The organism is Thauera phenolivorans (assembly GCF_001696715.1).
In the GTDB taxonomy this organism is placed as follows: domain Bacteria; phylum Pseudomonadota; class Gammaproteobacteria; order Burkholderiales; family Rhodocyclaceae; genus Thauera; species Thauera phenolivorans.
Window position 1 is genome coordinate 435,620 of sequence record NZ_MBFM01000004.1, and the last position, 40,799, is coordinate 476,418.

The window sequence follows — 40,799 nt, forward strand, 5'->3', positions numbered from 1 at the left end:
TGAGGCGCTCGAAGGCGCGGTTGACGAACAGATAGCGACCGTCGACGTCCTTCGCGAACACCACCGCCGCGACCTCCTCGAACACCGCCGCCATGCGTACGGCCGTTTCGGTGCAGCGCCTCATCCGCCTTCTCCTCGCGCAGCCCGACGCTCAGCCGGCGTCGGGCACGAACATGTAGCCCGCGCCGCGCACCGTGCGCAGCGTGCGCGGGTGGGCGGGATCGGGCTCGATCTTGCGTCGCAGGCGGGCGATGCGGATATCGATCGAGCGGTCGAAGGGCTCCCACTCGCGATTGCGGGTCAGCGTCAGCAGCTGGTCGCGGCTGAGGACCCGGTTCGGATGCTCGATGAAGGCCGCGAGCAGGTCGAACTCCATCGCGGTCAGCTCGATCTCGGCGCCGGCCGCGTCGAAAAGGCGGCGGGCGCCGGGATCGAGCCGGCAGGGGCCGACACGCCGCAGCCCGGCGGCCGTGACCGTTGATGCCGGCGCCGCGTCGGCCGCGGCCCGGAGCCGGCGCATCAGGCTCTTGATGCGGGCGAGCAGCTCGCGCGGGTCGAAGGGCTTGGCGACATAGTCGTCGGCGCCGAGCTCGAGTCCGACCACCCGGTCCACCACGTCGCCCGAGGCGGTCACCATGATGATGCCGAGCCGGTGGCGCTCGCGCAGCTGGCGCGCCAGCGCGAGGCCGTCCTCGCCCGGCAGGCGCAGGTCGAGCAGCACGATGTCGACCTGCGCCGCCGCCAGCGCGGCGCGCATCGCCTCGCCGCCATCGGCCTCGACCACCGCGTAGCCGTGGCTCCCCAGGTAGTCGGCGAGCATCGCGCGCACGCCGGCGTCGTCATCGACGATCAGGATCCGGCCGAGTGCATCCATCGCTCCTCCTCTGTCCCGCGCGATACAAACCGGCAACAAAGCGTGTGCGCGCTGAAATCGACGCATTACCACCGGCGCGCACGCTGGGAACCGTGCCGGACGACGGCGCAGGCCCGCAAGGCCACGTTCCAATTCAAGACGAAGGAGACGAAGATGCAAACCACCATCCAGCCCGCCACCCGCTCCGCCCTCACCGACAGCGCACGCTACGCGCGCTGTGTCGAGGTCTCGCGCCGCATCCGCTGGGACATCGAGCGCGACGTGATCCGCGGCCGGCAGTTCGACTTCGGCCGCAAGTTCCTGCCCGACGGTCTCTCCCTGGTGGGCGAGCTGCACTTCCTCACGCCGGCCTCGCAACGCCTCTACAGCCAGGTCCAGGGCCGCAGCTACGCCAACATCTTCGGCCTCGCCGAGCGCTTCATCGGCGCCAAGATCATCGAGGTCAGCCGCGATCACTGGCTCGGCGACCAGACCGCGCTCGAGGCGCTGGTGCGCTTCACCGACGAGGAGCTCAAGCACCAGGCGCTGTTCCGCCGCATCGAGGCGATGGCAGGCGCCGGGCTGCCGGCGGGCTACCGCTTCCTGCCCCAGCCCAACGAGGTCGCCGGCGCGGTGCTCGGCGCCTCCACCTGGGCGGTGCTCGGCCTGACCTGCCACATCGAGCTGTTCACCCAGGTGCACTACCGCGAGAGCATCGAGGCCGACCCCGCGCTGTCCGAGCTGTTCAAGGACGTGTTCCTCTACCACTGGCGCGAGGAGTCGCAGCACGCGGTGCTCGACGAGCTCGAATGGGCGCGCGAGGACCGCCGCCTCGACAGCGCGGCGCAGGATCGCGCGGTGGACGATCTGATCGGGCCGGTCGGCGCGCTCGACGCCATCCTGCAGACCCAGGCCGCCGCCGCCGCCGACTACTTCATCGCGATCGCGCCCCAGGCCCTCGACGCGACCGAGCAGCGGGCGATCCGCGCCACGATGCTGAAGGCTTACCGCTGGCAGTACATCGTGTCCGGGGTGCAGGTGCCGCACTTCCAGGCGGTACTCGGCAGCCTCGTCAGCGAGGCGCAGATGGCGCGCATCGGCGGCGCGCTGGCGCCGCTGATGTACGCGGCCGAGCGCGACGTCGACGGCGCGCTCGCGGCCTGAGGTCGCTCAGGCCACCAGGGCGTCGTCGTCCTCCGCCTCCTCGCCGAGGAAGCCGCCGCTCTGGTGCGCCCACAGGCGGGCGTACAGCCCGCCCGCGGCGAGCAGGCTGCGGTGGTCCCCCTCCTCCACCACGCGACCCTTGTCGAGCACGACGAGGCGGTCCATCGCGGCGATGGTCGACAGCCGGTGGGCGATCGCGACCACCGTCTTGCCCTCCATCAGGCGGTAAAGGCTGGCCTGGATCGCCGCCTCGACCTCGGAGTCGAGCGCGCTGGTGGCCTCGTCGAGCAGCAGGATCGGCGCGTCCTTGAGCATCACGCGCGCGATCGCGACGCGCTGGCGCTGGCCGCCGGAGAGTTTGACGCCGCGCTCGCCGACATGGGCGTCGTAGCCGGTGCGGCCGTGCGGGTCGGACAGGGTCTGGATGAATTCGTGCGCCTCGGCACGCCGCGCGGCGGCGATCATCGCCTCGTCGCCGGCGTCCGGCCGGCCGTAGAGGATGTTGTCGCGCACCGAGCGGTGCAGCAGCGAGGTGTCCTGGGTGACCATGCCGATCTGCGCGCGCAGGCTGTCCTGCGTCACCCCGGCGATGTCCTGGCCGTCGATCAGGATGCGGCCCTGCTCGAGGTCGTAGAAGCGCAGCAGCAGGTTGACGATGGTCGACTTGCCCGCGCCGGAGCGGCCGACGAGGCCGATCTTCTCGCCGGGGCGGATGGTCAGGGTAAGGTCGTCGATGACGCGGCGCGCGTCCGGGCCGGTGGCGCCGTAGGCGAAACCGAGCCGCTCGAAGCGGATCTCGCCGCGGCTCACCACCAGCGGCTTCGCATCCGGCCGGTCGACCACCTGGTGCGGCCGCGACAGGGTGTTGATGCCGTCCTGCACCGTGCCAACCTGCTCGAACAGCGAGGCCATCTCCCACATCACCCAGTGCGACATGCCGTTCAGGCGCAGCGCCATCGCGGTCGCTGCCGCCACCGCGCCGACGCCGACCTCGCCGTGCGACCACAGCCACAGCGCCACCCCGCCGGTGGCGAGGATGAGCAGCATCGACAAGGTGTGATTGACGATCTCGATGCCGCTCACCAGGCGCATCTGCGCATGCACCGTCTGCATGAACTCCTTCATCGCGGCGCGCGCATAGCCCGCCTCGCGGCCGGCGTGCGAGAACAGCTTCACCGTGGCGATGTTGGTGTAGGCGTCGGTGATGCGGCCGGTCATCAGCGAGCGGGCGTCGGCCTGGGCGCGCGACACCTTGGACAGGCGCGGCACGAAGCAGCGCAGGGCGAGGCCGTAGAGGACCAGCCAGCCGAGGAAGGGCAGCAGCAGCCAGCGGTCGAAGCTGCCCACCACCGCGGCGATGGTGACGAAGTAGATGACGACGAAGACGAGGATGTCGGTCAGGATCAGGCAGGTGTCGCGCACCGCGAGCGCGGTCTGCATGACCTTCGCCGACACCCGGCCGGCGAACTCGTCCTGATAGAAGCTCATGCTCTGGCCGAGCATCAGGCGGTGGAAGTTCCAGCGCAGCCGCATCGGGAAGTTGCCCGCCAGCGCCTGGTGCTTGAGCATGGTCTGCAGCGACACCAGCACGATGCTGCCGAGGATGATCGCCGCGAGCAGCAGCAGCTTGTCGCCTTCGCTGTCCCACAGGCGCGCGGGCTCCACCACCGCCAGCCAGTCGACCACCCGGCCGAGCATCGCGAACAGCAGGGCCTCGAAGGCACCGATGGTGGCGGTGAGCAGCGTCATCGCGCCGATGAAGGGCCGCAGGCCGGCGGTGCCCGCCCACAGGAAGGCGAAAAAGCCCCGCGGCGCGGGCGCCGGCGCCGTTTCGGGATAGGGATCGACGCGGTTTTCGAACCAGCGGAAGAGCACGGCAGTTTCTCGGGAGGTCATCCGGACGCGACGGGCCAAGTGTGCCCTGCGCGTCGTCGAAAGCAAAACGCCCCGCGCGGGGCGGGGCAGGGCGAGCGATGGCTGCGAAGCGCCCGCCGCCCGCAAGGTGCGGTCCGCGGGCGGCTCGCGCGGCCGCGATCAGGCCGGTGCGCTGGTCCGGATCAGGTGATCGAAGGCCGACAGCGATGCCTTGGCACCCTCGCCCATGGCGATGATGATCTGCTTGTAGGGCACGGTGGTGCAGTCGCCCGCGGCGAACACGCCCGGCACCGAGGTGTGGCCCTTGGCATCGACGACGATCTCGCCGAAGCGGCTGAGCTCGATCGTGCCCTTCAGGAAGTCGGTGTTGGGCAGCAGGCCGATCTGCACGAAGATGCCCTCGAGATCGAGCCAGTGCGTCTCGCCCGACACGCGATCCTTGTACATCATGCCGTTGACCTTGTCGGTACCGGTGACCTCGGTGGTCTGCGCGCTCTTGATCACGGTGACGTTGGGCAGGCTGTAGAGCTTCTTCTGCAGCACCGCGTCGGCACGCAGGTCCTCGGCGAACTCGAGCAGGGTCACATGGGCGACGATGCCGGCGAGGTCGATCGCCGCCTCGACGCCCGAGTTGCCGCCGCCGATCACCGCCACGCGCTTGCCCTTGAACAGCGGGCCGTCGCAGTGCGGGCAGTAGGCCACGCCCTTGCCGCGGAATTCCTGCTCGCCGGGCACGTTCATCTCGCGCCAGCGCGCACCGGTGGCCACGATCACGGTCTTCGCCTTCAGCGCGGCGCCGTTCTCGAGCTGCACTTCGGCGAGCACGCTGCCGTCCTCGCTGCCCGGCACGAGCTTGGCCGCGCGCTGCAGGTTCATGACGTCGACCTCGTACTGCTTGACGTGCTCCTCGAGCGCCATCACCAGCTTCGGCCCTTCGGTTTCCTTCACCGACACGAAGTTCTCGATCGCCAGCGTGTCCATCACCTGGCCGCCGAAGCGCTCGGAGACGATGCCGGTGCGGATGCCCTTGCGAGCGGCATAGATCGCGGCCGCTGCGCCGGCCGGGCCGCCGCCGACGATGAGCACGTCGAACGGATCCTTGGCGGAGAGCTTCTTGGCGTCGCGCGCCGCGGCGCCGGTGTCCACCTTGGCGAGGATCTCGCCGAGCTCCATGCGGCCCTGGCCGAATTCCTTGCCGTTCAGGTACACCGTCGGCACCGCCATGATCTGGCGCTTCTCGACCTCGTCCTGGAACAGCGCGCCATCGATCATGGTGTGGCGGATGTTGGGGTTGAGGATCGCCATCAGGTTCAGCGCCTGCACCACGTCCGGGCAGTTGTGGCAGGAAAGCGAGATGTAGGTCTCGAAGTTGAACTCGCCCTCGAGGCTCTTGATCTGCTCGATCACGTCGGCCTCGACCTTCGGCGGGTAGCCCGCGGACTGCAGCAGGGCGAGGATCAGCGAGGTGAATTCGTGGCCCATCGGCAGGCCGGCGAAGCGCACGCGGGCGTCGCCGCCCTGCGGGCCGACCGAGAACGAGGGCTTGCGCACGTCGTTGCCGTTGTGGGTCAGGGTGATCAGGCCGGATTGCTCGGCGACGTCGTCGAGCAGCGCCTTCATTTCCTGGGACTTCGGACCATCGTCCAGCGACGCCACGATCTCGATCGGCTGCGTCACCCGCTCCAGGTAGGCTTTCAGTTGAGTCTTGATGTTGGCGTCAAGCATGATGGCTTCTTCCTCGATGAGTTGGCCCGCCGCCGTTTTCGGCGGTCCTGATACGACGCAGCCGGCACGTGGCCGGCTGCGGAGCTTGCGGCCCGGGCCGATCAGGCCCGGGGACGTGCAGCGAACGCTTAGATCTTGCCGACCAGGTCGATCGACGGCGCGAGGGTCTTCTCGCCTTCCTTCCACTTCGCCGGGCAGACTTCGTTCGGGTGGGCGGCGACGTACTGGGCCGCCTTCAGCTTGCGAACGGTCTCGGTGACGTCACGGGCGATGGCGTTGTCGTGCACTTCCATCGTCTTGATGACACCGTCCGGATTGACGATGAAGGTGCCGCGCAGGGCCAGGCCTTCCTCTTCGATATGCACGTCGAAGTTGTGGGTGAGCTGGTGGGTCGGGTCGCCGACGAGCGCGAACTGGGCCTTGCCGACGGCGGCCGAGGTCTCGTGCCACACCTTGTGCGAGAAGTGGGTGTCGGTGGTGACGATGTACACTTCGGCGCCGGCCTTCTGGAACTCGCCGTAGTGATCGGCCGCGTCCTCGATCTCGGTCGGGCAGTTGAAGGTGAAGGCGGCCGGCATGAAGATCAGCACGGACCACTTGCCCTTCAGGTCGGCTTCGGTAACTTCGATGAACTTGCCATTCTTGTAGGCCTGGGCTTTGAACGGCTTGACTTCGGTATTGATCAGCGACATGTAGAACCTCCAGAAGGGTTGCAGGACGTGGGGTGAAACTCGATGGAATGAAGTCTAGCGCCCGACGAAGAATTGCTCCAATTGATTATGAAGATCCCTTCGATTGTCCAACGCTATCGAAGAACAGGCGCCTTCGTCTGCCATCGCAATGACTATATATGGGGATGCATGGCGAAAGTTCAAGCACGCCCGTTCAGCCTCCAGCCAGATGCCGCCGCACCGAGATCGCCGCACCCAGCCAGCCGAGGAAGGCGGCGAAGGCGAGCACCGCGAGCGATTCCTGCGGCCCCGGCCCGGTGATCGCGAACACCGCCCCGTAGCTCTCCGCCAACGCCGCCACGGGTTGCGCGAGCGCGCGCACCCCGAGCCATACGGTGCCGAGCGCGACGCCGCCGCCGAGCAGGCCCTGCAGCCCGCCGAACCAGTAGAACGGGCGGCGGATGAAGCGGTCGGTGGCGCCCAGCAGACGGCTCACCTCGATTTCCTGGCGCTGGGTCAGGATCTGCAGCCGGATCGTGTTGAAGGTGACGATCACCAGCGCGAGCCCGAGCAGGCCGGCGAGCATCAGCACCGCCGAGCGGCCGAGCTCGAGCAGCGCGTGCAGCCGCTTCACCCAGGCCGAATCGAGCTGCACGTGGGCGACCCGCGGCCAGGTCTGCATCTCGGCCGCGAGCCGCTCGAACATCGCGGGATCCTCGCTCGCCGGCGTGGCGACGAAGGCATGGGGCAGCGGATTGCCGGTGAGTCCACCCAGTACGTCGCCGAGGCCGCTGCGCTCGAGCTGGGCGAGCGCTTCGTCGCGCGGAACGAAGCGGTAGCTGGCGAGCGCAGCCTCGTCCTTCAGGCGACGCTCGATCGCCGCGACCTCGGCCTCACCGGCGTCGAGCTCGAGGAAGAGGCTGATTTCAGGGGTGCCCGACAGGCCGCGCGCCATGCCCGCAACGTTGTCCAGCAGGAGCAGGCCGCCGGCCGGCAGCGACAGCGCGATGCCGACCACCAGCGCAGACAGCAGGGTACCGAGCGGCTGGCCGGCGAGCCGGCGCACCGCGTGCGCGATCGCACGCAGGTGAAGGTAGAGCCAGTGCGTCATGCCGCCACCTCCTGCACCACGCCGCCCTCGATCAGCTGGCCCTTGCGCAGCACCAGCCGGCGCGGGCGATCGGCAGCGAACAGCGCCTCGTCGTGAGTCGACACCAGCACCGTGACGCCTGCCTCGCGGAAGGAGGCGAACAGCGCGGCGATCTCGCGTGCGTAATCGGTGTCGAGGTGGGCGGTCGGCTCGTCGGCGATCAGGATCGAGGGTTTGTTGACGATCGCGCGCGCGATCGCCACCCGCTGCTGCTCGCCGCCCGACAGGCCGGCCGGCATTTCGCGATCGCGCCCCCTGAGGCCGACGTGCTCGAGCGCCGCGGCCGCCCGCCGCGCCGCGTCGCGCGGCGGATGCCCGGTGATCACCAGCGGCAGCATCACGTTGTCGAACACGTTGCGGTCGAACAGCAGACGGCTCTCCTGCATGATCAGGCCGAGGTTGCGCCGCAGATAGGGAATCGCCCGCTTCGGCAGGCTGGACACGTCCTGGCCGCCGATCCGCACCACCCCGCTGGTCGGCCGCTCGAGCACCGGGATCAGCTTGAGCAGGGTGCTCTTGCCCGCCCCCGAGTGCCCCGACAGCACCACCAGCTCGCCGCGCTCGATCTCGAAACCGACGCCGGCGAGCGCGGTGTAGCCGCCCTCGTAGCGCTTTGAAACCTGGTCGAAGACGATCATGCGCGTCCGCCGTTGCCGCCCCTGGCGCCCGCCACCGGCTCGAACAGCGCGTCGACGAACTCGCGCGCGCGGAACGGCTGCAGGTCGTCGATGCCCTCGCCGACGCCGATGAAGCGCAGCGGTTTCGGGCACTGGCGGGCGATCGCCGCCAGCACCCCGCCCTTTGCGGTGCCGTCGAGCTTGGTCACCACCAGCCCGGTGACGCCGATCGCGGCGTCGAAGGCCTTCACCTGGGCGAGCGCGTTCTGGCCGACGTTGGCGTCGAGCACCAGCAGCACCTCGTGCGGGCCGCTCGGCTCCGCCTTCGCGATCACGCGGCGCACCTTGGCGATCTCCTCCATCAGATGGAGCTGGGTCGGCAGGCGGCCGGCGGTATCGGCGAGCACGATGTCGATCTTGCGCGCACGGGCGGCGTTGATCGCGTCGTAGATCACCGCCGCGGCGTCGCCGGTCTCCTGCGCCACCACGGTGACGTCGTTGCGTGCACCCCAGGTCATCAGCTGCTCGCGCGCGGCGGCGCGGAAGGTGTCGCCGGCGGCGAGCAGCACGCTCTTGCCCTGTGCCTGGAAGTACTTCGCCAGCTTGCCGATCGAGGTCGTCTTTCCGGCCCCGTTCACCCCGGCGATCATGATGATGTAGGGCTTGTGCGCGGAGAGCTCGAGCGGCTCCTCGAGCGGTGCGATGATCTTCAGCAGCCCTTCGGCGAGCGCCTGCTGCAGCTGGTCGGCGGTCTCGAGCCGATCGCGCTTCCAGCGCCGGCGCAACTCGTCGATCAGGTGCTGGGTCGCGTCTACCCCGCAGTCGGCCATCAGCAGCGTGGATTCGAGTTCCTCGAGCAGGTCCTCGTCGATCTTGCGACGGCCGAACAGGCTGGCGAAACCGCCGCCGATCTGCTGCCGGGTGCGGGCCAGGCCGGCCTTGAGGCGCTCGCCCCAGGACGGGCGGCGGGCGGGCTCGGGCGCGGCGACCAAGGCAGCCGGCGCCGCCTCGAGCTCCTCGGCCTCGAGCTCCTCGGCTTCGATTGCTTCGGATTCGATTGCTTCGGATTCGATTGCTTCGGGTTCGGTCGCTTCGGGTTGGAGCTCCGGCACCGTTTCGGCTGCGGGTGCGGGTTCCAGCTGTGCGGGGGTGGCCGCGGCCGCCGCTTCCGGCACGGACTCGGCGGGCGCCTCCGCGACCGCTTCCGTCGTTTCTGTGGCCGGCGCGGACGCCGGCGGCTCGACTGCCGCGCCGGACTCCTCCGGCGGCAGCTCGCGCCCTTCCTCGCCCTCGGCGGGCGAGGTTTCGCTCGGCTTGGACTTGCCGAACTTCTTCAGGAAACCAAACATTCGGGGCTCGGGTCAGAAAGATTCGTTTTGCGGATCGCGCGGCGGCAGTGTCGTCGTGGGCGAGCGCATCACGATCACGTTAAGATGCGCCGCCTGACGGTCGCCGGCACGGCGCTGCCGACCGCAGCGGAATGACCGCGGATTCTATCAGATGCAGGACCTGCCAATGCTTCGCTCCTCCCTCCGTCGCACCCTCCGCAACGCACTCCTGGGCGGCGCCGCCACGATCGCGCTCGCCACCGGTGCGCACGCCAATCCCTACGAGACCACCCTCGCCAACGGCATGAAGGTGATCGTCAAGGAAGACCGCCGTGCGCCCTCGGCGGTGCACATGGTGTGGTACCGCAGCGGCGCGATGGACGAGCCCGATGGCGTGTCCGGCGTGGCCCACGTACTCGAGCACATGATGTTCAAGGGCACCGCCGAGGTCGGCCCGGGCGAGTTCAACCGCCGCGTCGCCGCGGTGGGCGGGCGCGACAACGCCTTCACCAGCCGCGACTACACCGCTTACTTCCAGCAGGTGCCGCCCGCGCGGCTCGGCGAGATGATGGCGCTCGAGGCCGACCGCATGAAGAACCTGGTCATCACCGACGAGGAGTTCGCGCGCGAGCTCGAGGTGGTCAAGGAGGAGCGCCGCCTGCGCACCGACGACAAGCCGCGCGCCCTGGTCTACGAGCAGCTGATGGCCACCGCCTTCCAGTCCCACCCCTACCGCCGCCCGGTGATCGGCTGGATGCCCGACCTCGAGGGCATGCGCAGCGAGGATGCACGCACCTGGTACCGACGCTGGTACGCGCCCAACAATGCCTACCTGGTGGTGGTCGGCGATGTCGACCACGAGGCGGTGTTCCGCGACGCCGCCCGCCACTACGGCACGCTCGAGGCCGCCGACCTGCCGGCGCGGCGGATTCCCGCCGAGCCGCAGCAGCGCGGTCCGCGCCACACCGTGGTGAAGGGCCCGGCCGAGCTGCCCTACCTGGCGATGGCCTGGCAGGTGCCCGCCCTGCGCGAGCCGGTGGGCGACCGCGACGCCTACGCGCTGCAGGTGCTCGCCGCCATCCTCGACGGCTACGACGGCGCCCGCCTCACGCGCCGCCTGGTGCGCGACAGCCGCATCGCGGTGTCCGCCGGTGCCGGCTACGACGACACGGGGCGCGGCCCCTCGCTGTTCTACCTCGACGGCGTGCCCGCCCCCGGGCAGACCGTCGAAGCCCTGCAGCAGGCGCTGCGCGGCGAGCTGCAGCGCATCGCCGACGAAGGCGTGAGCGAGGTCGAACTCGCCCGGGTCAAGACCCAGGCGGTCGCGAGCCAGGTTTACAAGCGCGACTCCCTGATGGGCCAGGCGATGGAGATCGGCCGCCTCGAGGCGGCCGGCCTGTCCTGGCGCGACGAGGACACCCTGCTCGCCGGCCTGCGCGCGGTCAGTGCAGCCGAAGTGCAGGCGGTCGCGCAGCGCTACTTCGGCGACGACGACCTCACCGTCGCCCGCCTCGACCCCCAGTCGCTGCCGCCGCAACGCAGCGCCGCCCGCGCTCTGCCGCACTGAATGCGGCTTCGCCCGCCACTCCAGCCGAGATCCCGATGCCGATGCAAGCCAGGACGACGTTTTCCCACCTCATCACCCGCGCCCAGACCCTGACCCTGCCCTTCGCCCTGTGCGCCGGCCTGCTCACCGCGAGCGCTACGGCCCAGGCCTCGCCGACGATCGAGCAATGGACCACGATCGACGGCGCTCGCGTGCAGTTCGTCGAGAGCCACGCGCTGCCGATGATCGACATCCAGGTCGACTTCGCCGCGGGCAGCGCGCTCGACCCCGCGGACAAGGCCGGACTCGCCGCGCTTACCCGCGCCCTGCTCGACGCCGGCACCGCAGAACTCGACGAGCAGGCGATCGCCGACCGCAGCGCCGACATCGGCGCCCGCATCGGCGGCGGCACCGAGGAGGATCGCAGTTCGCTGTCGATCCGCAGCCTGTCCTCGCCCGCCGAGCGCGACGCCGCGGTGGCGCTCGCCGCCGAGCTGCTCTCCCGGCCGAGCTTCCCCGCCGAGGTCCTGAAGCGCGAGCGCGCGCGTGCGATCGCCGGCCTCAACGAGGCGCTCACCCAGCCCGCGACGCTCGCCAATCGCCGCTTCAGCGCGGCGATCTACGCCGGCCACCCCTATGGCGGCCTGCGCACGCCGGATTCGCTCGCCGCGATCGCGCGCGACGACCTGATCGCCTTCCATCGCGCCCACTACGGCGCCAATCGCGCCTCGATCGCGATCGTCGGCGACCTCGACCGCGCCGCCGCCGAACGGCTCGCGCTCACCCTCACCCGCGACCTGCCGCGCACCGCCGCCCCCGAGCCGCTGCCCGCGCCCGCGATGCCGGCCGCGGCCACGCTCCACATCCCCCACCCCTCGGCACAGGCCCATATCCTGCTCGGCCAGCCCGGCATGGCGCGCGAGGACCCCGATTATTTTCCGCTGCTGGTCGGCAACTACGTGCTCGGCGGCGGCGGCTTCGTCTCCCGACTCACCAGCGAAGTGCGCGAGAAGCGCGGGTTCGCCTACAGCGTCTATAGCTACTTCGCCCCGCAGCAGGTAGCCGGCCCGTTCCAGATCGGCCTGCAGACCCGCGGCGGCCAGGTCGACCAGGCGCTCCAGGTGGTGCGCGACACGCTCGACGGCTTCGTCGCCGACGGCCCCACCGACGCCGAGCTGCAGGCGGCGAAGGACAACATCGTCAACGGCTTCGGCCTGCGCCTCGACTCCAATGCCAAGATTCTCGGCTACGTGTCGATGATCGGCTTCTACCGGCTGCCGCTCACCTGGCTCGAGACCTATCCGCGCGCGGTCGCGGCGGTCACCGCCGACCAGGTGCGCGACGCCTTCGCCCGCCGCATCCGTCCCGAGCACCTGGTGACGGTGATCGCCGGCGGCGACGGCGACGGCGAGGCCGGTGCGGCGTCCGGCGCCAACGCCGGCGGAGCCGAGGCGCCCGCCGCCGCGCCCGCCGGCGCCGAACGATGAGTCGGGTGCGCATCGTCGGCGGCCGCTGGCGCTCGCGGCTGATCGACGTCGCCAGCGTCCCCGGGCTGCGCCCGACCCCCGACCGCGTGCGCGAGACCCTCTTCAACTGGCTCAGCCAGGACCTCTCGGGCATGCGCTGCCTCGACCTGTTCGCCGGCAGCGGCGTGCTCGGCTTCGAGGCGGCTTCGCGGGGCGCCGCCGAAACCCTCATGCTCGAACGCGACCCGGCCGCCCTTTCCGCGCTGCACAAGACGGCAAAGACCCTGCTTGCAACACAAGTAGAGATAGTTCGCGGCGATGCGGTAAAATTCTTGCAGACCACGTCCCGCACGTTCGACGTCGTCTTCGTCGACCCGCCCTACAAGCAGGGCTGGATCGAGCGCATCGCACCCTGGCTGGATCGGGTTCTGCAGCCGGAGGGATGGCTTTACGTGGAAGCCGAAGCCGCGCTCGCTCAGCTCGGCGAATGGCGCATCTACCGGCAGGGCCACGCCGGCCAGGTGCATTTCCATCTGTTGCGAAGGGGTCAGGAATGAGGGATGCAATAGCGGTCTATCCAGGGACCTTCGACCCGCTCACGCGCGGACATGGCGACCTGGTGCGCCGAGCCGCGTTGCTGTTCGAGGGGGTCATCGTCGCGGTGGCCAAGAGCAACAGCAAGAATCCGGTGTTCTCGCTCGAGGAACGGGTCGAGCTCGCCGCCAAGGTCCTGGCGCCGTACGATAACGTCAAGGTGATCGGCTTTGACTGCCTGCTGATGGATTTCATGCACCAGCACGGTGCGCGCGTGATCCTGCGCGGCCTGCGCGCGGTGTCGGACTTCGAATACGAATTCCAGATGGCTGGAATGAACCGCAAACTCTATCCGGACGTCGAAACGGTATTCCTGACGCCGGCGGAGGAGTACATGTTCATCTCCGCCACGATGGTGAGGGAGATCGCCCGCCTGGGCGGGGACGTGAGCAAGTTCGTGCATCCCGAAGTGTATGCACGACTGCAGGAAAAATTGAATTCAAAGCGATAGCAAGGAAGCGAAACCATGGCTCTGATGATTACCGACGAATGCATCAACTGCGACGTCTGCGAACCGGAATGCCCCAACGGCGCGATCTCCCAGGGTGACGAGATCTACGAGATCGACCCGAGCAAGTGCACCGAGTGTGTCGGCCATTTCGATGAGCCGCAATGCCAGCAGGTGTGTCCGGTCGACTGCATCCCGCTCGACCCCGACCACAAGGAAACCAAGGACCAGCTGATGGAGAAGTTCCTCCAGCTGACCGGCAAGGCCTGACGTGGCCGATGAGACGGCACGGCGTTGCCGTGCCGTCTGCGCGAAAGACGAGGGGGCGGGCCGCACGGCGCGCCCCCTCGTGCTTTGTGGCCCCGTCCACCGCGACCTCAGACCGCCGGCCGCGCGCCACGCCGGCGCTGGCAGTGCGGGCAGAAATAGGTCGCGCGCTGGGCGCTGACGATGCGCCGGATCGGCCCGCCGCACACGCGGCAGGACGCCCCGTCGCGCCCGTAGACGTAGTACTGCTGCTGGAAATAGCCCGGCTTGCCGTCGCCGCCGACGAAGTCGCGCAGCGTGCTGCCGCCGGCCTCGATCGCGGCGGCGAGGGTCTCGCGCACCGCGTTCACGAGCCGGGCGCAACGCGCCGGACCGAGCGTGCCGGCGGCCTCGAGCGGATGAATGCGCGCCCGGAACAGGCTCTCCGACGCGTAGATGTTGCCCACGCCGACCACGCGCGCGCTGTCCATCAGCACGTGCTTGATCGGGGCGCGCGAGCCGCGGCTGACGCGGTGCAGCCAGCCGGCGTCGAAAGCCGCTTCGAGCGGCTCGGGTCCGAGCCGCGCGAGCAGCGGATGGACGTCCGCCGCCCCCGTCTGCCACAGCACGAGGCCGAAGCGGCGCGGGTCGCGCAGGCGCAGCGCCTGCTCGCCGAAGACGAAATCCACGTGGTCGTGAGTCCCTGGCGGCTCGGTCGCCGGCACCACCCGCAGGCTGCCCGACATGCCGAGATGCACGATCACCGACCCCTCACCGAAGTCGAGCAGCAGGTACTTCGCCCGCCGCCACACGCGGACGAGCCGGTGCCCCTCGATGCGCGCTGCCAGGTCCGCCGGCACAGGCTGGCGCAGGCGGGGATTGCGCACCACCAGCCGGGTCAGGATGCGGCCCTCGGCGTGCGGCTGCACGCCGCGGCGGGTGGTCTCGACTTCGGGCAGTTCGGGCATCGCGATCCTTCCATTGGGACAAGCATTCGTACAGCGTCATGGCAGGACGGGCGGCTCGCTTGCTCATGCCCGGCCAATCTGCATACCATGAGGCGAACCGAATTCTAGATCAGCCCTCCAACACGGACAGCGCACGCCGGGCTCGCCCGCCGGCAGCAGCCACTTCCGCAGCGCGGACTCCGCCGGACCCCTCGACGATGATGACCTCTCTCGCACGCTTCGCCCGCCGCGCCAGCTTCGCCGCCGCGCTCTGCCTCGGTGCCGGCCTCGCCGGCGCCGCCAATTCCGACGCGACGGAGGCGCTGCCAGGCCAGGAGTTGAGCGGACGCACGCTCTACCAGTTCCTGCTCGCCGAGATCGCCGGCGCGCGCGGCGAGGTCGCCCTGTCGGCCCAGCTCTATCTCGAGCTGGCGCGCAGCACCCGCGACCCGCGCATCGCGCGGCGTGCCGCGGAAATCGCGCTCTATTCACGCAACATCGACGTCGCGGTGGCGGCCGCGCGGCTATGGGTCGAGGTCGAGCCCGACTCGGACGACGCCCGTCGACTGCTCGCGAGCATGACCGAAGACCGCGCCGGCCGGCTCGACGAGATCCAGATGCAGCTCGCGCGCGCCCTCGCCCAGAACCCGGGCCGGCTGGCGCAAAACCTGATGGGCCTCAATCGCACGCTGGCCCGCATCGAGGACAGGCAGGTGGTGAACGCGGTGATCATGCGCCTGACCGAACCCTATCTCGACCTGCCCGAGGCGCACTTCGCCCGCGCCCAGGCCGCGATCATGGCGCAGGAGGCGATGGAGTCGATGGCCTCGCTCGAGAAGGCGCTCGAGTTGCGTCCCGGCTGGGAGCCGGCGGTGCTGCTCAAGGCCCAGGTGCTGCAGCACGCCGGCGCCGGCGAGGAAGCGGTGAAGCTGCTGGAAACCGAGGCCGCGGCGCACCCGGACAACCGTGTGCTGCAACAGGCCTATGGTCGCGCCCTGATCGGTGCCAAGCGCCTCGAAGACGCCCGCATCGTGTTTCGCGGCCTGCTCGAGACGGGCCCGGAGGACGCCGACCTGCTGTATGTGAATGCCCTGCTGTCGATGCAGCTCGACGAGCCCGAAGCCGCCGAGCCGATGTTCGAGCGCGCGCTCGCCGCCGGCCATCCCGAGGCGGACGCGATCCGGCTGCAGCTCGGCCAGCTCGCCGACACCCGCCGCGAAGGCGAGAAGGCGCGCCGCTGGTACGCCCAGGTCGGCGACGGGCCGCGCCGCGCGGAGGCGGTGATCCGCACCGCGCAGAGCCTCGCCGCGGAGAACCGCCTCGCCGACGCGCGCAGCCTGCTGCAGAGCGAGGCCGGCGACGAGGCCGAGCTGCGACGCTACACGCTCGCCGAGGTGCAGCTGCTGCGCGAGGCCAACGACACCGCCGAAGCCCTGCGCGTGGTCGAGAAAGCCCTGCGTGCGGCGCCCGACGATGTGAACTTCCTCTACGAATCGGCAATGCTCGCCGAGCGCCTGGACCGCCTCGACACCATGGAGGAGCGTCTGCGCCGGGTCATCGAACTCGACCCCGAGCATGCCCACGCCTACAACGCCCTCGGCTACTCGCTCGCCGACCGCGGCCTGCGTCTCGAGGAGGCCCAGGCGCTGATCGAGCAGGCGATCGAGCTCTCGCCCGACGATCCCTTCATCCTCGACAGCCTCGGCTGGGTGCGCTTCCGCCGCGGCGACGCGGCAGGCGCGCTCGCCGACCTGGAGCGCGCCTACGACATCCGCCCCGACGCCGAGATCGCCGCCCACCTCGGCGAGGTGCTGTGGGCGCTCGGGCGCCGCGACGACGCCGACCGCATCTTCAATGCCGCGCTCGCCCGCACTGCCGACAACGACCTGCTCAACCGGACCATAACGAGGCTGCGCGGACGATGAAGCCGCGCCCCCCCCGCCGCGGGCGGCACATCCTGCTCGCCGCCGGTGCGCTCGCCATGCTGCTGGCCGGCTGTGCGCCGCTGACGCGGGCGCCCATGCTCGCCCCCGCGTCGCGCAGCGCGGCGAGCGCCTTCCTGCTCGAGGGCCGCATCTCCGCCACCGACGGCACCCGCGCCGCCAGCGGCAGGATCGAATGGCGGCACGCGCCCGGGGGCGACCGCTGGACCGCCTACAGCCCCCTCGGCCAGATCGCCGCGCGCCTGGAGAGCGACGCCGATGGCGCGCGGCTGCTGTCGGCCGACGGCAGCGTGCTCGAGGCCGACAGTGCCCAGACCCTGCTGCCCCAGGTGATCGGCGTCGAGGTCCCGGTCGACAGGCTCGCGCTTTGGGTGCAGGCGGTACCCGCCGACGGCGCCGAAGTGCGCCATACCGACGCCCGAGGCCGGCCCGGCCTGGTGATCGACCAGGGCTGGCGCATCGACTACCACGCCTATGCCGGCCCCGACGGCGACGCCGCGCCCGCCCGCCTCGACGTCTCCCGCGGCGACGCCCGCATCCGCCTCGTGATCGACCAATGGACCCCCGCCCCCTGAGCGCCGACGAAGGCCTGCGCCGGCTCGGCGCCTGCCCCGCCCCGGCCAAGCTGAACCTCTTCCTGCACGTCGTCGGCCGCCGTGCCGATGGCTACCACCTGCTGCAGACCGCGTTCCGCCTGCTCGACTGGGGCGACACGCTCGACTTCGCCCTGCGCGAGGACGGTCGCATCGTGCGCACCAGCGAGCTGGCCGGCGTGCCCGCCGACAGCGACCTCGTGGTGCGCGCGGCGCGCCTGCTGCAGGAGACCGGCGGCAGCCGGTTCGGCGCCGACATCGCGGTGCACAAGGTGTTGCCGATGGGCGGCGGTATCGGCGGCGGCAGTTCCGACGCCGCCACCACCCTGATCGCGCTCAACCACCTGTGGCGCACCGGGCTGTCGCGCATCGAGCTGCAGACGCTCGCGCTGCGGCTCGGCGCCGACGTGCCGGTGTTCGTGTTCGGCCGCGACGCCTTCGCCGAGGGCGTCGGCGAACGCCTGCAGCCGCTCGATTTGCCACCGGCCTGGTACGTGGTGGTCGCGCCCGGGGTCAGCATCCCGACTGCGGAAATTTTTTCGGCACCGGACTTGACAAGGAACAGCCCGCTCATCAAAATGCCGGACTTCGCAGCAAGCACTACCCGGAATGACTTGCAGGCGGTCGCCTGCAAACGCTACCCGGAAGTGGCACAAGCGATCGATTGGCTGGGTCAGCACGCACCGGCCAGGATGACCGGGACAGGAAGTTGCGTGTTCGCGGAGTTCGCCTCCAGGGACGAAGCCGAACGCATCGCGGCACGATGTCCGGCAGACTGGAAAGCCTGGAGCGCAGCAAGTCTGCCTCGCCATCCGCTGCACGATTGGCTACAATAGCGGCCGATCGCAGCAATCGAACCCGCACCGCTTGCTGGCGATAAAGGTTTCTTGGGGAGTCGCCAAGTTGGTCAAGGCACCGGATTTTGATTCCGGCATTCGAAGGTTCGAATCCTTCCTCCTCAGCCATACAACGAAGGGCAGGCCGCCGCGCCTGCCCTCGTCGTTTTTGCAGCGATAACTCCCTAGGCATCGGAGATTCGGTCATGCCCCACGGCAGCCTGATGGTCTTCACCGGCAACGCCAACCCCAAGCTCGGCGCCGACGTCGCGCGCCGTCTCGGCATTTCCCTCGGCTCCGCGACCGTAGGCCGCTTCTCCGACGGGGAAGTGAACGTCGAGCTGCTCGAGAACGTTCGCGGCAAGGACGTCTTCGTGCTGCAGCCCACCTGCTCGCCGACCAACGAGAACCTGATGGAGCTGCTGATCATGGTCGACGCGCTCAAGCGCGCCTCGGCCGGTCGCATCACCGCAGCCATGCCCTACTTCGGCTACGCGCGCCAGGACCGCCGTCCGCGCTCGGCGCGCGTGCCGATCACCGCGAAGGTCGTCGCCAACATGCTCCAGGCCGCGGGCGTCCAGCGCCTGCTGACGATGGACCTGCACGCCGACCAGATCCAGGGCTTCTTCGACATTCCGGTCGACAACGTGTATGCCGCCCCGGTCCTGCTCGCCGACCTCGACAAGCAGAAATACCCCGACTTGCTGGTGGTGTCACCCGACGTCGGCGGCGTGGTGCGCGCACGCGCCTTCGCCAAGCGCATGGAGTGCGACCTGGCGATCATCGACAAGCGCCGCCCGAAGGCCAACGTCTCCGAGGTGATGAACATCATCGGCGAGGTCGAGGGCCGCACCTGCGTGATCATGGACGACATCGTCGACACCGCCGGCACCCTGTGCAAGGCGGCCAGTGCGCTGAAGGCCAACGGCGCCAAGCGCGTGCTGTCCTACTGCACCCACCCGGTGCTGTCGGGCGCCGCGGTCGCGCGCCTGAACGACTCCGAGCTCGACGAGCTGGTCGTCACCGACACGATCCCGTTGCGCGACGACGCCAAAGCCTGCGGTCGCATCCGCCAGGTGTCGGTGTCCTCGCTGCTGGCCGACACCATCCTCCGCATCAGCAACGAGGAGTCGGTGTCCTCGCTGTTCATGGAATGAGTTTTCGCCCGCGGCCTGCCGCGGGCTCTTTCAGCTTCGCCTGGTCGCGGGCGGAGCGTCTTCAACTGGAGCAACACAAATGCAAATCGAATTCAAGGCCACGAAGCGCGATGAACAGGGAACGAGTGCGAGCCGCCGCCTGCGTCGTGCCGGCCGTCTGCCGGGCGTGATCTACGGTGGCGGCAAGGACGCCATCGCCATCACCATGGACCACAACGACCTGTACCACGCGCTGCAGAAGGAAAGCTTCCACGCTTCCGTGCTGACCGCCGACGTCGATGGCGCGAAAGAAACCGTGGTCGTGCGCGACGCCCAGTGGCACCCGTACAAGCAGCAGGTGCTGCACATCGACTTCCTGCGCGTCGACGCCGCCCACGAGATCACCCTCAAGGTGCCGCTGCACTTCCTGAACGGCGAAACCAGCCCGGCGGTCAAGCTCGGCGGCTGCATGATCTCGCACACGGTCAATGAAATCGAAGTGAAGTGCCTGCCGGGCAACCTGCCCGAGTTCCTCGAGGTGAACCTCGCCGACCTCGAGTCGGGCCAGTCGGTGCACGTCTCCGAGATCCCGCTGCCGTTCGGCGTGAGCCTGGTGACGCATGGCGAAGGCGACCAGGTCATCGCCACCGCGCTGCTGACCAAGGCCGGCACCGTCGAGGAAGGCGAGGGCGAGGGCGAAGGCGAGACCGCCTGAGCGCCCGCTCCCGATACGCCCGGATGACAAGGACCGACCCGCGATGAGCGCCGCCAGCACGCGCCCGCCTCGTCTCGTGGTCGGCCTCGGCAACCCGGGCGCCGAATACTCCGAAACCCGGCACAACGCCGGGTTTTGGTTTTGCGAGCGGCTCGCCGACGCCCTCGGCGCGCGCTTCTCGCACGAATCGCGCTTTCACGGCCTGGTCGCCAACGCGCGCGAGGCCGGGGTCTGGCTGCTGATGCCGCAGACCTACATGAACCGCTCCGGCCAAGCGGTGGGCGCCCTGGCGCGCTTCTACCGCATCGAACCATCGGAGATCCTCGTCGTCCATGACGAGCTCGACATCCCGCCCGGCCAGCTCCGGCTGAAGTTCGGTGGCGGCCTCGGCGGCCACAACGGCCTCAAGGACACCTCCGCCCACCTCGGCACCAACGACTACTGGCGCCTGCGCATCGGCATCGGCCATCCCGGCGACCGCAACGAGGTGGTCAACTACGTGCTCAAGCCCGCCCGCCGCGAAGAGCAGTCGCTGATCGACGAAGCGATCGACAAGGCGCTCGCGATCTGGCCCCAGCTCAAGCGCGGCGAGCTCAATGCCGCCGCCACCCGGCTCAATGCGCGCCCCGCGCCGCCGAAGCCGCCGCGCGCGCCGAAGCCCGCGCCGGACGGAGAACCGCGGGCCTGATCCGCCCGCCGGCTCAGCAGCCTACTGCCGCCAGCGCGCGCAAGGGCCCCACCCGCCGGATCGCTTCGATCTGCTCGCGCTGACGGGTGTACAGTGTGCCGCCGAAGCACACCGCGCTCATCGAGATCCCCTCAAAGTGCTCCTGGCTGCGTGGCAGCATCAGCAGCCAGCCCTCACCCGCAAGCAGGTTGAACGGCGGCAGCAGCCCGTCCGCGCCCGGCCGCAGTTGCAACGCCTCACAGCCGCGCAGGAAGCCGCCGTGCAGGCTGTCGGCCGCCGCGTCGACCGCCACCCCCGGTCCGCACTGCACGCGCACGAAGCAGTGCGCCATCGGCAGCGCCGGGTGCCGGGCGGTGCCGTGCTCGGACAGGTCGGCAGGCAGCCCGGGGTCGAACAGTCGAAGGCTGGCGTTGCCCTCTGTCTCGGGCATCCACTGCACATGCTTGTGGCGCTGGCTCGCGCCCGCCGCCGTGCCCCCGTTGTACAGGCCGATGCCGCCCGCCTCCGCCATGATGGCGGCGAGCGCGGCGAAATCGCTGCGCGCCAGCGGCAGCAGTTGCTCCTCGAACTCGCGCCGCGCCAGCACCAGATGCCGATCGCACAGCGGAAACTTGTTAAGGATCGCGACATGGGTGTCGCCTAGCGGTCCCACGGTGAGTTCGGGGTCGGGATTGAGGAAGGGGTTGAAATTCGGGTCGCGCGGCCCGCCCGGGATCGCCACCGTCTTGTCGTCCTTCGGCTTCCCGCCATCGGCCGCGCCGCCTGCCTTGCTCGCATCCTTGGCTGCCAGCGAGGACACCCAGCGCACGATGAAGCGCATTCCGGCGTCCTCCATCTCGACCTGCTCGGCGTGCACCGGCACCAGCGCCCCCGAAGCCAGCGCCGCCTGGCTGCGGGCATCGATCGCCTCGATCCAGTTCATGCTCATCCCCGTCTCCTCCGATGTGTTATTGGACGAATGCAGAATGAACGATTGTAGGCCGCAAATGCAGGCGCCGGGCACCGCCGCGGCCACGGGGCCGGATCGGAAGCGAGGACCCCACGCGACCGCACGCTACGTCTTCACTGCAGCCCCCCACAGCCACCCCCACGCCCACTTTGGAGCCGCACCCCGCGACACGGTACAATCCCCGGTTTTACACACCGGATCAACGCCGTAGCCCGCCCGCGCGGCAGCCACCGGAACGATCAAGGATTCACATGAGCCTGAAATGCGGAATCGTCGGCCTGCCCAACGTCGGCAAATCGACCCTGTTCAATGCCCTCACCAAGGCCGGCATCCAGGCCGAGAACTACCCCTTCTGCACGATCGAGCCGAACGTCGGCATCGTCGAGGTGCCCGATCCGCGCCTCGCCGCGTTGTCGGAGATCGTCAAGCCGCAGCGGGTGCAGCCGGCGATCGTCGAATTCGTCGATATCGCCGGCCTGGTCGCCGGCGCTTCCAAGGGCGAGGGCCTGGGCAACCAATTCCTCGCCAACATCCGCGAAACCGACGCCATCGTGCACGTGGTGCGCTGCTTCGCCGACGACAACGTGATCCACGTCTCCGGCAGCGTCGATCCGATCCGCGACATCGAGGTCATCGACACCGAGCTCGCGCTCGCCGACCTCGCCACCGTGGAGAAGGCGATCAACCGCTACAAGCGCCCGGCCGCCTCCGGCGACAAGGAGGCCAAGATCCTGGTCGCGGTGCTCGAGAAGTGCTTCGCCCAGCTCGATGCCGGCAAGCCGGTGCGCGCGCTCGAGCTCTCGAAGGAGGAATGGGAGAGCCTCAAGCCCTTCTGCCTGATCACCGCGAAGCCGGTGCTGTACGCCGCCAACGTCGCCGAGGACGGCTTCGAGAACAACCCGCACCTGGACGCGGTGCGCGCCCATGCCGCCGACGAGGGCGCCGAGGTGGTCGCGCTGTGCGCCGCGATCGAGGCCGAGATCGCCGACCTCGAGGACGCCGACAAGACGGACTTCCTCGCGTCGATGGGCCTCGAGGAGCCCGGGCTCGACCGCCTGATCCGCGCCGGCTACAAGCTGCTCGGCCTGCAGACCTACTTCACCGCGGGCGTCAAGGAGGTGCGCGCGTGGACGATCCACGTCGGCGACACCGCGCCCCAGGCCGCCGGCGTGATCCACACCGACTTCGAGCGCGGCTTCATCCGCGCCCAGACCATCGCCTACGATGACTTCATCGCCTACAAGGGCGAGGCCGGCGCCAAGGAGGCGGGCAAGATGCGCGCCGAAGGCAAGGAGTACGTGGTCAAGGACGGCGACGTGATGAACTTCCTGTTCAACGTCTGAGCCGGGCACGCCGCTTTCCGGGGCCGCTTCGGAAGGCGAACGGACCCCGAATTTGCCTCGAGCCCTCCGTCATGGAGGGCTTTTTCGTTGGCGCAGGGCGGCGCTGGGCTCTCCGCCTTGACGACAGCGCTTGCGGCTTCGGCAAGACGGACTAAGATAGTAAGTACTCACTCACTATTGCGGGACGACATGGAGCGCCATCCGAAACATCTGCCCGCCGACGAGCGCAGGCTCGCCACCGTCGAGTCGGTGATCGAACTCGCAGCAGCGCAGAATCCGAGCGAGATCACCACCGCCGCGATCGCCAGCCACATGCGCGTCACCCAGGGCGCCTTGTTCCGGCATTTCCTCAACAAGGAGGCGATCTGGCAGGCGGCCATGGAATGGGTGGCCGAACGCCTCCTCGCCCGCGTCGACCGCGCTGCCGCGGGCATCGAGTCGCCGCTCGCCGCACTGGAGGCGATGTTCATGAGCCATGTCGAATTCGTCGTCGAACACCCCGGGGTACCGCGGATGATGTTCGGCGAGCTGCAACGCGCCGAACCCACGCCCGCCAAGCGGATGGTTCAGACGCTGATCCAGCGTTACGGCGTGCGACTGCATCGCCTGCTCGAGCAGGGCAAGGCCTGCGGCGAGCTCTCCTCGGGGCTCGACGTCGAGGCCGCGGCGACGCTCTTCGTCGGGACGATCCAGGGCCTGGTGATGCAGTCGATGCTGGCGGGCGAGGTCGGGCGCATCCGCCGCGACGCCCCGCGGGTGTTCGCGATCTACGAGCGCGGCCTGCGGAGCACGCAATGAAGAAGCTGCCCTTGCGAAACCGCAGCCTGGCGCTGCTGGCGGTCATCCTGCCCCTGCTGGCGCTCTTCATCTACGTCGCGCTGCGCTCGGGGCCGCTCGCGCCGGTCGCGGTGACGCTCGAGACCGTGGAAGCGCAGGAACTCAGGCCGGCGCTGTTCGGCATCGGCACGGTGGAGGCGCGCCACACGTACCGGATCGGCCCCACCGTCGCCGGACGACTCGCCCGCCTGGACGTCCATGTGGGCGACCTGGTGACGGCCGGTCAGGTGCTCGGCGAGATGGATCCGGTCGATCTCGACGACCGCCTGCGCGCCCAGGAGTCGGTCCTGAGGGGCGCGCAGGCTTCCCTGCGTGAAGCCGAGGCACGGCGCACCCATGCCCGGACCCAGGCCCGCCGTTATGAGCAACTGTTCGCGGTGCGCTCCAGCAGCGAGGAGCTCATGACGACCAAGCGGCAGGAACTGGAAATCGCCGAGGCGGGCCTGGCCTCGGCAAGGGAAGCGCTCGAAGGCGCACGCTCCAGCCTTGAAGGGCTCGTCGCGCAACGCACGGATCTCCGCCTGATCGCACCGGCCGACGGCCTGGTCGCGGCGCGGGACGTCGAGCCGGGCACGAGCCTTGCCGGCGGGTCGACTGTGCTCGAGATCATCGATCCCGCGAGCCTGTGGATCGACGTCCGGTTCGACCAGATCGGCGCGGCGGGCCTCGCGGCGGGGCTGCCTGCCCGCATCGTGCTGCGTTCCCGCGACGGCCGGAGCTCGAGCGGGCGGGTGCTCCGGGTGGAGCCGAAGGCCGATGCGGTGACCGAGGAACTGCTCGCCAAGGTGCGCTTCGACGCGATCCCGCAACCGCTGCCGCCGGTGGGGGAACTGGCCGAGGTGACGATCGAGCTGCCGCCACTGCCGGAGGCGCCCGTCATCTCCAACGCCGCGTTGCGGCGCGAGGGTGACCGGATCGGCGTGTGGCAGGTGGTCGATGGCGGGCTGCGCTTCACGCCGCTCGTACTCGGCGCGTCGGACCTGGAAGGTCGGATGCAGGTGCGTGAAGGCCTCGAGGCTGGCGACCGGGTGGTCGCCTACAGTGAGAAACCTTTGGGTGCGAAGACCCGCATCCAGGTGGTCGACCGGATTCCGGGCGGACCGCGATGATCAGCCTCGCCGGCCGCGACATCCTTCACGCCTGGGGAAAGTTCGTCTTCACCGGCCTCGGCCTCGGCCTGCTGATCGGGGTCACTCTGGTCATGGCGGGCGTCTATCGGGGCATGGTGGACGACGGCAAGGCCTTGCTCGACAACAGTGGCGCGGATCTCTGGGTGGTACAGAAAGACACCCTCGGCCCGTACGCCGAATCGTCCAGCCTCAACGACGACGTCTATCGCAGCATCCGCGCCATGCCGGGCGTCGCCCGGGCGGCCAACGCGACCTATCTCACGATGCAGGTCCGCAAGGGCGATGGCGATGTACGCGCGATGGTGGTCGGGATCGCCCCCGGCCAGCCGGCGAGTACGCCGGGCTGGCCTCCCTACCTCGTCGCGGGCCGCCAGATCACCCGCGCGCACTACGAGGCGGTGGCCGATGTCGCCTCCGGCTTCGCGCTCGGCGACCGCATCGCCATCCGCCGCAATCACTACACCGTGGTCGGCTTGACCCGCCGCATGGTGTCTTCCAGCGGCGACCCGATGATCTTCATTCCCCTCAAGGACGCCCAGGAAGCCCAGTTCCTCAAGGACAACGACGCGATCCGGCAGAGCCGGCGACGTACGGCGGCCAATCCCGTGTTCAGCCGGCCCGGACAGCCGGGCGTGCTCGAGGCGGTGATCGCGTCGCAGAGCACCAACGCCTTCGTCAACACCGTGCTGGTAAGGCTCGAGCCCGGCCACGCGGCCGACGCGGTCGCCGACGCCATCCGGCGCTGGAAGCGCCTGACGGTGTATACCCGACCTCAGATGGAGGACATCCTGGTCGGCAAGCTGATCGCCACCTCGGCCCGGCAGATCGGCATGTTCCTGGCGATCCTGGCCGTGGTCAGCGCGGCGATCGTCGCCTTCATCATCTACTCGCTGACGATGGACAAGATCCGCGAAATCGCGGTGCTGAAACTCATCGGCACGCGCAACCGCACCATCGCGGCGATGATCATGCAGCAGGCGCTCGCGCTCGGCGTGCTCGGCTTCGTGGTGGGCAAGATCAGTGCGAGCCTGGCCGCACCGTACTTTCCGAAGTACGTGCTGCTGGTGCCACTCGACTCGATCGCGGGCTTCTTCGCGGTGCTCGTGATCTGTGTGCTCGCCAGTCTCGTGGCGATCCGGATCGCGCTCGCGGTCGATCCCGCGGAAGCGATTGGAGGCTGAGACGATGAGCGCCAGGGGGATCCGCATCGAGGGCCTGCGCAAGCGCTACGGCGAGGGCGACACCGCGGTCGAGGCCCTGAAGGGGGTGGACATGCAGGTCGCCCCCGGCGAGGTGGTGGGCCTGATCGGCCCCTCGGGCTCGGGCAAGAGCACCCTGCTCAAGTGCCTCGGCGCGGTGATCGACCCCACCGCCGGCCGCATGACCCTGGGCGACGAGGTGATCTACGACGACGGCTGGAAGGTGCGCGATCTGCGCGCGCTGAGGCGCGACAAGATCGGCTTCGTGTTCCAGGCGCCCTACCTGATTCCTTTCCTCGACGTCACCGACAACGTGGCCCTGCTGCCGATGCTCGCCGGCCTCGGCAATGCTGAGGCGCGTGCGACGGCCCTGGCGTTGCTCACCGCGCTCGACGTGCAGCACCGCGCCCGCGCCATGCCGTCGCAGCTCTCCGGCGGGGAGCAGCAGCGCGTCGCGATCGCGCGCGGCCTCGTCAATCGCCCACCGGTGATTCTCGCCGACGAGCCCACCGCCCCGCTCGACTCCACGCGCGCGATGGCGGTGATCCGCATCCTCAACGACATGGCCCGCAAGTACCAGACGGCGATCATCGTCGTCACCCACGACGAGAAGATCATCCCCACCTTCCGGCGGATCTTTCACATCCGCGACGGCGTGACCACCGAGGAGCCCGGCGAGGGCCGGGGATTCGACTGAAGCTCAGCGCTTGGCGTCGGCACCGCTGCCGAGGGCGCGCTCGAGGAAGGAAGCCGTGCGCTTGCCGTCCGTAGGCCCGACGAGGCGGCCGAGCAGCTCCGAGCCGATGCGCACCATCGCCGCGGGGATCGGTGCCGCCGAACGATAGACGCGGCCGTCGGCGTCGACCAGGCGGTCGGCACGCGCGGTGGCGATCGAGAGGTCGGCGAACATCGCGAACTGCTCAAGAAACTCCACCGCCGGCTCGACCTGCATGCCGCAACTGCGCGCAAAAACGGCGCGCTCACCGTCCCCGACCCGGGTCAGCGCCCAGCCCGGCGGGAGCGCCACGCCGATCGTGGCCGGACGGAGCTCGATCAGCCGCTCCACCACCTCGCCGGTGGTCCATAAGCGACCGCTACGGGCCGATAGCCATTCGGCCGCATGGCCGACCGAAGTCCAGTTCGAATGTCGCATGGGGTGTCCTGATGTCGAGCGCGCGGGGCCTGCACGCTCAGGTCGCGGCGAAAGGAGCCGAGTCTAGTCGATTCGCCCGCCCCGCGCACCCGCTCAGAAGGCCGCGCGCAGCAGGGCGCGGATCCAGTTCCAGCGGCTCAGGACGAGCGCGCAGAAGATCAGCCCGCAGCCGGCGAACTGAGTCGCGCTCATCGTCTCGCCGAACCACCAGGCGGCAACCAGCGCGGTCCACACCGGCTCGAGCATCAGGATGATCGCCGCATGGCTCGGGGTGGTCAGGCTCTGGCCCTCGAGCTGCAGCAGGAAGCGCAGGGTGGTGGCGATCAGCGCGCTCGCCAGCAGCCAGCCCAGCGTCGCCGCGTCGGGCGCACCCGGCCAGGGCTCGACCAACAGCGCCAGCGGCAGCACGAGCACGCCGACCAGCAGCACCTGCACCGCGCTCAGCGCCAGCACCGGCAGGTCGCGCACCACGCGCGAGTTGAGGTTGAACAGGAGGGCGAACACCAGCGCCGCGCCGAGGAAGAACCACTGCCCGGGTTCGACGCGGAAGCCGTGCTCGAGCGAGAGCAGGCCGAAGCCGGCGAGCGCCACCGGCAGCGCCGCCCAGGTCAGCACGGGGGGTCGTTCGCCGAAGAACAGGCGGCCGAACACCGGCACCAGCACCACGCCGAGGCTGGCGATGAAGGCGCCCTCGCCGAGGTGCCGCGAATGCGCCAGGCCGAGGATCCACAGCCCCATCGCCGCCGCGAACAGCGCGCCGACCACGCCCGCGCGCAGCAGCGCGTAGCGGTCGAAGCGGCGCAGCTGGCCGCGGGCGAACCACGCCAGCACCGCACCGGCGATCAGGAAGCGCAGCGCGACGAACTGCAGCGGCGCGATGCCCGCGATCGCCTCCTTGGAGAAGATCCAGCCGGCGGCGGCGATCAGCGTGGTCGCCAGCAGCAGCAGGTCGGCCTTCAGGGGATGGGCGGGGATCATCGGCGAGCGTTCGGCGGAAAACCCGCGATCTTAACGCGCGGCGCGCCGGTCCGGCACGCCGCTCACCCCCCGTGCGGCGGCCGCGCCAGCTTGCGCTGCAGGGTGCGGCGGTGCATCTGCAGGGCGCGCGCGGTGGCCGAGATGTTGCCGCCATGCTCCGCCAGGACGCGCTGGATGTGCTCCCACTCGAGCCGGTCGACCGACATCGGCGCCTCGGGCACCGCATCGTCGATGACGACCTCCTCCGCCTGCAACGCCTTGATGATCGCGTCCACATCGGCGGGCTTGGCGAGATACTGCACCGCGCCGAGCTTCACCGCGTCGACCGCGGTGGCGATGCTCGCATAGCCGGTGAGCACCAGAACACGCGCATCGGGATTGACCTCGAGCAGGGGCTGGATCAGGCGCAGGCCCGATTCGCCGCCGATGTTGAGGTCGAGGACGACGAACTCCGGCTCCTCCTGCTGTGCCAGACGCAGCGCCGCGGCCGAATCGTGCGCGCCGAGCGCCCGGAAGCCGCGATGCTCGAGCGCGCGCACCAGGATGCGGTTGAAGGCGGGGTCGTCGTCGACCACCAGCAGCGATGGGCGGTTGTCGGTGTTCATCGGGTCGTGTCCTGCGCGGGAAGGTCGATGCGCACTATCGTGCCACCGCCGGGCCGGGGCAGGAACTCCATCCGCCCGCGGTGGTGCTCGATGGCGTCATGGGCGAGAAAGAGCCCTACCCCCATGCCGGACGACTTGCCCGCCCGCGCGCCGCTGATCGCGGCCGCGCTGAGCGCGGGCTCGATGCCGGGACCGCGGTCGGCCACCTCGAGCACCAGGCGCCCGTCGCGCAGTGCGGCACCGACCTCGACGCTGCCGGTGCTGGCATTGGCGGCATTGTCGATCACGTTGTGGAGCGCCTCGCCGAGGCTGTCGTCGACCACCAGCACGGCGTCGGCCGCCGCCGCGCTGCAGTCGAGCTCGGCCTTGCGCAACGGGCGCAGGTCTTGCCAGCGCGCCACCACGCCCGCCAGCCAGTCGCCCGCGCGAACCGGCCCGCCGCCTTCGGCGCGCTGCTGCCCGGCCTCGACGGTGAGGCCGTGCAGGATCGACTTGCAGTTGTCGATCTGAGTGCGCATCAGTGCCAGGTCCTCGCGCGTGTCGGGCGCGAGATCGGGGCGCTCGGCGAGCTCGTCGGCGAGCAGACGAAGGGTGCCGAGCGGCGTGCCGAGCCGATGCGCGGCGCCGGCGGCGAGCTTGCCGAGCGCCACCATGTAGGCGTCGCGCGCCCGCGCGGCGCGGGTGTCGGCGAGCTCGCGCTCGCGCTGCGAAAGCGCAGCGGTGAGCCGGGCGACGAACCACACCACGGTCGCCGCCGCCAGCGCGAAGCTCAGCCACATGCCGGCGAGGTGCCAGCGCATCGCCAGCTCGCGGTCGTCGATCGCCACCGGCAGGTGAAACTCCCACAGCAGGGAGTAGATCACCACCGCCAGCAGCACCAGCAGCCAGGCCCGACGTGCGGGCAGGATCGTCGCCCCCACCGCGATCAGCGGCAGCAGCAGCGAGATCGCGGGATTGGTGGGTCCGCCGCTGAAATAGAGGAAGACGCCCCAGGCGAGGAGGTCGAGCGCCAGCTGCAAGAAGGCGCCGCGCACCCCGCCGAGCCAGCGGCCGGCGCCGGCCAGCAGGGCGAGATTGAGCCCCGCCAGCATGAGTACGACCGCAAGCAGCGGCGCCAGCGGCTGGGAGGGCGCGATCAGCGGCAGGGCGAACAGCCCGATGGCGACCATGGCGACGACCGACAGCCAGCGCAGTTCGAACAGGCGAAATGTGTCGGCGACCGGCGAGTGGAGCGGCGTGGCTGCTTGCATCTATCGAAAATTCCCGAAAAACCCTGCATCCGCCACGGTATCGACGCCGACCTTTGCTTTACATCAAGGTTGGCCGCCCTCCCCGTTCCTAGAATGCAGGTGCGACAAAACGTCACAGGACAAATTGTCACAGGGCAGTCGAGCGCGAACGAGCCCTGCACGCGCCGAGCGTACCACCGGCGAGCCAGACTGAATTACAGCGCAGTGCGCTGACACGGGAGCCAAGCGATCATGAACGAAGCCAGAATGAACCCGGTCGAGGAGATGCCCGACCCGAGCCGCCGCAAGTTCCTCAACACCGCCGCGCTCGCCGGTCTGGCCGGCGCCGGGCTGTCGGTGGGTCTGTCGGCCTGCAACAAGGAATCGGCACCCGCGCCTGCCGCCTCGGGCGGCGCACCCGCCGCCCCCGCCGCGGCCCATGCCGCGAGCGACATCAAGCTGCACATGGCGCCGGGCGAGCTCGACACCTATTACGGCGTGTGGTCGGGCGGCCACTCCGGCGAATGCCGTATCCTCGGCCTGCCCTCGGGACGCGAGATCAAGCGCATCCCGACCTTCAACATCGACCCGATGAGTGGCTGGGGCATCACCAACGAGTCGAAGAAGGTGATCGGCACCCGTCCCGACGGCCAGCTCAAGTACAAGACCGGCGACACTCACCACATCCACGGCTCGTACACCGACGGCACCTACGACGGCAAGTACTTCTGGGTCAACGACAAGATCCATGGCCGCGTCGCGCGCATCCGCGGCGACCGCTTCGAATGCGATGCGATCACCGAGATCCCGAACATCCAGGGTTTCCACGGCATCTTCTCGGACAAGCGCGACCCGGTCGATCCGGCGATCAACTACACCACCCGCGTGTTCTGCGGTAACGAGTTCCACATTCCGCAGCCGAACGACGGCCGCGACCTCGACGATCCGACCAAGTACTACTGCCTGTTCACCTGCGTCGATGCCGAGACCATGGAAGTGCGCTGGCAGTGCAAGGTCGACGGCAACATGGACCTCGTCGCCAGCTCCTACGACGGACGCTTCGCCTGCTCCAACCAGTACAACACCGAGGGCGGCGCGCGCTACGAAGACATGATGTCGGCCGAGATGGACGCCTGCGTGTTCTTCGACATCGCCCGCATCGAGCAGGCGATCAAGGACGGCAAGTCCTTCACCGTCGGCGACTCCAACGTGCCCGTGGTCGACGGCACCAAGGCCGCCAACGCCGATCCGAAGACCGCGCTCACCGCCTACGTGCCCGTGCCGAAGAACCCGCACGGCGTCAATGCCAGCCCCGACGGCAAGTACATGATCTGTTCGGGCAAGCTGTCGCCCACCTGCACGGTGATCGAGGTGTCCAAGGTCGCCGACTTCCTCGACGGCAATCTCGACGACGTCCGCAAGTCGGTGGTCGCAGAGGTCGAAGTCGGCCTCGGCCCCCTGCACACCACCTACGACGGCCGCGGCAACGCCTTCACCACGCTCTTCCTCGACAGCCAGATCGTCAAGTGGAACATCGACGCCGCGATCAAGTTCCATGACGGCGACAAGTCGGTGCAGTACGTGGTCGACCGCATCGACGTGCATTACCAGCCGGGCCACATCAGCTCCGACATGGGCGAGACGAAGGAAGCCAGCGGCCAGTTCCTCGCGGTGGGCTGCAAGTTCTCCAAGGACCGCTTCCTGCCGGTCGGCCCGATGCACCCGGAAAACGAGCAGCTGATCGACATCCGCGGCGAGAAGATGGTGCTGCTCGCCGACCACCCGGTCCACCCCGAGCCGCACGACTTCGTCATCGTCCGCCGCGACATCATCAAGACCTTCCAAGTGGCCGAACTCGACTGGCACCCGCTGGCGCTCAGGGACGCGAAGGAATCCGGCGTGTTCCGCGAGGGCAACAAGGTGACGGTGAAGATCGCCTCGCAGGCGCCAGCCTACAGTCTGCGCGAGTTCACCATCAAGCAGGGCGACGAGGTGACGATCATCCTCACCAACCTCGACAAGGTGGAAGACCTCACCCACGGCTGGGCGATGCCGAAGTACGACATCAACTTCACGGTCAACCCGCAGGAGACCAAGTCGGTGACCTTCACCGCCGACAAGCCGGGCGTGTTCTGGTGCTACTGCACCCACTTCTGCCATGCGCTGCACCTCGAGATGCGCACGCGCATGATCGTCGAGCCCGCCTGATCCGGCGCGCCCGAGCAACACAGGACAAGGGGCGAAAGCCCCTTGTTTCTTTTGGCACCAACGAAGTCCGCCCCCGCGTTCATCAGGAATTGATGATCGGCAATTACACCTGCCGCGCCACCTCCTAGACTCCCGGGCATCTTCCAGCGGAGTGCATCATGAAGTCCTTGTCCACCCTGCGCAGCCTCATCGCCGGGACCTTCCTCGCTGTCGCAGGCCTGCTGTCCCCCCTCCCCGCCGCGGCGCAGAGCGCCTATGAGGCCCCGCTGCCGGCCGACATCAACACCAACCCCGACCTGTGCGCCAGCCTGCCCTGCCAGGAGGTGCTGCCGGGCGCCGACAGCTTCTCGGAGCGGATGGGCAAGCCGAGCTACGTCGAAGCCTATCGCACCGACAACGGCGACAAGCAGCTGGTCGGCTACGTGTTCCTGTCCACCGACATCGTCGACATCCCGGCCTACTCCGGCAAGCCGGTGATCACCCTGATCGGCATGGACACCCAGGGCATCATCACGGGCACCAAGATCCTGCGCCACAGCGAGCCGATCCTGCTGCTTGGCATCCCCGAGAGCGTGCTGACGAAGTTCGTCAACCAGTACCTCGGCAAGTATGTCGGTGACAAGATCGAGATCGGCAAGGGGCGCGACGAGGAAGGCTACATCGGCCTCGACGCGATCACCGGCGCCACCGTCACGGTCATCGCGCAAAACCAGGTCGTGATGCGCTCGGGCGTGGCGATCGCGCGCCAGGTGGGCATCCTGAAGATCGAGCCGAAGCCGGCGATCCGCTTTTCGGCGCTGGACGAGAAGCTCGGCTGGGACCAGCTGGTCAAGGAAGGCAGCGTGCAGCGGCTCACGGTGAAGCCGGAGCAACTCGGTATGCCGCGCGACGACCAGCCCTATGTCGACATGTACTTCGGCTACCTGAACACGCCCTCGGTCGGCAAGAGCGTGCTCGGCGACGGCGGCTACCGCAACCTGATGTCGCGCCTCGGACCCGACGACCATGCGATCTTCATCGTCTCCAACGGCAGCGACACCTTCAAGGGCTCGGGCTTCGTGCGCGGCGGCATTTTCGACCGCGTGCAGGTGGCGCAGGACATGGACGCCTATACCTTCCGCGACCTCGACTACCTCAACCTGTGGGGCCTGGAGGCAGCGGGCGCACCGTCCTACAAGGAATCGGCGATCTTCATCATCCGCGGACAGGGCTTCTCCGCCGCCTATCCATGGAAGCTGGTCTTCCTCGCCAACAAGCTCGACCGCGAGACCGGTCACCGCGACTTCGTCAGCTTCGACCGCGAGTACTGGGTGCTCGACAAATACCAGGAAGCGGGCCGCCCCACGGTGGTCAAGCCGGATGCGCCCTGGGTGCGGGTGTGGAAGATGCGCGCCGTGGAGATCGGCCTGTTCACCGCGCTGCTGGTGGCGGTAGCGGTGGTCTACGCGAGCCGGGACGCGCTCACGCGACGCTCGACGCGCAAGAACAAGTGGCCTGTGAATGCCTTCAAGTACACCTTCTGGGTGATCAGCATCGGTTTCGTCGGCTTCGGCCTGCTCGCCCAGCCCTCGATCACCCAGGTGCTCACCTGGTTCCATTCGCTGCTGTTCAAGTGGCAGTGGGAGCTCTTCCTCACCGACCCCTTCATCTTCCTGTTCTGGATCTTCATCATCCTCACCACCTTCGTGTGGGGTCGCGGCCTGTTCTGCGGCTGGATGTGCCCCTTCGGCTCGCTGTCGGAGCTGATCTACAAGGTGGCCGGCGCCATCGGCCTGAAGCGCTTCCAGTTCGCGCTGCCGATGAAGTGGCACAACCGCCTGAAGTGGATCAAGTACGGCGTGTTCTTCGTGCTGCTCGCGGTGTCGGTGTTCTCGATGGGTCTGGCCGAGAAGCTCGCCGAGGTGGAGCCGTTCAAGACCACCTTCCTGGTCGGCATGTTCAACCGTGCCTGGCCCTACACCCTGTTCGTCGCGGTACTGCTCGGCCTGTCGATCTTCATCGAACGGCCGTTCTGCAAGTACCTGTGCCCGCTCGGTGCCTCGCTCGCGATGCCCTCGACCTTCCGCTGGTTCGGCCTCAAGCGCAAGCAGGAATGCAGCAGCTGCAAGGCCTGCGCGGTGGGCTGCGGCTCGCTCGCGATCGACGAGCACGGACGCATCGACCATCGCGAGTGCATGCACTGCCTCGACTGCATGATCCTGTACACCGACGAGCACGCCTGCCCGCCGCTGTCGCAGGAGCGCAAGCGCCGCACCAAGGCGGGCCTGCCGCTGACGCCGATCGGCAAGGACGGCTACTACATCCCGATCAAGCCGGTGCCGGCAGCCGCGCCCAGGGCCTGAGCCCCGACACTCTGACGAGGACAGAATCATGATCGACCCCCGCAGCATGACCGAACCGGTGACGCCGCCCTATGCCGAAGGCGGCGCCCTGGGGCGCATCGGCGCCGAAATCTGGGACCACCTGTGGCCTTGGAGCCGAAGCGGCTTCCAGCGCCAGCGCGCGATCCAGGCGGCCGGCCTGGCGCTCGCGCTCGCCGCCACCCTCGTCTGGGTGCTGGCCGCGATGGGCGAACTCACCCCCGCCGCGATCATCGGCTGGTGGTTCGGCTGGAGCGCCTTCGAGGTCATCGTCCGCCTCGGCTCCAAGCCCTACGTCAAGGAAGGGCCGTGGTGGGGCCAGCGCTACCGCAAGGCGAGCGTGATGGACATGGTCTGCTATGTGGGCTTCAAGAACCTGCTGATCGGCGCAACGCTGTTCATCGGCCTCAAGAGCCTCGGCCTGCTGGTGATCTGAACCCGCCTACCCTGCCCCGAATGAGGGCGGGACGCGGCGGCCGACGCCGCTGACGGGCGCGCACCAGCTTCGCCCAGATCAAGGCAGACTGCGACATTGCGTCGCATAATCGCCCCACGCTCAGCACCCGACGAACCGATGCCCCTGCCCTCCCGTCTCTTCCGCCTCGTCGCGGCCATGGCCCTTGCGGCCACGCTCGCCCTGCCGGCCGCCGCCGCGGTGTGGCGGGTGCAGCCGGGCGAATCGGTGCAGGCCGCGATCGACGCCGCCGCCCCCGGCGACACCGTCGAGATCGCGCGCGGCCGCTACCCCGGCCATCTGCTGGTGGCCAAGCCGCTCACCCTGCGCGGCATCGAGCGCCCGACGATCGACGGCGAGCTGAAGGAAAACACCATCAGCGTGAAGGCCGAGGACGTCACCATCGAAGGCCTCATCGTCGCCAACTCGGGCGGCGACACCCTCTACCAGCACGCTGGCATCTATATCTACCCGGGCTCGCACCGCGCCGTGGTGCGCAACTGCGACTTTTCCTACACGCTGTTCGGGCTGTGGATCGAGAAGGCCGACGACGTCCTCATCGAGAACAACCTGATCACCGGCAAGCGCGACTTCGACTCGCCCAAGCGCGGCAATGGCATCCAGCTCTACAACACCCAGCGCGCACGCATCATCGGCAACAACGTCAGCTTCGTGCGCGACGCGATCTATGTGGACGTCTCGCACGACGCGATCTTCCGTGGCAACAAGCTGCACCACAGCCGCTACGGCACCCACTACATGACCTCCTACCGCAACATCTGGGAGGACAACGAGACCTGGTACAACCGCGGTGGCCTGGCGCTGATGGAGGTGCGCGACCAGATCGTGCGCAACAACCGCGCCTGGGGCAATTCCGACCATGGCATCATGCTGCGCACGATCCAGGACGCGGTGATCGAGAACAACGTGGTCGCCGGCAACCAGCGCGGATTCTTCATCTACGACGCCGAATACAACGAGATCCGCGGCAATTCGGTGATCGACAACGTGGTCGGCATTCACCTGTGGGCGGGCTCGAAGAACAACCAGGTGGAAGGCAACGACTTCATCGCCAACCGCGAGCAGATCCGCTACGTCGCCGCGCGCGACATGGTGTGGGGCGAAAAGCTCGGCAACCACTGGAGCAACTACCTCGGCTGGGACCGCAACGGCGACGGCATCGGCGACGTCCGTTACGAAGCCAACGACATGGTCGACCGCCTGTCCTGGCGCCATCCGATGATGAAGCTGCTGCTGGCCAGCCCGGCGGTGCAGACCCTGCGCCTGGTGGGCCAGCAGTTCCCGCTGCTGCGCGCGCCGAGCATCGTCGACCCCAATCCGCGGATGACGCCGCACAACCCTGAATGGAGCCAATGGCGTGGCCGATATTTCCCCCGCTCCGACTGAAGCCGGCAACCCGGTGATCTTCGCCCGCGGGGTGCACAAGCACTACGGGGCGATCCACGCGGTCGATGGCGTCGACCTCGACATCCGCGCCGGCGAGCTGTTCGGCCTGATCGGCCACAACGGCGCGGGCAAGAGCACGATGTTCAAGATGATGCTCGGCCTGATCCCGCTCACCGCCGGCGAGATCCGCATCGACGGCGCCAGCGTCGTCGGCGGCGACTTCCGCGCGGTGCGGCGCAAGGTCGGCTACCTGCCCGAGAACATCGTGCTCTACGACAACCTCAACGGGCTCGAGACCCTGCAGTTCTTCGCCCGCCTGAAGGGCGTCTCGAGCGCCGACAACCCCCGCCTGCTCGAACGCGTGGGGCTCGCCCATGCGGCCAAGCGGCGCGTCCGCGAGTATTCCAAGGGCATGCGGCAGCGACTCGGTTTCGCCCAGGCGCTGCTCGGCCGGCCGCGCATCCTGTTCCTTGACGAGCCCACCACCGGCCTCGACCCGGAGGCGATCCGCGGCTTCTACGCGATCCTGCGCGAGCTGCGCGATGAGGGCGTGACGATGGTGATCACCTCGCACATCCTCGCCGAGATCCAGGAGCGGGTGGACCGGCTGTCGATCATGGCCGCAGGCAAGGTGCAGGCGACCGGCACGGTGCAGGCGCTGCGCGAGCGCATGAACCTGCCGCTGCGCTTCGAACTGCAGCTGGCGCCGGGCGCATTCGATACCGTGCGCGCCACCCTCGCCGACCTGCCGGTGAGCGCGATCGAGGCGCGCGACGGGGGTCTCGCCCTGCGCTGCGGGCGGGAGGCCAAGATGAAGGTGCTCGCCGCACTGTCCTCGCTCGGCGATCTGGTGCGCGACCTCACGGTGCGCGAGCCCTCGCTCGAGGACGTGTTCTTCGGCTTTTCGGATTAAGGGGGAAGCATGGAGTTCTCGCAGATCGCCACCATCGCCGGCAAGGAATTCTGGGACCGCATCCGCAACCGCTGGGTGCTCGCGGTGGCGCTGGTGTTTACCGCGTTCGCACTGTCGATCGCGTATTTCGGCGCCGCCCAGCAGGGCACGGTCGGCTTCCGCTCGATCGAGGTCACGATCGCCAGCCTGGTCAGCCTGGTCATCTACCTGATCCCGCTGATCGCGCTGCTGCTCGGCTTCGACGCGATCGTCGGCGAGCGCGAACGCGGCTCGCTCGACCTGTTGCTGTCGATGCCGATCACCCGCGGCGAGCTGCTGCTCGGCAAGTACCTCGGCCTGGCGGGCGCGCTCGCCTTCTCCACCATCGCCGGCTTCGGCCTCGTCGGCATCGTGCTGTCGGCCCAGCTCGACCTCAACGCGCTGTTCCACTACTTCGGTTTCATGCTCAGCTCGGTGCTGCTCGGCTGCGCCTTCCTCAGCCTGGCGGTGATGCTGTCGGTGTTCGCCTCCGACCGTACCCGCGCCTCCGGCATGGCGATCGCGATGTGGTTCTTCTTCGTGCTGGTGTTCGACCTTTTGCTGCTCGGGGTGCTGGTGGTGACCGCCGGCCAGTGGGGCGGGGAGGCCCTGCCCTACATGCTCCTGCTGAACCCGGCCGACGTGTTCCGCATCCTCAACATCTTCTCGCTGGAAGACGTCCGCACCCTGTACGGGCTGTCCACCGTGTTCCCGCCGAGCCTCGCCCGGCCCTGGCTGCTGGGCCTGGTGATGCTCGCCTGGATCGCCGCTCCGCTGGCGATCGCGAGCTGGCGCTTCCGGCGCTGAGCCCAACCCAACGCACCGACGGAGACCGAACCATGTGCCAACATCACGGCTGCCTCAGCCGCCGCCGCTTCCTGATCGCCGCCGGCGCCGCCGGCCTGCTCGCCGCCTGTGGTAGCGGCGATGGCGGCGCCGGCGGCACGGTCGTGCCGCTCGAGATCGAGCGCGGCACCAGCTGCGCACTCGACGGCATGCTGCTCGCCGACTACCCCGGCCCCAAGGTGCAGATGCACTACAGCGGCCTCGCCCAGCCCGACTGGTTCTGCGACACGATCGAGATGTTCAACGTGTACCTGAACCCGGAGCAGGCCCGTCTGGTGACCGCGATCTACGTGCAGGACATGGCCAGGGCCGACTGGAACCACCCGGAGGGCAACTGGATCGACGCGCGCAGCGCGTGGTACGTGTTCGGCTCGAAGCGGCTTGGCGCGATGGGACCGACCGCCGCCTCCTTCGCCGCCGAGGCCGACGCCCGCGCCTTCGCCGCCGAGCACGGCGGCCAGGTGCTCCGCTTCGACGAGGTCAAGTCCGACATGGTCATCCTCGACGGTGGCGCGCTGCACGACCAATCGATGTGAGCGACCAGCCCCGGAGAATGCGATGAACAACCCGATCTATGACACCCTCTCGCCGCAGGACGCGCTCGAGCTCGAGCAGGTCGCGCGCCTGATCTACGAGAGCCGCGAGAACCGGCGCCGGGTCCTCGCCGCCGCCGGCGCCGAGGACGAGCAGGCACTGCTTTCGCGCATTACCGACGGCAGCGTCGACGAGCACCCCGCCTACGAGCACTACCTCGCGGCCCGCATCCTCGCCGACACTCACGAGGCGGCCCGCACAATGGTCGGCGCGCGGCTTGCGGAGGTGAACCGCCGATGAGCCTGCATGCTGAACTGGCCGCCTTCGCCGAGCACGAGCTCGGCGACGTCCTCGCCGCCCCGCCGCTGTCGACTCAGGACGCACTCGAATTCGACCTCGCCAACGGCGTGCGCGTAGTCGTCCGCTATGCTGCGGCCGACGCTTACTCGCTGCGCTGGCGCGTGGGCGACGCCGAACTCGGCATCGATACTGCGCCGACCCACCCGGCGCTCGCGACCCGGCCCAACCACCTGCACCGCGCCGACGGCACCATCGTCGCCGATCCGCTCACCCGCACCGACGCCAGCCCCACAGCCAACCTCGCGGCCGTGCTGCGCGCGCTCGCCGCCGATCCCGGGCTTGCCGACGGCGCCGCATCATGAGTGTCGACACCCGGCGCCGCCTGCTGCTGACCGGCTCCTTCGCCTGCGCAGCCGCAGCCGGAGCGCTGTTCTGGCACTACGCCGCCAACGGACCCGCCCTCGCCTTCGAGCCCCCGGCCGAGGACATCTGCATCGTGCCGCCGACGCGCACGATTGCCGCCATCCCGTATGACCCGGACTCCGGTCTGACCATGCTGGCGCCGCGCGCGGTACCCGCCGGGGCACGCTGCCCGGTATGCGGCATGTACCCCTCGCGCTTCGCGCGCTGGGCGGCGCAGGTCATCTTCGCCGACGGCGCCGCGCATTTCTTCGACTCGCCGGTGGACGTTTTCCTCTTCCTCGCCGAGCCCGCACGCTACGACGAGGATTACAAGGCCGGGGACGTGCGCGCGATCCACGTCGCCGACTTCGGCGGCAAGGGCTGGAGCGAGGCGCGCGACGCGCACTACGTGATCGGTTCGGCGGCGCGCGGGCCGATGCGCAGCCCCGACCTTCCGGCGTTCGCCGACGCCGCCGACGCCGCCGCCCACGTGGCCGAGCACGGCGGCCGGGTGCTCCGCTTCGCCGAGATCGACAGCGCGCTGCTCGACGGCCTGCGTCAGAGCACGCACGCCGGCCACGGTCACTGAGCCCGCCTCGCGCAAAGCCCGCGTCCGAAACCCGGTTTGTCATCGACGGCGCGAGCCGGTATACTTTTGCACCAATTCAATTGATGCAAATGATCCTGCCCGAGCGCAGGGGCCGTTTGCCGACCGATGACAGAGACCGACACCTACAGCCAGACCACGACCGCCACTTTCCACGCTTTCCCTGCCGACGCCGGTCGCCGCGTTCCTGCGGCCTCCCTGCGGGCTTCCTTTGCCCGCCAGCCGGCGTCCTTCTCGTCGCAGCGCGCCGCGCACCGCCGGCACGACCTCCACGGTCGCCGCAGCGACCAGCCGCTTCCTCCCTGAGCCTCTCCCCGCTGCGCCATCCGGGCGCGCCGCCCGCTGCGCGCGCCGGCTGACAGCGACCCGCTGTCGGCGCACCGCCGTCACCACCACGCCGTGACCCGCACTGCCATGCCCATGGAGGCCAACTCTTGCACGCAACCGATACCAACGTCATTGCCACGACCACCTTCCGCGCCGCCCGCCACGGCGACGGCGCCGCGTTGTGGGAGCTGGTCGGCCGCGCCGGCACGCTGGAACAGAATTCCGCCTACTTCTATCTGCTCTTCGCCGCCGACTTCGGCGACACCTGCCTGATCGCCGAGCAGGACGGCGAGACGGTCGGCGCGGTGATCGGCTACCGTCCGCCGCGCGACCCGCAGGCCGCCTTCGTGTGGCAGATCGGCATCGACGGCCGCCATCAGGGCCAGGGACTGGGGGCGCGCCTGCTCGAGCGCTGGCTCGCGCTGCCGGCCAATGCCGACGCGCGCTGGCTGACCGCCA

At 69.1% G+C, this 40,799-nt stretch carries 41 protein-coding genes and 1 tRNA gene; 29 read left to right on the forward strand and 13 right to left on the reverse strand.

Going from position 1 to position 40,799, the window contains the following annotated elements; all coding sequences use genetic code 11:
- Nucleotides 1-151: 151 nt before the first annotated feature.
- Entirely contained in the window at nt 152-874 is a 723-nt protein-coding gene (locus tag BB334_RS11990) for a response regulator (RefSeq protein WP_068808725.1), read from the reverse strand.
- Between the two features lie 153 nt (nt 875-1,027).
- Here BB334_RS11990 and BB334_RS11995 point away from each other — a divergent pair, with 153 nt between their 5' ends.
- Nucleotides 1,028-2,017, forward strand: coding sequence for a hypothetical protein (locus BB334_RS11995; protein WP_068808726.1), 990 nt, complete (start codon nt 1,028-1,030; stop codon nt 2,015-2,017).
- Between the two features lie 6 nt (nt 2,018-2,023).
- Here the strand turns inward: BB334_RS11995 and BB334_RS12000 are convergent, their stop codons facing one another.
- The 6 genes from BB334_RS12000 to ftsY all read right to left on the reverse strand — a co-directional run bounded on the left by BB334_RS12000 (nt 2,024) and on the right by ftsY (nt 9,404).
- Nucleotides 2,024-3,892, reverse strand: a complete 1,869-nt coding sequence (locus BB334_RS12000) for an ABC transporter ATP-binding protein (protein WP_068808727.1) — start codon at nt 3,890-3,892, stop codon at nt 2,024-2,026.
- A 159-nt stretch (nt 3,893-4,051) separates the two neighbouring features.
- Nucleotides 4,052-5,617: an alkyl hydroperoxide reductase subunit F gene (gene ahpF, locus BB334_RS12005; protein WP_068808728.1), complete on the reverse strand. Its 1,566-nt coding sequence runs from the start codon at nt 5,615-5,617 to the stop codon at nt 4,052-4,054.
- Between the two features lie 128 nt (nt 5,618-5,745).
- Nucleotides 5,746-6,309: an alkyl hydroperoxide reductase subunit C gene (gene ahpC / locus BB334_RS12010; protein WP_068808729.1), complete on the reverse strand. Its 564-nt coding sequence runs from the start codon at nt 6,307-6,309 to the stop codon at nt 5,746-5,748.
- A 193-nt stretch (nt 6,310-6,502) separates the two neighbouring features.
- On the reverse strand, nt 6,503-7,399 hold the full coding sequence (gene ftsX / locus BB334_RS12015; protein ID WP_068808730.1) for a permease-like cell division protein FtsX: 897 nt from the start codon (nt 7,397-7,399) through the stop codon (nt 6,503-6,505).
- Entirely contained in the window at nt 7,396-8,076 is a 681-nt protein-coding gene (locus BB334_RS12020) for a cell division ATP-binding protein FtsE (RefSeq protein ID WP_068808731.1), read from the reverse strand. The genes ftsX and BB334_RS12020 overlap by 4 nt, the downstream gene beginning before the upstream one ends.
- Entirely contained in the window at nt 8,073-9,404 is a 1,332-nt protein-coding gene (gene ftsY, locus BB334_RS12025; protein WP_068808732.1) for a signal recognition particle-docking protein FtsY, read from the reverse strand. Before ftsY ends, BB334_RS12020 begins: the two co-directional genes overlap by 4 nt.
- A gap of 166 nt (nt 9,405-9,570) precedes the next feature.
- Here ftsY and BB334_RS12030 point away from each other — a divergent pair, with 166 nt between their 5' ends.
- Genes BB334_RS12030 through BB334_RS12050 form a run of 5 tightly spaced genes read left to right on the forward strand, consistent with a single transcriptional unit; the run spans nt 9,571 to nt 13,707 of the window.
- Entirely contained in the window at nt 9,571-10,950 is a 1,380-nt protein-coding gene (locus tag BB334_RS12030) for a M16 family metallopeptidase (protein WP_068808937.1), read from the forward strand.
- Nucleotides 10,951-10,991: 41 nt separating this feature from the next.
- Nucleotides 10,992-12,416, forward strand: a complete 1,425-nt coding sequence (locus BB334_RS12035; RefSeq protein WP_068808938.1) for a M16 family metallopeptidase — start codon at nt 10,992-10,994, stop codon at nt 12,414-12,416.
- Nucleotides 12,413-12,952 (forward strand): 16S rRNA (guanine(966)-N(2))-methyltransferase RsmD, encoded by a 540-nt coding sequence (rsmD, locus tag BB334_RS12040; protein WP_068808733.1) that lies wholly within the window; start codon nt 12,413-12,415, stop codon nt 12,950-12,952. Before BB334_RS12035 ends, rsmD begins: the two co-directional genes overlap by 4 nt.
- Nucleotides 12,949-13,440: a pantetheine-phosphate adenylyltransferase gene (gene coaD / locus BB334_RS12045; RefSeq protein WP_068808734.1), complete on the forward strand. Its 492-nt coding sequence runs from the start codon at nt 12,949-12,951 to the stop codon at nt 13,438-13,440. The genes rsmD and coaD overlap by 4 nt, the downstream gene beginning before the upstream one ends.
- Nucleotides 13,441-13,455: 15 nt before the next feature.
- Nucleotides 13,456-13,707: a YfhL family 4Fe-4S dicluster ferredoxin gene (locus BB334_RS12050; RefSeq protein WP_068808735.1), complete on the forward strand. Its 252-nt coding sequence runs from the start codon at nt 13,456-13,458 to the stop codon at nt 13,705-13,707.
- A gap of 107 nt (nt 13,708-13,814) precedes the next feature.
- On the opposite strand, the gene mutM is transcribed toward BB334_RS12050, so the two are convergent.
- Nucleotides 13,815-14,651, reverse strand: a complete 837-nt coding sequence (gene mutM, locus BB334_RS12055; RefSeq protein ID WP_068808736.1) for a bifunctional DNA-formamidopyrimidine glycosylase/DNA-(apurinic or apyrimidinic site) lyase — start codon at nt 14,649-14,651, stop codon at nt 13,815-13,817.
- 197 nt (nt 14,652-14,848) lie between these two features.
- On the opposite strand from mutM, the gene BB334_RS12060 reads away from it, so the two are divergent.
- The 7 genes from BB334_RS12060 to pth all read left to right on the forward strand — a co-directional run bounded on the left by BB334_RS12060 (nt 14,849) and on the right by pth (nt 20,541).
- Nucleotides 14,849-16,555 carry a tetratricopeptide repeat protein gene (locus BB334_RS12060; RefSeq protein WP_068808737.1) on the forward strand — a complete coding sequence of 569 codons (1,707 nt, stop codon included), beginning with the start codon at nt 14,849-14,851 and terminating at the stop codon, nt 16,553-16,555.
- The gene (lolB, locus tag BB334_RS12065; RefSeq protein ID WP_068808738.1) at nt 16,552-17,148 is read left to right on the forward strand and encodes a lipoprotein insertase outer membrane protein LolB; all 597 of its coding nucleotides are present in this window, start codon (nt 16,552-16,554) and stop codon (nt 17,146-17,148) included. The genes BB334_RS12060 and lolB overlap by 4 nt, the downstream gene beginning before the upstream one ends.
- Nucleotides 17,130-18,002 (forward strand): 4-(cytidine 5'-diphospho)-2-C-methyl-D-erythritol kinase, encoded by an 873-nt coding sequence (ispE, locus tag BB334_RS12070; protein ID WP_068808739.1) that lies wholly within the window; start codon nt 17,130-17,132, stop codon nt 18,000-18,002. The genes lolB and ispE overlap by 19 nt, the downstream gene beginning before the upstream one ends.
- A gap of 52 nt (nt 18,003-18,054) precedes the next feature.
- Nucleotides 18,055-18,131: transfer RNA gene (locus BB334_RS12075), tRNA-Gln, on the forward strand.
- Between the two features lie 77 nt (nt 18,132-18,208).
- On the forward strand, nt 18,209-19,159 hold the full coding sequence (locus tag BB334_RS12080; protein WP_068808740.1) for a ribose-phosphate pyrophosphokinase: 951 nt from the start codon (nt 18,209-18,211) through the stop codon (nt 19,157-19,159).
- 79 nt (nt 19,160-19,238) lie between these two features.
- Nucleotides 19,239-19,853: a 50S ribosomal protein L25/general stress protein Ctc gene (locus BB334_RS12085; protein WP_068808741.1), complete on the forward strand. Its 615-nt coding sequence runs from the start codon at nt 19,239-19,241 to the stop codon at nt 19,851-19,853.
- A gap of 43 nt (nt 19,854-19,896) precedes the next feature.
- On the forward strand, nt 19,897-20,541 hold the full coding sequence (pth, locus tag BB334_RS12090) for an aminoacyl-tRNA hydrolase (protein ID WP_068808742.1): 645 nt from the start codon (nt 19,897-19,899) through the stop codon (nt 20,539-20,541).
- A gap of 13 nt (nt 20,542-20,554) precedes the next feature.
- On the opposite strand, the gene BB334_RS12095 is transcribed toward pth, so the two are convergent.
- Nucleotides 20,555-21,469 (reverse strand): ATP adenylyltransferase family protein, encoded by a 915-nt coding sequence (locus BB334_RS12095; protein ID WP_068808743.1) that lies wholly within the window; start codon nt 21,467-21,469, stop codon nt 20,555-20,557.
- A gap of 272 nt (nt 21,470-21,741) precedes the next feature.
- Here BB334_RS12095 and ychF point away from each other — a divergent pair, with 272 nt between their 5' ends.
- The 5 genes from ychF (at nt 21,742) to BB334_RS12120 (ending at nt 26,696) form a co-directional block, all read left to right on the forward strand.
- On the forward strand, nt 21,742-22,833 hold the full coding sequence (gene ychF / locus BB334_RS12100) for a redox-regulated ATPase YchF (protein ID WP_068808744.1): 1,092 nt from the start codon (nt 21,742-21,744) through the stop codon (nt 22,831-22,833).
- A gap of 189 nt (nt 22,834-23,022) precedes the next feature.
- Entirely contained in the window at nt 23,023-23,631 is a 609-nt protein-coding gene (locus BB334_RS12105; RefSeq protein WP_068808745.1) for a TetR/AcrR family transcriptional regulator, read from the forward strand.
- The gene (locus tag BB334_RS12110; RefSeq protein ID WP_068808746.1) at nt 23,628-24,779 is read left to right on the forward strand and encodes an efflux RND transporter periplasmic adaptor subunit; all 1,152 of its coding nucleotides are present in this window, start codon (nt 23,628-23,630) and stop codon (nt 24,777-24,779) included. Before BB334_RS12105 ends, BB334_RS12110 begins: the two co-directional genes overlap by 4 nt.
- On the forward strand, nt 24,776-25,981 hold the full coding sequence (locus BB334_RS12115; RefSeq protein WP_068808747.1) for an ABC transporter permease: 1,206 nt from the start codon (nt 24,776-24,778) through the stop codon (nt 25,979-25,981). The genes BB334_RS12110 and BB334_RS12115 overlap by 4 nt, the downstream gene beginning before the upstream one ends.
- 4 nt (nt 25,982-25,985) lie before the next feature.
- Nucleotides 25,986-26,696 (forward strand): ABC transporter ATP-binding protein, encoded by a 711-nt coding sequence (locus tag BB334_RS12120; RefSeq protein ID WP_068808748.1) that lies wholly within the window; start codon nt 25,986-25,988, stop codon nt 26,694-26,696.
- Nucleotides 26,697-26,699: 3 nt separating this feature from the next.
- Here BB334_RS12120 and BB334_RS12125 read toward each other — a convergent pair whose 3' ends face one another.
- The 4 genes from BB334_RS12125 to BB334_RS12140 all read right to left on the reverse strand — a co-directional run bounded on the left by BB334_RS12125 (nt 26,700) and on the right by BB334_RS12140 (nt 29,985).
- Nucleotides 26,700-27,152 (reverse strand): hypothetical protein, encoded by a 453-nt coding sequence (locus tag BB334_RS12125; protein WP_068808749.1) that lies wholly within the window; start codon nt 27,150-27,152, stop codon nt 26,700-26,702.
- A 93-nt stretch (nt 27,153-27,245) separates the two neighbouring features.
- Nucleotides 27,246-28,130 carry a DMT family transporter gene (locus BB334_RS12130; RefSeq protein WP_068808750.1) on the reverse strand — a complete coding sequence of 295 codons (885 nt, stop codon included), beginning with the start codon at nt 28,128-28,130 and terminating at the stop codon, nt 27,246-27,248.
- 62 nt (nt 28,131-28,192) lie between these two features.
- Nucleotides 28,193-28,735 carry a response regulator transcription factor gene (locus tag BB334_RS12135; RefSeq protein ID WP_068808751.1) on the reverse strand — a complete coding sequence of 181 codons (543 nt, stop codon included), beginning with the start codon at nt 28,733-28,735 and terminating at the stop codon, nt 28,193-28,195.
- On the reverse strand, nt 28,732-29,985 hold the full coding sequence (locus tag BB334_RS12140; RefSeq protein ID WP_068808752.1) for an ATP-binding protein: 1,254 nt from the start codon (nt 29,983-29,985) through the stop codon (nt 28,732-28,734). Before BB334_RS12140 ends, BB334_RS12135 begins: the two co-directional genes overlap by 4 nt.
- A 231-nt stretch (nt 29,986-30,216) precedes the next feature.
- On the opposite strand from BB334_RS12140, the gene nosZ reads away from it, so the two are divergent.
- From nosZ to BB334_RS18020, 11 genes are all read left to right on the forward strand, one after another.
- The gene (gene nosZ / locus BB334_RS12145; protein WP_068808753.1) at nt 30,217-32,172 is read left to right on the forward strand and encodes a TAT-dependent nitrous-oxide reductase; all 1,956 of its coding nucleotides are present in this window, start codon (nt 30,217-30,219) and stop codon (nt 32,170-32,172) included.
- Between the two features lie 158 nt (nt 32,173-32,330).
- Nucleotides 32,331-34,514, forward strand: a complete 2,184-nt coding sequence (locus BB334_RS12150; protein WP_068808754.1) for a NosR/NirI family protein — start codon at nt 32,331-32,333, stop codon at nt 34,512-34,514.
- A 28-nt stretch (nt 34,515-34,542) separates the two neighbouring features.
- A complete protein-coding gene (locus BB334_RS12155) occupies nt 34,543-34,968 on the forward strand; it encodes a transcription regulator (protein WP_068808755.1) in 426 nt (141 codons plus the stop codon).
- 138 nt (nt 34,969-35,106) lie between these two features.
- Nucleotides 35,107-36,393, forward strand: a complete 1,287-nt coding sequence (locus BB334_RS12160) for a nitrous oxide reductase family maturation protein NosD (RefSeq protein WP_068808756.1) — start codon at nt 35,107-35,109, stop codon at nt 36,391-36,393.
- Entirely contained in the window at nt 36,365-37,306 is a 942-nt protein-coding gene (locus BB334_RS12165) for an ABC transporter ATP-binding protein (RefSeq protein WP_068808757.1), read from the forward strand. The genes BB334_RS12160 and BB334_RS12165 overlap by 29 nt, the downstream gene beginning before the upstream one ends.
- A gap of 9 nt (nt 37,307-37,315) precedes the next feature.
- Nucleotides 37,316-38,131 carry an ABC transporter permease gene (locus tag BB334_RS12170; RefSeq protein ID WP_068808758.1) on the forward strand — a complete coding sequence of 272 codons (816 nt, stop codon included), beginning with the start codon at nt 37,316-37,318 and terminating at the stop codon, nt 38,129-38,131.
- Between the two features lie 32 nt (nt 38,132-38,163).
- Complete coding sequence (locus BB334_RS12175; protein WP_068808759.1) at nt 38,164-38,706, forward strand: nitrous oxide reductase accessory protein NosL; 543 nt, start codon at nt 38,164-38,166, stop codon at nt 38,704-38,706.
- A 22-nt stretch (nt 38,707-38,728) separates the two neighbouring features.
- Nucleotides 38,729-39,004, forward strand: a complete 276-nt coding sequence (locus BB334_RS12180) for a hypothetical protein (RefSeq protein ID WP_068808760.1) — start codon at nt 38,729-38,731, stop codon at nt 39,002-39,004.
- Nucleotides 39,001-39,366 carry a hypothetical protein gene (locus BB334_RS12185; protein ID WP_068808761.1) on the forward strand — a complete coding sequence of 122 codons (366 nt, stop codon included), beginning with the start codon at nt 39,001-39,003 and terminating at the stop codon, nt 39,364-39,366. Before BB334_RS12180 ends, BB334_RS12185 begins: the two co-directional genes overlap by 4 nt.
- On the forward strand, nt 39,363-39,995 hold the full coding sequence (locus BB334_RS12190; protein ID WP_068808762.1) for a nitrous oxide reductase accessory protein NosL: 633 nt from the start codon (nt 39,363-39,365) through the stop codon (nt 39,993-39,995). Before BB334_RS12185 ends, BB334_RS12190 begins: the two co-directional genes overlap by 4 nt.
- Nucleotides 39,996-40,447: 452 nt before the next feature.
- Nucleotides 40,448-40,799, forward strand: a 352-nt coding sequence (locus tag BB334_RS18020) for a GNAT family N-acetyltransferase (protein WP_158014409.1), incomplete at its 3' end; no start/stop codon positions are given.

Bases quoted from the DNA above. Each gene is read 5' to 3' on its own strand.
- lolB (WP_068808738.1), top strand. From the start codon at position 16,552: ATGAAGCCGCGCCCCCCCCGCCGCGGGCGGCACATCCTGCTCGCCGCC.
- nosZ (WP_068808753.1), top strand. From the start codon at position 30,217: ATGAACGAAGCCAGAATGAACCCGGTCGAGGAGATGCCCGACCCGAGC.
- BB334_RS12130 (WP_068808750.1), bottom strand. From the start codon at position 28,130: ATGATCCCCGCCCATCCCCTGAAGGCCGACCTGCTGCTGCTGGCGACC.
- ahpF (WP_068808728.1), bottom strand. From the start codon at position 5,617: ATGCTTGACGCCAACATCAAGACTCAACTGAAAGCCTACCTGGAGCGG.
- coaD (WP_068808734.1), top strand. From the start codon at position 12,949: ATGAGGGATGCAATAGCGGTCTATCCAGGGACCTTCGACCCGCTCACG.
- BB334_RS12060 (WP_068808737.1), top strand. From the start codon at position 14,849: ATGATGACCTCTCTCGCACGCTTCGCCCGCCGCGCCAGCTTCGCCGCC.
- BB334_RS12175 (WP_068808759.1), top strand. From the start codon at position 38,164: ATGTGCCAACATCACGGCTGCCTCAGCCGCCGCCGCTTCCTGATCGCC.
- BB334_RS12050 (WP_068808735.1), top strand. From the start codon at position 13,456: ATGGCTCTGATGATTACCGACGAATGCATCAACTGCGACGTCTGCGAA.
- BB334_RS12180 (WP_068808760.1), top strand. From the start codon at position 38,729: ATGAACAACCCGATCTATGACACCCTCTCGCCGCAGGACGCGCTCGAG.
- BB334_RS12150 (WP_068808754.1), top strand. From the start codon at position 32,331: ATGAAGTCCTTGTCCACCCTGCGCAGCCTCATCGCCGGGACCTTCCTC.
- ahpC (WP_068808729.1), bottom strand. From the start codon at position 6,309: ATGTCGCTGATCAATACCGAAGTCAAGCCGTTCAAAGCCCAGGCCTAC.
- BB334_RS12190 (WP_068808762.1), top strand. From the start codon at position 39,363: ATGAGTGTCGACACCCGGCGCCGCCTGCTGCTGACCGGCTCCTTCGCC.
- BB334_RS12110 (WP_068808746.1), top strand. From the start codon at position 23,628: ATGAAGAAGCTGCCCTTGCGAAACCGCAGCCTGGCGCTGCTGGCGGTC.
- BB334_RS12140 (WP_068808752.1), bottom strand. From the start codon at position 29,985: ATGCAAGCAGCCACGCCGCTCCACTCGCCGGTCGCCGACACATTTCGC.
- BB334_RS12085 (WP_068808741.1), top strand. From the start codon at position 19,239: ATGCAAATCGAATTCAAGGCCACGAAGCGCGATGAACAGGGAACGAGT.
- BB334_RS12160 (WP_068808756.1), top strand. From the start codon at position 35,107: ATGCCCCTGCCCTCCCGTCTCTTCCGCCTCGTCGCGGCCATGGCCCTT.
- ftsX (WP_068808730.1), bottom strand. From the start codon at position 7,399: ATGACGCACTGGCTCTACCTTCACCTGCGTGCGATCGCGCACGCGGTG.
- BB334_RS12120 (WP_068808748.1), top strand. From the start codon at position 25,986: ATGAGCGCCAGGGGGATCCGCATCGAGGGCCTGCGCAAGCGCTACGGC.
- BB334_RS12095 (WP_068808743.1), bottom strand. From the start codon at position 21,469: ATGAGCATGAACTGGATCGAGGCGATCGATGCCCGCAGCCAGGCGGCG.
- rsmD (WP_068808733.1), top strand. From the start codon at position 12,413: ATGAGTCGGGTGCGCATCGTCGGCGGCCGCTGGCGCTCGCGGCTGATC.
- BB334_RS12155 (WP_068808755.1), top strand. From the start codon at position 34,543: ATGATCGACCCCCGCAGCATGACCGAACCGGTGACGCCGCCCTATGCC.
- BB334_RS12135 (WP_068808751.1), bottom strand. From the start codon at position 28,735: ATGAACACCGACAACCGCCCATCGCTGCTGGTGGTCGACGACGACCCC.
- BB334_RS12115 (WP_068808747.1), top strand. From the start codon at position 24,776: ATGATCAGCCTCGCCGGCCGCGACATCCTTCACGCCTGGGGAAAGTTC.
- BB334_RS11995 (WP_068808726.1), top strand. From the start codon at position 1,028: ATGCAAACCACCATCCAGCCCGCCACCCGCTCCGCCCTCACCGACAGC.
- pth (WP_068808742.1), top strand. From the start codon at position 19,897: ATGAGCGCCGCCAGCACGCGCCCGCCTCGTCTCGTGGTCGGCCTCGGC.
- BB334_RS12080 (WP_068808740.1), top strand. From the start codon at position 18,209: ATGCCCCACGGCAGCCTGATGGTCTTCACCGGCAACGCCAACCCCAAG.
- BB334_RS12105 (WP_068808745.1), top strand. From the start codon at position 23,023: ATGGAGCGCCATCCGAAACATCTGCCCGCCGACGAGCGCAGGCTCGCC.
- BB334_RS12125 (WP_068808749.1), bottom strand. From the start codon at position 27,152: ATGCGACATTCGAACTGGACTTCGGTCGGCCATGCGGCCGAATGGCTA.
- ychF (WP_068808744.1), top strand. From the start codon at position 21,742: ATGAGCCTGAAATGCGGAATCGTCGGCCTGCCCAACGTCGGCAAATCG.
- BB334_RS12170 (WP_068808758.1), top strand. From the start codon at position 37,316: ATGGAGTTCTCGCAGATCGCCACCATCGCCGGCAAGGAATTCTGGGAC.
- ispE (WP_068808739.1), top strand. From the start codon at position 17,130: ATGGACCCCCGCCCCCTGAGCGCCGACGAAGGCCTGCGCCGGCTCGGC.
- ftsY (WP_068808732.1), bottom strand. From the start codon at position 9,404: ATGTTTGGTTTCCTGAAGAAGTTCGGCAAGTCCAAGCCGAGCGAAACC.
- mutM (WP_068808736.1), bottom strand. From the start codon at position 14,651: ATGCCCGAACTGCCCGAAGTCGAGACCACCCGCCGCGGCGTGCAGCCG.
- BB334_RS11990 (WP_068808725.1), bottom strand. From the start codon at position 874: ATGGATGCACTCGGCCGGATCCTGATCGTCGATGACGACGCCGGCGTG.
- BB334_RS12020 (WP_068808731.1), bottom strand. From the start codon at position 8,076: ATGATCGTCTTCGACCAGGTTTCAAAGCGCTACGAGGGCGGCTACACC.
- BB334_RS12035 (WP_068808938.1), top strand. From the start codon at position 10,992: ATGCAAGCCAGGACGACGTTTTCCCACCTCATCACCCGCGCCCAGACC.
- BB334_RS12185 (WP_068808761.1), top strand. From the start codon at position 39,001: ATGAGCCTGCATGCTGAACTGGCCGCCTTCGCCGAGCACGAGCTCGGC.
- BB334_RS12030 (WP_068808937.1), top strand. From the start codon at position 9,571: ATGCTTCGCTCCTCCCTCCGTCGCACCCTCCGCAACGCACTCCTGGGC.